At 69.5% G+C, this 57,671-nt stretch carries 40 protein-coding genes and 1 riboswitch (1 of these 41 running past the window's edge); of the genes, 20 read left to right on the top strand and 20 right to left on the bottom strand.

The window, feature by feature from the left end:
* Positions 1 to 776 carry the 5' portion of a diacylglycerol kinase family protein gene (locus ACFVXE_RS20100; protein WP_389672706.1) on the bottom strand. Its footprint begins 1,003 nt before the window's first position, so the window shows 776 of its 1,779 coding nt (coding positions 1-776); the start codon lies at positions 774 to 776; the stop codon falls past the left edge of the window.
* A gap of 440 nt (positions 777 to 1,216) precedes the next feature.
* Positions 1,217 to 2,395 carry a hypothetical protein gene (locus tag ACFVXE_RS20095; protein ID WP_389672704.1) on the bottom strand — a complete coding sequence of 393 codons (1,179 nt, stop codon included), beginning with the start codon at positions 2,393 to 2,395 and terminating at the stop codon, positions 1,217 to 1,219.
* A gap of 260 nt (positions 2,396 to 2,655) precedes the next feature.
* On the opposite strand from ACFVXE_RS20095, the gene ACFVXE_RS20090 reads away from it, so the two are divergent.
* On the top strand, positions 2,656 to 2,871 hold the full coding sequence (locus ACFVXE_RS20090; RefSeq protein WP_389672740.1) for a hypothetical protein: 216 nt from the start codon (positions 2,656 to 2,658) through the stop codon (positions 2,869 to 2,871).
* 768 nt (positions 2,872 to 3,639) lie between these two features.
* Here the strand turns inward: ACFVXE_RS20090 and ACFVXE_RS20085 are convergent.
* Positions 3,640 to 4,278: a nucleotidyltransferase domain-containing protein gene (locus tag ACFVXE_RS20085; protein ID WP_389672702.1), complete on the bottom strand. Its 639-nt coding sequence runs from the start codon at positions 4,276 to 4,278 to the stop codon at positions 3,640 to 3,642.
* A 1,146-nt stretch (positions 4,279 to 5,424) separates the two neighbouring features.
* Between ACFVXE_RS20085 and ACFVXE_RS20080 the strand changes: the two genes are divergently transcribed.
* Entirely contained in the window at positions 5,425 to 6,855 is a 1,431-nt protein-coding gene (locus ACFVXE_RS20080) for a glycosyltransferase (RefSeq protein ID WP_389672701.1), read from the top strand.
* A gap of 289 nt (positions 6,856 to 7,144) precedes the next feature.
* The gene (locus ACFVXE_RS20075; RefSeq protein WP_389672699.1) at positions 7,145 to 8,587 is read left to right on the top strand and encodes a cellulose binding domain-containing protein; all 1,443 of its coding nucleotides are present in this window, start codon (positions 7,145 to 7,147) and stop codon (positions 8,585 to 8,587) included.
* A 94-nt stretch (positions 8,588 to 8,681) separates the two neighbouring features.
* On the opposite strand, the gene ACFVXE_RS20070 is transcribed toward ACFVXE_RS20075, so the two are convergent.
* The 7 genes from ACFVXE_RS20070 to ACFVXE_RS20040 all read right to left on the bottom strand — a co-directional run bounded on the left by ACFVXE_RS20070 (position 8,682) and on the right by ACFVXE_RS20040 (position 19,339).
* Positions 8,682 to 10,328 (bottom strand): glycoside hydrolase family 28 protein, encoded by a 1,647-nt coding sequence (locus ACFVXE_RS20070; protein WP_389672697.1) that lies wholly within the window; start codon positions 10,326 to 10,328, stop codon positions 8,682 to 8,684.
* Positions 10,325 to 12,295: a beta-mannosidase gene (locus ACFVXE_RS20065; RefSeq protein WP_389672695.1), complete on the bottom strand. Its 1,971-nt coding sequence runs from the start codon at positions 12,293 to 12,295 to the stop codon at positions 10,325 to 10,327. Before ACFVXE_RS20065 ends, ACFVXE_RS20070 begins: the two co-directional genes overlap by 4 nt.
* An 89-nt stretch (positions 12,296 to 12,384) precedes the next feature.
* Entirely contained in the window at positions 12,385 to 13,941 is a 1,557-nt protein-coding gene (locus ACFVXE_RS20060) for a hypothetical protein (RefSeq protein ID WP_389672693.1), read from the bottom strand.
* 17 nt (positions 13,942 to 13,958) lie between these two features.
* Complete coding sequence (locus ACFVXE_RS20055) at positions 13,959 to 16,100, bottom strand: hypothetical protein (RefSeq protein ID WP_389672692.1); 2,142 nt, start codon at positions 16,098 to 16,100, stop codon at positions 13,959 to 13,961.
* 4 nt (positions 16,101 to 16,104) lie between these two features.
* Positions 16,105 to 16,992: a carbohydrate ABC transporter permease gene (locus tag ACFVXE_RS20050; RefSeq protein WP_389672690.1), complete on the bottom strand. Its 888-nt coding sequence runs from the start codon at positions 16,990 to 16,992 to the stop codon at positions 16,105 to 16,107.
* Positions 16,989 to 17,966 (bottom strand): carbohydrate ABC transporter permease, encoded by a 978-nt coding sequence (locus ACFVXE_RS20045; protein ID WP_389672688.1) that lies wholly within the window; start codon positions 17,964 to 17,966, stop codon positions 16,989 to 16,991. Before ACFVXE_RS20045 ends, ACFVXE_RS20050 begins: the two co-directional genes overlap by 4 nt.
* Complete coding sequence (locus ACFVXE_RS20040; RefSeq protein WP_389672686.1) at positions 17,963 to 19,339, bottom strand: ABC transporter substrate-binding protein; 1,377 nt, start codon at positions 19,337 to 19,339, stop codon at positions 17,963 to 17,965. The genes ACFVXE_RS20045 and ACFVXE_RS20040 overlap by 4 nt, the downstream gene beginning before the upstream one ends.
* A gap of 407 nt (positions 19,340 to 19,746) precedes the next feature.
* On the opposite strand from ACFVXE_RS20040, the gene ACFVXE_RS20035 reads away from it, so the two are divergent.
* Positions 19,747 to 20,778 (top strand): LacI family DNA-binding transcriptional regulator, encoded by a 1,032-nt coding sequence (locus ACFVXE_RS20035; protein ID WP_389672684.1) that lies wholly within the window; start codon positions 19,747 to 19,749, stop codon positions 20,776 to 20,778.
* 112 nt (positions 20,779 to 20,890) lie between these two features.
* Positions 20,891 to 23,455, top strand: coding sequence for a glycoside hydrolase family 2 protein (locus ACFVXE_RS20030; protein WP_389672683.1), 2,565 nt, complete (start codon positions 20,891 to 20,893; stop codon positions 23,453 to 23,455).
* A 74-nt stretch (positions 23,456 to 23,529) separates the two neighbouring features.
* Here ACFVXE_RS20030 and ACFVXE_RS20025 read toward each other — a convergent pair whose 3' ends face one another.
* The gene (locus tag ACFVXE_RS20025; protein ID WP_389672681.1) at positions 23,530 to 25,773 is read right to left on the bottom strand and encodes an FAD-dependent oxidoreductase; all 2,244 of its coding nucleotides are present in this window, start codon (positions 25,771 to 25,773) and stop codon (positions 23,530 to 23,532) included.
* A 292-nt stretch (positions 25,774 to 26,065) separates the two neighbouring features.
* Here ACFVXE_RS20025 and ACFVXE_RS20020 point away from each other — a divergent pair, with 292 nt between their 5' ends.
* Positions 26,066 to 26,467, top strand: coding sequence for a hypothetical protein (locus tag ACFVXE_RS20020; RefSeq protein ID WP_389672735.1), 402 nt, complete (start codon positions 26,066 to 26,068; stop codon positions 26,465 to 26,467).
* Between the two features lie 292 nt (positions 26,468 to 26,759).
* Here ACFVXE_RS20020 and ACFVXE_RS20015 read toward each other — a convergent pair whose 3' ends face one another.
* A complete protein-coding gene (locus ACFVXE_RS20015) occupies positions 26,760 to 27,980 on the bottom strand; it encodes a phosphoribosylaminoimidazolecarboxamide formyltransferase (protein ID WP_389672680.1) in 1,221 nt (406 codons plus the stop codon).
* Positions 27,953 to 28,037, bottom strand: a riboswitch (ZMP/ZTP riboswitch). Its footprint overlaps the gene before it by 28 nt.
* A gap of 251 nt (positions 28,038 to 28,288) precedes the next feature.
* Between ACFVXE_RS20015 and ACFVXE_RS20010 the strand changes: the two genes are divergently transcribed.
* The 7 genes from ACFVXE_RS20010 (at position 28,289) to ACFVXE_RS19980 (ending at position 41,590) form a co-directional block, all read left to right on the top strand.
* Entirely contained in the window at positions 28,289 to 31,858 is a 3,570-nt protein-coding gene (locus ACFVXE_RS20010) for an ATP-binding protein (protein WP_389672678.1), read from the top strand.
* A gap of 98 nt (positions 31,859 to 31,956) precedes the next feature.
* Positions 31,957 to 32,223 (top strand): sulfurtransferase TusA family protein, encoded by a 267-nt coding sequence (locus ACFVXE_RS20005; RefSeq protein ID WP_389672677.1) that lies wholly within the window; start codon positions 31,957 to 31,959, stop codon positions 32,221 to 32,223.
* Positions 32,220 to 35,666, top strand: a complete 3,447-nt coding sequence (locus tag ACFVXE_RS20000) for a S8 family serine peptidase (RefSeq protein WP_389672675.1) — start codon at positions 32,220 to 32,222, stop codon at positions 35,664 to 35,666. Before ACFVXE_RS20005 ends, ACFVXE_RS20000 begins: the two co-directional genes overlap by 4 nt.
* 443 nt (positions 35,667 to 36,109) lie before the next feature.
* The gene (locus ACFVXE_RS19995; protein WP_389672674.1) at positions 36,110 to 37,039 is read left to right on the top strand and encodes a 5-dehydro-4-deoxyglucarate dehydratase; all 930 of its coding nucleotides are present in this window, start codon (positions 36,110 to 36,112) and stop codon (positions 37,037 to 37,039) included.
* Positions 37,036 to 38,301: a glucarate dehydratase family protein gene (locus ACFVXE_RS19990; protein ID WP_389672672.1), complete on the top strand. Its 1,266-nt coding sequence runs from the start codon at positions 37,036 to 37,038 to the stop codon at positions 38,299 to 38,301. Before ACFVXE_RS19995 ends, ACFVXE_RS19990 begins: the two co-directional genes overlap by 4 nt.
* 97 nt (positions 38,302 to 38,398) lie before the next feature.
* A complete protein-coding gene (locus ACFVXE_RS19985; RefSeq protein ID WP_389672670.1) occupies positions 38,399 to 39,856 on the top strand; it encodes a GDSL-type esterase/lipase family protein in 1,458 nt (485 codons plus the stop codon).
* A gap of 75 nt (positions 39,857 to 39,931) precedes the next feature.
* A complete protein-coding gene (locus ACFVXE_RS19980) occupies positions 39,932 to 41,590 on the top strand; it encodes a glycosyl hydrolase family 79 C-terminal domain-containing protein (protein WP_389672668.1) in 1,659 nt (552 codons plus the stop codon).
* Positions 41,591 to 41,657: 67 nt separating this feature from the next.
* On the opposite strand, the gene ACFVXE_RS19975 is transcribed toward ACFVXE_RS19980, so the two are convergent.
* A complete protein-coding gene (locus ACFVXE_RS19975; protein WP_389672666.1) occupies positions 41,658 to 42,443 on the bottom strand; it encodes an IclR family transcriptional regulator in 786 nt (261 codons plus the stop codon).
* A 216-nt stretch (positions 42,444 to 42,659) separates the two neighbouring features.
* Here ACFVXE_RS19975 and ACFVXE_RS19970 point away from each other — a divergent pair, with 216 nt between their 5' ends.
* The 3 genes from ACFVXE_RS19970 (at position 42,660) to ACFVXE_RS19960 (ending at position 46,762) form a co-directional block, all read left to right on the top strand.
* Positions 42,660 to 44,216, top strand: a complete 1,557-nt coding sequence (locus tag ACFVXE_RS19970; RefSeq protein ID WP_389672664.1) for a sodium:solute symporter family protein — start codon at positions 42,660 to 42,662, stop codon at positions 44,214 to 44,216.
* Positions 44,217 to 44,351: 135 nt separating this feature from the next.
* Positions 44,352 to 46,058 carry a hypothetical protein gene (locus ACFVXE_RS19965; RefSeq protein ID WP_389672662.1) on the top strand — a complete coding sequence of 569 codons (1,707 nt, stop codon included), beginning with the start codon at positions 44,352 to 44,354 and terminating at the stop codon, positions 46,056 to 46,058.
* A gap of 50 nt (positions 46,059 to 46,108) precedes the next feature.
* Positions 46,109 to 46,762, top strand: a complete 654-nt coding sequence (locus ACFVXE_RS19960; protein ID WP_389672660.1) for a hypothetical protein — start codon at positions 46,109 to 46,111, stop codon at positions 46,760 to 46,762.
* 98 nt (positions 46,763 to 46,860) lie between these two features.
* Here ACFVXE_RS19960 and ACFVXE_RS19955 read toward each other — a convergent pair whose 3' ends face one another.
* From ACFVXE_RS19955 to ACFVXE_RS19945, 3 genes are all read right to left on the bottom strand, one after another.
* Positions 46,861 to 48,432, bottom strand: a complete 1,572-nt coding sequence (locus tag ACFVXE_RS19955; protein ID WP_389672658.1) for an FAD-dependent monooxygenase — start codon at positions 48,430 to 48,432, stop codon at positions 46,861 to 46,863.
* Between the two features lie 87 nt (positions 48,433 to 48,519).
* A complete protein-coding gene (locus ACFVXE_RS19950; RefSeq protein ID WP_389672656.1) occupies positions 48,520 to 49,149 on the bottom strand; it encodes a TetR family transcriptional regulator in 630 nt (209 codons plus the stop codon).
* 343 nt (positions 49,150 to 49,492) lie between these two features.
* Positions 49,493 to 49,765, bottom strand: a complete 273-nt coding sequence (locus ACFVXE_RS19945) for a DUF6225 family protein (protein ID WP_389672654.1) — start codon at positions 49,763 to 49,765, stop codon at positions 49,493 to 49,495.
* Between the two features lie 368 nt (positions 49,766 to 50,133).
* Here ACFVXE_RS19945 and ACFVXE_RS19940 point away from each other — a divergent pair, with 368 nt between their 5' ends.
* Positions 50,134 to 51,222, top strand: a complete 1,089-nt coding sequence (locus ACFVXE_RS19940; RefSeq protein WP_389672652.1) for a glutamate--cysteine ligase — start codon at positions 50,134 to 50,136, stop codon at positions 51,220 to 51,222.
* A gap of 137 nt (positions 51,223 to 51,359) precedes the next feature.
* Here ACFVXE_RS19940 and ACFVXE_RS19935 read toward each other — a convergent pair whose 3' ends face one another.
* Positions 51,360 to 51,827, bottom strand: a complete 468-nt coding sequence (locus ACFVXE_RS19935; RefSeq protein ID WP_389672650.1) for an SRPBCC family protein — start codon at positions 51,825 to 51,827, stop codon at positions 51,360 to 51,362.
* 308 nt (positions 51,828 to 52,135) lie between these two features.
* Here ACFVXE_RS19935 and ACFVXE_RS19930 point away from each other — a divergent pair, with 308 nt between their 5' ends.
* Positions 52,136 to 52,975: a class II glutamine amidotransferase gene (locus ACFVXE_RS19930; protein ID WP_389672648.1), complete on the top strand. Its 840-nt coding sequence runs from the start codon at positions 52,136 to 52,138 to the stop codon at positions 52,973 to 52,975.
* Positions 52,976 to 53,191: 216 nt separating this feature from the next.
* Here ACFVXE_RS19930 and ACFVXE_RS19925 read toward each other — a convergent pair whose 3' ends face one another.
* Together ACFVXE_RS19925 and ACFVXE_RS19920 are read right to left on the bottom strand one after the other, a co-directional pair.
* The gene (locus tag ACFVXE_RS19925) at positions 53,192 to 53,647 is read right to left on the bottom strand and encodes a hypothetical protein (protein ID WP_389672646.1); all 456 of its coding nucleotides are present in this window, start codon (positions 53,645 to 53,647) and stop codon (positions 53,192 to 53,194) included.
* Between the two features lie 866 nt (positions 53,648 to 54,513).
* Positions 54,514 to 54,714, bottom strand: coding sequence for a CsbD family protein (locus tag ACFVXE_RS19920; protein WP_389672644.1), 201 nt, complete (start codon positions 54,712 to 54,714; stop codon positions 54,514 to 54,516).
* A 385-nt stretch (positions 54,715 to 55,099) separates the two neighbouring features.
* Between ACFVXE_RS19920 and ACFVXE_RS19915 the strand changes: the two genes are divergently transcribed.
* Positions 55,100 to 55,324, top strand: coding sequence for a DUF6381 family protein (locus ACFVXE_RS19915; protein ID WP_389672642.1), 225 nt, complete (start codon positions 55,100 to 55,102; stop codon positions 55,322 to 55,324).
* 442 nt (positions 55,325 to 55,766) lie between these two features.
* Here ACFVXE_RS19915 and ACFVXE_RS19910 read toward each other — a convergent pair whose 3' ends face one another.
* On the bottom strand, positions 55,767 to 56,351 hold the full coding sequence (locus ACFVXE_RS19910) for a YbhB/YbcL family Raf kinase inhibitor-like protein (protein WP_389672640.1): 585 nt from the start codon (positions 56,349 to 56,351) through the stop codon (positions 55,767 to 55,769).
* A 465-nt stretch (positions 56,352 to 56,816) separates the two neighbouring features.
* Between ACFVXE_RS19910 and ACFVXE_RS19905 the strand changes: the two genes are divergently transcribed.
* A complete protein-coding gene (locus tag ACFVXE_RS19905; RefSeq protein ID WP_389672638.1) occupies positions 56,817 to 57,503 on the top strand; it encodes an alpha/beta hydrolase in 687 nt (228 codons plus the stop codon).
* Positions 57,504 to 57,671: the final 168 nt, after the last annotated feature.

Here is a 57,671-nt window from a genome sequence, read left to right as displayed (position 1 = left end):
GTGCCGTCGCCCGTGCCGCCCTGCCCGGTGGGCGGAGCGGTCTCGGAGGCGCGGGCGAACAGGCTCCGCCCCACGATCAGCAGGGACAGACTGCCGTTGACGAGACCGCCGACGACGTCCGTGGGGTGGTGCATGCCCCGGTACAGGCGGGCGGTGGCGACCAACAGCGGCAGGAGCAGCAGCAGAACACCCACGACCCTGCGCCACGGGCCGCGCATCCGGGACAGGGCGAGGACGGCCAGTCCCGCGTAGAGCGCGGTGGCGGCGCCACTGTGGCCGGAGGTGTAGCTGGACGTCGGCGGAGAGGCGTCGAGCCGGTGTACGTCGGGACGCTGACGGTCCACCGACAGAGTGATGATCAGGAAGACGAGCGCCTGGAGCGAGACGGAGACGGCGAGGAACGCCGCCTGGCGCCACAGCGGTAGCCGGGGTATCAACACCAGACCCAGGCAGGCCAGAAGAGTGATGGCGATCACCGTCAGGGTGTCGCCGGCCTCGGAAGCGAAGAACGACAGGGCGGTGAGGCCGCCTGTCCGGACGCCTTCGAAGCCCTTGTCCACACGGTCTTCCACGGTCATCGGCCACATGCGGGCGGCGGGACCGGTGATCAGCAATCCGGCCCCCACCATCAACGCCGCCTGGCAGACGGTGAGGGCGGCGATGCGGCCGGTCGTGCGTCCGAGGCCGCCGGGCAGGGCGAAGTTCCGGCTCCCACGCCGTGTCCCGGTGCTGGAACCGGGCAGTTCGGCGGGTCTTTCCGGCACGGCGATCGGCATGGGGTGCTCCTCTGCGTGTGCGCCTGGCGGCGTCTGACGGCCGGTACGGCTTCTCTCCGTCCGACCCCGTGTGCCCCGGAACTCGCTCGGCAGACCCGCGAAGCACGGTGCGGCAGGAGGGCGCGCGGCGCCGCCTCAAGGTGCAGGACTCACTGCCGAGCAGGTGACGGGCGTCGGCGACGCGCCGGCGATGTTCCTGACCCGAGCTGCGCAGGGGACTTCGGCGAGGGCGGCGTGGATCTCTTCCGGCTCGGGCGGAGGCGGTACTCAAGAGCTCATCGTCAGCGGTCTGTCGATTGGCAGCGACCACCGGAAATTCCCCCGGACGACCAGTTGCGGATATTGCTGAGGGTGACCGCTCTCGGCTCGACCGGGCCCAGCTCTCCGTGTCTCCGTCCCCTTCACGACGATGCGGGGCCGCTCGCTCCCTCCGGGTGCGGTCAGGCTCGGTGCGCGGTCACCGTCAGCCGGCTGGTGGCGGTGAGCAGGTCGTCCAGCTGGAGTGAGTCGGCGGTCACGAGTCCCGTCGACACCCGCCGCTGCGGAAAACGGGAGTGCAGCCAGCGTCCGAGCCCGGATGCGTCCAGCGACCCTGGGGGCGCCTCGTCGCCCTTTCCGCCGCCCGATACACGCCACCGGGCCGGCCCGCCGAACACGGCCCGTTCCTGCCTCTCCAGCCACTTGACGAGAGCCCGCAGTCGACCCGCGTACGCGGTGGAGTGCACGGCGGGATCCAACAACGGCCGTGCCCAGCAGGAGAGTTCACTCGCCATGCCCTCGGCTTGGAGCGTGGGCGCGCGCGTGCGCCCGATACTCAGCCGTACGCTGCCGTGCTCTATCCGCACCACCCGCACCCGGCTGCCCGAGCCCACCACTCCGGACCCGGCCCACATCCCGAGACCGGCGAACGCTGACCTTTCCGGAACTCCTCCCGGACTCCAGACCCGCTCCAAGGCGGCGAGGGTCTCGGCGACGTCGTGCATGTTGCGGACGGCTATCTCCTCCACGACCCGCGGATCGCGGAGCAGCGCGGTGTCGGTCGCGAGCCGCTCGGCGGTCGAGACCAGCGAGACCACTGAGGTGGGGTTCCCGTTCGGGCGCAGCCGCGACTCCAGGGTGTCCAGACACACCCAGATGCCGTCGGGCCGGGTCAGCAGCCCGCCGGCGAGCGGCTGCGCGAAGGGCGTGTCCGACCCGCCGCGCGCGGGGATCGGATGAGGCAAGAGCGGCGACAACTGAGTGAGCCAGGAATCGAGTTCGGCGACGTCTCGTACGGGCGCCCCCAGCCGGACGCTGCCTCCCGGCTCGGCCTGCGCCCGCAGCAGCGGCGGGCCCGGCGGGCCCACGGGCACGGGCATGATCTCCACCGTCGGTGACGACAACTCGAGGCCGCGCGTTGTGGAGACGTACAGTGCTGCAACCCCGGCACCGCGGAACACATCCGCGAGCCCGGCGGCATCGAGCCCGGAGTGCAACTGTCTGCCGTACGGCTCGTCGGGCCACCGCACATCCCCGATGACCCGGAATCCGCCGTCGCCGACGAGACACCTGCACACCCACTCGATCCAGCCGCTGAGCGACCGCTCGCCGTCCCGCCAGACCAGCCCTCCGCCGCCCATGACTGCCCCCTGTATCGGATCCCGGCCACTCGCCGATGGCAGTGAACAGGGTGACCGCGAGCCGGTGGGTGGCGCAAGCGGCCAAGCCGCCCTTTCAACGCTGCTCCGGGGCCGGGGGACTGGGTGCAGATCTGCCGGCTGCTCTCCAGGAACAGGGGGCGAGAATTCGCCTATCCGCTATAGGAGGCGCCTGAACAGGGGCCATCGTCGGGATGCCCCGGCCCAACAGCGGGTGGGCCTGGATCCATATGAACCAACGCGTGCCTGATCTCCTGCGGGAGCTCATCGAGAACACCACGACGGGCACGCGAGCCGAGCGCCACGCTCAAAGGCTGTTCGAGGCCGTGCAGGCCCTGATCCGCACCGGCCGGAGCCACAGCTCCGTGGCCCGGGAGCTCCGCCTGAACCGCCGGACCGTCGGCAAGTACGCCCGTGCCCACACCTGGCAGGAGTTGGTGCGTCGCCCGCCCCGCTAGCCCTCCAGCCTGGATCCCTACCTCGACTACCTGCAACAACGCTGGGACGAGGGGCAACACAGCGCGAAGATCCTGCATGAGGAACTGCAATCCAAGGGCTATCTCGGCCACTACCAGCGGGTGAAAATGGCCGTCGCACCTCTGCGGCGCGGCCTGCCCCTGGACGAGCCACGCGAGCGACCGCCCTCCCCACGTGAAGCTCGCGCCGTCGCCGACCGCGAGCATCGGGTCGCGCATACCGCGCCGACGGCAGTCCCGCAGCAGTTCCGCCCAGGACTCCGTCGATTCGCGCAGGGGCGGTTCGGATTCGGCCCCGGTCGGTGCGAGTTCCGCGATGACCTTCCGAGTCGTGGCGAGTTCCGCTAGGTGCGCCCCGGCCTCGACCAGGGCGGCGGTCAAGTGCTCGATCTGGTCGCGCAGTTCACCGGCCCGAGTGGTGGCCTTGTTCTGCCGGGCCTGGAGGTCCACCAGGAATTGCTGCGGCGCCCTCCGCGGCTGGACACTACTGGCCTCCGGTGCCCGCTGACCGCCACTTCGCGCACCTGGGGAAGCGGCGGGCGGTCCGCCGGCCGCCGGACGGCCCGGCGGCCATACGCGGCGAGGTGCTGTGTGCCACTGAGCGCCGAGTCCACGAACCCTGAAGTCCGAGTCAGAGAGACCGGCGGGACAGGGAGCCGATACGCCCCAGGAGATCACGCAAGGTCACCAACAGGCTGGCTTCCTCGGGGAGCCAGCGACAGTTGAACACACGAGCTCACCAGGGGCCGGCTACAGATCCGCAATCCAGGGATGCCCCGGGTGTACGCGGTCGAGTAGCTCGGTCAGGGTCTCGCGCTGAGCCGGGGTCATGTGCGGGACGGTCGCGTCGAAGTCTGGATCCTTTCGACGGGCGTGCTTGGCCTTGAACAGCAGGACCAGTTCGGGTGCCAGGTACGGGATGCCGTCTCGGGTGTGGTTGATGATGTCGCTGTAGGGAAGCCGGATCCTCTCATCGCGTCGGCAGATCCAGATGTCGCCGTCGTGCGGTTCGCGGAACACGTCGAGCAGGTAGTTTCCGGTGACCGGATCGCGGAGCCATGTCTGATGTACGGCGGCCAGCACCTCCGGTGTGGCGTCCTCCCAGATCCGGCCGCTGCCTGCCGCGTCGAAGACGTATCCGGGGAAGCGGTAGCGGACCTCGGGAAAGCTCGCGGCCGGAATCGCGATCTCGATGTCTCCATGAGCGCGCGTCTGCCTGCCGCGGAACAGGTCCAGCGCCCAGCCCGCGGCCACGTACCACGGCGTGCCGATCCCGGCCAACTGCTGCGCGACCTCACTGGGGGTCCAGCTGGATGACCACCTGGCGTGGAGGGCTTCGATCTCGTCGGGTGACAGCTCAGTGCCGCCGCTGGGCAGTTGCTCGCTCACCGCAGGAATCTATCAGGGGACTCGAAGGCCGCTGGCCGTGGTCGATGAGGCGACCAGCGAGACCTGGAGCGGTACGCCGCTGGCGATCACACAAGGTCACCAGCCGGGTGGACTGCACGGCGAACTGGCGACAGTTGAATACGCGAGCCCACCAGTATCAACCCCCGAACACGACACGGTCACCAGTCGCATCGGTCACTGTGATCGACGTACCGGAGTCGAGCGGTTCAGCCTGGACGAGCGGGCGTTCGGGACCGAGAGATCAACTGATCGATTCAGCACGAGATTGGTCTGGTGGCTTGGAAGTTGAGTGTTGGGTCGGCAGGATTTTGCCGGGTGCCTTCTGATCTTGTGCCTGCTCCCTGGAAGCCGAAATCTGTGCATGGGTCAAAGAGTGGAACGAAAACCCAACACCGTCCATCTGGACCGAGAGGCAGAGGAATCCTCTACTCCCTCGCCCGCTTCTGCCAACGAATCTCCGGCGCAGGACAGTAGCTTTGATTCGTCTTCGGGGATTACCCATTCCACACTGAGGTTCGGGCGCCCTTCCGGGTTCTCCGCAGTGCGGGCAACCGTTAGATGGCGTGAAGTGTCGGCGTGGGATGTCTCCCCCCAAGGAGGGTCGATAGCGTCAGAAAGATGAAGCCCCGCCAGTTTCGTCCCAGCAGGGCTTCTGGTCGGCCACCGAAGTCACCGACCCCACCACGAAGATCACCGGGACCACCTACGACAGCCTCGGGCGTGGCACCCAGGTCTGGCTGCCCCACCGGCTGCGTATTCTCGGCGCCACACCGAACCACACCTACGACTACCACCCGCTCAAGGGCACCGCGCCCTGGCCTCCACCAGCAACCTCGGACCGACAGCCTCAGGCTTGCACCACCAGCCACACCATCTAGATACCGGGACGTAAGCTCGCCGAGCTCAAAGGCGACAGGCCTTATTTATTCACAACGAAATTCTGCTCCCAGGGCTTGAATAACCGCCCCGAGCCCCGGACCGCGGTGTACCCAAGCCTGCTCGCGAGAGCCGTGGAGGCATCGTGTGTCGCATGTCTCAGGCGAAATATCTTCATTTGTCGCACATAAATTTCAATACTTATCCGGGTACGAGCAAATCGGCGAAGTCAGGGAGTCCTCACTCGTCATGCATACCCTCATACACGCATGGGACGCGATCTACTCGTCCTGGCGCCAATTGCACTGGTACGGGGTGGCCGTCGGCTCTCTCCTCGGTATCAAGCTGCTCCTGTCCATCCGCCGGCGCCGCAGTCCCGGGCTCACGTTCAGGAAAACGACCCACCAGCTTGACATTCACGGGGTCGTCACGGTGTACAACGAATCCCCGGCAATGCTGAGGCGCTGTCTGGAATCGATCCTCGCGCAGACCCTGCCGCCTCAGTCCTTGACGGTGATCGACGACTGCTCCGCCGACCAGTCCGCCGCTGCCCTCATCGGGGAGATGCGCCCGGAGTTCGACCGGGCCGGAATCCGTCTCGGCTTCATCCGGTTCCCCGACAACCGCGGCAAGCGCCACGGACTCGCCGCAGGCTTCCGGCAGGGTCCGCTCGCGGACGCGTATCTGTGCATCGACTCCGACACGGTGCTCGACAAGCACGCCGTCGCCGAACTCGCCGAACCCTTCGGGGAGCGCCGTGTCCACTGCGTCACCGGGTTGGTCCTCGCCCACAACCGCGACACCAACCTCCTCACGCGCCTTATCGACATGCGGTACGTCAACGCTTTCCTCGGCGAACGGGTCGCCTACTCCCGTCTCGGTTCCGTCCTGTGCGCCTGTGGCTCCCTCGCGATGTACCGGGGATGGGTCATCCGCAAGAATCTCGACGACTTCCTCGACCAGCGCTTCCTCGGGCGCCCCGCGACCTTCGGCGACGACCGGCGCCTCACGTACTACTGCCTCACCGAGGGCAAGTCCCTCATCCAGCCGTGCGCTGTCGGCTACACCGACGTCCCGGAACGTCTTGGGCACTACATCCGCCAGCAGGTCCGCTGGGGCAAGTCCTTCATCCGCGAAGGGTTCCTGCTCTTTGCCAAGTTCCGGCTGGGCCGTACGTACTGGTGGCTCAATCTGATCGAGCTCGTCACCTGGGTTGCCTTCACCGCGGCCATGATCACCGCTCTCGTGGCCATCGCGCTGCATCCGACCGGTTGGGCCCTGCTCGCCAGCTACGTCGGCTACATGTGTGTCATGTCGTGGGTGCGCTCCATCCACTACCTGCGCGGCGCCGCCATGGTCGGGCTCGTCGACCGCGTGCTGACCTTCCTCGCGGCTCCGCTCTACGCGCTGCTCAACATCGGGCTGCTGCTGCCGCTGCGCCTGTGGTCCCTGGCGACCCTGCGCCGCACCAAATGGGGCACCCGCAGCAAGATCGAGGTCGGCGTGGACATCGAAGCCCCCGAGGGCCGCGGCGGCGCTCCGGCCGCGTCCCCCGCGATCCCCCACCAGGCTTGGGACGGTGCCGCGAACTCACGGAGCGGGCCCGCGTACAGCCTGGACGACGGGGTCGCACGGCCGGCCTTCGACTTTCCCGGCTCCCAGGCGCAGGTGGTCCAGTAGGCGCCGCTCGACTCGGCGCCGGGGCCGTCCGAAGGCCGCCACATGCGGGATTCCGCACACGCCGGGCGACCCGCTGCGACGGCGGTGCGACGGAGAGTGCCGCCGTTTCCCTTCCTGAGCGTTCAGGCGGGCGCACTCACGGAGGACGGCGCCGGCCTCCGCCACCGTCACCCGCACCGGTCCCGGTACCGCCCCTCCACCTGCCCTGGGAGCCTTTGTGGGCACTGCCCGCCCTACTGTCCGCCCTGCCCGTCCCGATGACCGCAGGCCCCGGCGTCGTGCGTGGACCGTGTTCAAGACGCTGCTCCTGGTGATCGCCGTGGCCACCAGTGGCCTCGCGTTCTATCCCCGGTGGCGTGCCACGCATCAAGCGCCCCCGCAGCTCACCGTCCGGTACAAGGCCGGGAGCCCTGCCACGACCGTGGTGGCCCAGCCATGGCTGGAGGTCGTCAACACCTCGGGAAAGAGGGTGCTCCTGTCCGACGTGACGATTCGCTACTACTTCACCGGAGACGGGGCCTCCTCGTACGCGTTCAACTGCGTCCAGGCCGCTGTCGGCTGCTCGAACATCGCCGGGGAGACCGTCGCGTCGGCCGATCCCACCACCACCGCCGACCGCTACCTCCAGATCGGCTTCACGACGGGCGCCGGCAGCCTGGCCCCCGGCGCCAAGAGCGGAGCCATCGGACTGCAGCTGTACCGCCCCGACGGCAGGAGACCGGACCAGCTGGACGACCGTTCGTTCAATGCCGCTGACACCACCTTTCAGGCGTCGAGGACGGTGACCGCATACCTGCGCGGTGCGCATGTCTGGGGGGACGAGCCCACCGGCCCTGCCGGCTCCACCGGCCGCGCCGCTGCGTCCGCACAGGACTCGTCCGTCCCCCGCCCGAGGCCTGCCCACCCGCGCGGGATCGTGTTCGACGACTTCCACTACAGCGGCCCCGACGATCCCGCGCTCCACGCGCACGGCTGGCTGGTCCGCACCAGCCCGGGCGGTCCAGGGATCCACGACACATGGTCGGCCGCAGGCGTCAGTTTCCCGGCCGAGAAAGCCGCTGTGGGCGGCCAGGTCCTGCAACTGCGGGCCAGCACCGACGGGACAAAGGCGAGCACCAAGCAGGCCGAGGTCCAGAGCAGCGGCACCAACTTCCTCACGGGGACCTACGCCGCCCGGATCTACTTCAACGACAGGCCCACGAGCGGTCGCAACGGCGACCACGTCAACGAGTCCTTCTACACGATCTCGCCCAACAACTCTCGCTACAGCGAACTCGACAACGAGTACATGCCGAACGGAGGCTGGGGTGCGCCGGGCCCCAGACTCGACACCACGAGCTGGTACAGCGCCGACGCCGGGGACCGGGTCACACACAAACTGGTCTCCAGCCTTCAGGGCTGGCACACCGTGGTGATCACGGCCGTGCACGGCGCGGCCACCTACTCGGTGGACGGCCACAAGCTGTTCAGCAGCGGCGGCAAATACTTCCCACACCAGAACATGTCCATCAACTTCAACACCTGGTTCGTGGACCTCCCCTTCACGGGTCCGCGCGCCTGGGACATGCGGGTCAACTGGTTCTACTACAAAGCCGACAAGGCCCAGTCCCTGGCAGATGTGCAGAAGGCTGTGAACGACGTCCACGACAGCGGCACCCATTACGTGAACACCGTCCCCGGGCACTGCCCCTGTTTTCCGGACCGCCCTGATCAGCGAAGCGACCGGCCGTGACTCGGGTACCTGCCAACCGTGCTCGACGACCACCCGGTGCCAGGCCGGGAGACCAGGACCGTCGCCGGCCGGGCACCGGTCGCCGGGCCGGAGGTCACTTCCGGGTGCCGTCTCCGGTCACGCTGTCCGTGGCCGCCCCGCCGGTGGTCTCGACCGGGGTCAAGGCCCTGGACAGTTCGTTACCGGCCAGGGCGATGTCCGTGGAGCGGGCCCCACTGACCTTGAGGTACACGTCGGTGCCCCGTGGGGCGCGGGAACCGCTGAAGAAGGCGTCCCGGGTGTCCCTCAGGTCCAGCAGGGCGGTGCCCGGCCCGGGGCCCGTTCCGTCCAGTGTGTCCACCGAGAGGTCGATGACGTCGTCCGCGACCAGCAGCGGGCGGGGATCGGGCACGGTGGTACGGATCTCGGTGCCGGAGATCCGTACCCCGCGGGCATGGCGGACGTAGAGGCCGTAGGCGGGCAGACGGCCGAACATCCTGGCTTCCGGGTACTCGGCCACCTCCTCGGGGATGTCCCGCTCGACCCACTCGCGGCGGCCGCCCTCGTCCGTGTCGATGCGGATCCGGGAGAGGACGACGTCCTCGACGGGCTGCTCGGCGAGCCCGGTGATCGATGAGGTGAGGATCGTTCCGGTGGCATCGATGCCGGAGATGCGGACCCGGCGCAGACGGCCGGGTACCGGGTCGGGCTGCCCCCATCCGCGATTGCCGAGCCGGATGAAGAAGGGGGTACGGGTGTTGCGCATCCGGATGTCCGAGACGGTGACACCGTCGACCCAGCCACCGTCGACCATCTCGATGGCGATGCCGGAGATGACACGCTCGTTGAGCGGCACATCGCCGTTGTGGATGACCGAGTTGGTGAACGTGATGTCCTCGAAGCCGCCCCGGGTGGCGGTGCCCAGCTTGAACGCGTTGCAGCAGCAGGACAGGACGCAGTTGGTGATGACGACGTTCCGGGTGACCCTGAGGTCACCGTAGGGGTTCTCGCTCTTCAGGCAGATCGCGTCGTCGCCGGTCTCGATGTCGCAGTCGGCGATGAACACGTTCTGGCAGGCGGTCGGGTCGATGCCGTCGGTATTGATGCCGTCGATCGGGTTGCGGATGACGACGGAGCGGATCATCACGGTGTCGCAGGCGATGGGGCGCAGCGTCCAGCCCGGCGAGTTGCGCAGGGTCACGCCCTCGATGCGTACGTTCCGGCACTCGGCGATCTCGACCATGGGTGAGGGGCGGTCGTTGTTGCCGACCGGCTTCCAGTTGTGGGTGACGACGTCGGCCCAGAACCGGTCCGGAGGGGTGGCCGGCCGGCCGGACGGTTCCCAGAATGCCGGGCCCTGACCGTCGATGGTGCCTGCACCGGTGATGGCGATGTCGGTGGCGCCGCGGGCGAACACCAGATGCCGCTGGCCCGCGTCGCAGTCCGCGGGCGGTCCCTCGTGCGGCGGGTAGTCCGCGAGGTCCGTGCTGCCGAGGAGGATCGAGCCGGCCTCCAGATGCAGGGTGACCCGGCTCCTGAGCTCGATGCCGCCGGACAGATAGGTACCGGGTGGGAGGAGGGCGACGCCACCGCCCGCGGCGTGCGCCGCGTCGATTGCCGCCTGGATCGCCACGGTGTCCTTCGTACGGCCGTCGGCCACAGCCCCGAAGCTGTCCACGGAGAACACCGGCGGTCTCCCCGCCTGCCGGTGGTCCCGGCCCGGCGAATGCGCCATGGCGGCTCCCCGCTGGGACACGGTCATGCTGCCACCACCTTTGCGACCACGGCCCCGAACGGTTCCAGCACGATCTGCTCCGTGAGATCCCGCCCGTCCAGTACGTCCTCCAGGCGGCAGCCGGCCCCGTCCGGATCCGGGTGCGCGACGACCGTGTCGCCGGAGACGTTGACCAGCCATGCGTACCGCTGTCCCGAGGAGTGCACCAGGCCGTCGACATGCACCCGGGGATCGTCCACGGTGAGGAAGGGGCGCACGCCCGCCTGCGCCGCCAGGGCGCGGTAGAGGCGGTGTACGTCGTCGTCGCGGTGCGCGTCCGGTGTCGCGGAGCCGAAGAACTCCACGGGGTACGTGGCCAGATACACCGCGCCCCTGCCGTGGTCGCGCCGTACCAACGCCGGGCGGCCCCGCCCGTCCCGGGCGACCACGACGCACTCTGCGGTCTCCTCGTCCAGCGGCAGCATGGCCCGGGCGTCGGCCGGTCCGGAGACCGGGAAGCGCAGTGTGTCCCCCGCCTTGAGGTCGCCCAGTGGCTCGGTGAACTCCCAGGTGACGACCGGATCGACTGCCTCGTTCAAGCCGTATCGGAGTGTGTGTGAAGCGCCGATCAGCCGCTCGACGGGAGGCCACCAGGCGCCGCGGTGGGAACCGCCCGCGCCGGCGAACCAGGACAGGTAGACGTGGCTGCCCTCGCGGGCCCAGTCCGTCAGCAGCTCGAAGGTCGGTGCGGTCAGCAGCTTGTTGGACGGGACGAGCACCAGCCCGGTGCGACGCGGCGCGTCCAGCTCACGGCTCAGGGCCGGGGCGAGGTCGGCGGCCTTCGCCGAGAGGTACGCGTGGTGGCTCACCGTCGCGATCGCGGTCCGTTCCGCGACCGACACCCGGGGATGCTCCTCCAGGTGGGACGGGATCAGGATCGAGGTCTCGGTGTCCGGGCGGACGCAGTTGTCGAAGTCGACCGCGTCGAGGAGGCGCCGGAACGTGCTGATCTCGGCCAGGGCGGGCTTCGGCGTGCCGTCGGAGCGGGTGATGCCGAAGCCCAGCTCGAAGGGGCGGTGTCGGTAGGGGTCGACGGACTCCAGGGAGAAGTCGGTGTTGTTCCAGGCGAGCCAGCCGGTGGCTCCGGCGAGCAGCGTGTGGTGCAGCACCTGACGGTAGTAGTGGGCGGCGTTGCGCTCCGAGGAGAGCGCCGCGGAGACGCCGAACTCCTCCATCACCACCGGCTTGCCGAAGTGACTCATCTCGCAGGCCCATGCCGCCGCGGTGTGCACCCGTACCTGGTCGTCGCCCATCGGGTAGGTGTGCGGGCCGACGAAGTCGACCAGGTCGTCCTGGCGCCGGATCCGGAAGCCGTTGTCCTTGCCGGTGGTCTCCATCGTCCAGGCGCCGTCGCCCAGCGACACCGGCAGCCGGGAGCCGCCGGCCCGTACGGCCTGGGTGCAGATCAGGCCCCAGGCCCGGACCTCGTCGGGAGTGGCCGGTCCCGCGAAGATCGGGAACTCGTTGCTGATCAGCCAGCCGGCGACCGCGGGGTCCGCGCCGATCCGCCGGACGATCTCCCGGATGAAGAACGCCTGCTGGCCCAGCATGAAACCGTTGGTGTAGAGGTTGCGGCCCTCCCGCCACGGCACGTCCCAGTCCTCGCCGGACATGTGTCCGACCAGGAAGGTGGGAATGGTGGGCATCCCCATCTCCGCGCTGGTCCGCAGGAATTGCCGGTACCGCTCGACGAAGTCCTCGTCGATCCGGTCGGGTTCAGGGTGGAAGTCCGGCCAGAACAGGAACGACCGGGTCACGTTGGTTCCGTGCTCGCGCAGGGTGCGCAGTTCCTCGCGGACGACCTCGTCGTCGTAGTCCCGCCACATGAAGAGGCTGCCGTGCCGTGACCAGTAGTTCGCTCCGAGCCAGAGGCCGGCATCGAGCCTGGGAGCCGGCCGTGGCACAGCGGTGCTGCTGCCGGCCTGGGGGGTGGGGCGGGAACTGGAGTCGGTCATCTGCTCTCCGTTTCGTCAACTGGGTGCCCGACCCGGGGTCGTGGCGGAGGCGGCCGCCACGGCCCCGGGTCGGGTGATCGGGGTCGGGATCAGGCGGGCGGCGCCTGGAGGTGGACCGCCTCGATGCCGCGGTTCACCTCCCGCATGATGTCGGTCATGTCGTAGTAGGGCTGGTCCTGCTGGTTGGTCAGACCGACGTTGAACGCTTCGGTGGCGCCCGGCTTGTGGGTCACCGCCTGGTCGTAGGCGGAGAACCAGGCGAAGCCGACGAAGGCCCGGCTCCCGGCCTGTGCCTCGACGAATGCCCGGTACTTCTCCCCGCGGTCCCGCTGGCTGGTCGCCGTGGTTGCCGCGTTGGCCGCGGTCATTCCCCTCTCGGGGAACATGAAGGAGAACTCCAGGGTCAGGATCGGCTTGCCGTAACTCTCGTACTGCCGCAGATAGTCGACGCTGGTCGAGTACCAGTCGAAGGAGATGGCGTCGAGGTACTCGCGCCCGCCGACGTTCCACTCCGGACTGGTGCGCCAGGTGGGTACCAGGGAGCCGCCGAGGAAAAGATGGTGCGGGTCCTGCCTGTGGATCGCGTGGCGCACCTTCCTGAAGTACGTCTTCGAGGCCAGCGTGATGAACGCCGTGACGTCCGCCGCGGGCACCCGGGCGATGCTGATCGGGACGTCCCCCAGGGAGTGGAAGGAATCCGCGTCGGTGCCGAGAATGACGTTGACCCGGTCGATGTCGTCGCCGTAGGTGTCGGCCAGGTACCGGACGAAGGCGGTCTTCGCCGCGAGAGTGGAGTCGCGCTTGACCACCTCGGCGACGACGTCACGGCTCCAGCCGCGCTCGTTCTCGAAGAAATACCCGATGAGCCACGGGTTTTTGCGGTTCCCGTGCAGATCGAAGGTGCGGTCCAGCTTGGCCGAGAAGTCGGGGTCGAACGGGTCGATTCCCCACAGCACCCGGATCACGTCGGGAGGTGTCGGCGCCTGAGCGAGGTACGGCATGACGACTTCGGTGTCGAGCGTCCACTTTCCCTGGGCGTTGAACCCCCAGTCGATCATGCGTTTGGCGACCGTCCTGCGCCACTTGGGCCGGTAGTCGTCCCCGTACTTCCGCGCGAGGTTGGCTCTGAGGAAGCTCACGACGTGTCCCTTGTCGTCCTCGGTGTAGCAGGACGCGAACTGCACGGGGTCCGGCAGTTCCTCGAAGAGGTCGACGAGTGTGCCGTCCGGGTTCTTCCACCAGGTGCCGTACCCCCACTCCTCGGGGGAGAAGGCGTCCACGGCCTTGAGGATGAACAGATGGCCGTCCGGGGTGACGAACCACCACCGGCCGTCGATCTGCTCCAGCCGGAAGTAACCGGTGGCTCTGTGTCGTCCGAGCTCCTTCAGGCCGCCGTACCGGTCGTACCGGCCCCGGTCCGGAGCGACGTGGGCCAGCCTGGCAGCCTCCTGCGCGTACTCACTGCGCAGTTGCTCGTCCGAAACGACCTTTCCGGGCCAGTCCTGGTGGAGGTACTGCCCGTAGCGGTCGACCAGCCAGGTGGCGCCTGCGAGTTGAGCCGGCGCGTCCGCGTGAGCGGGCGAGGCGAACTGGGACAGTGCGAGCGCGGCGGGAACGCCGCGTATCAGGGTGCGTCGCGAGATCATGGATTGAACTCCTTTGCTCAGTCCGGGCACACGGACTGGGTACCGGCGATGGGGAGGGGCGCATCCTGGTGTCGCTGTTCCAACTCCTGGTGGGTCTGCGTCATGACGTTGGTCATGGCGGTGTAGGGCTGGTCCTGCTGGTTGACCAGGCCGAAGTTGAAGTTCTCACCGTCGGACGCGCGACCGGTGATGGCCTGGTCGTAGTAGCTGAACCAGCCGGACCCGACGAAGACCGGGCTCTCGGCCTCTCCCCAGCTGAACTGCTGGTGCATGGTGCCGCGGTCGGCGATGTCGTCGGCGCTGACGGAGCCGTTGATGCTGCGAAGGCCCCGGTCGTGGACGTTGAACGAGTGCTCCAGGTTGAGTACGGGCTTGTCGTACGGCTCGTACTTGTCCAGGTAGGTCGCGCTGTTGCTGTAGACGTCGACGGAGATGGCGTCCACGAACTCGCGCCCGCATACCTCCCACGCCAGGGTGGAACGCCAGCCCGGCACCAGGGCGGAGCCGAGGAACAGGTGATTTCCGTCGTACTTGCTGAGCGCCGTCCGGACGGTCGAGTAGTAGGTCTTGGACGCCTCGCCGATGAATTCGGTGCGCAGGGTGCTGCCAGTGGGCACCTTCGCGGAGAGGTCCGTGATCTCCAGGGTCTCCTGTGTGGTGCCCGGAGTCATCCCCAGCTTGTTGTCGGTCTCCGTCAGGCCGTAGGTGTTGATCATGTAGGCGACGAAAGCTGCCTTGGCCGGAGACTGGCCGCCGGCGTCCGCCAGCACCTTGGTCATCACGTCGTCGTCCCAGCCCCGTTCGTTGTCGAAGAAGTAGCCGATCAGCCAAGGACTGTTGACGTTTGTCCGGACGATTCCGGTTGGGGAACCGAGCTGCTTGTCGAGCGCCGTGGCGAATGCCGGGTCGAACGGGTCTATGGCGTATGTGGTGATGTATTTCACCGTCTTCGAGTCCGGTGCCGTGATTTGGCCTATCCAGGGCATCTGGAGGCCCCCGTCGCGGGACCACTTGGACTGCGCGTTGAAGCCCCACTTGGTCAGGCGCTTCTTGGTGATGTCGCGCCACGGCGTCTCCCAGTCCGTGACCGGGTACTTGCGCATCAGGTTCGCCTTGACGAAGCTCATCTCCTTGCGGTCACTGCTGTAAGCAGCGGCGTAGGTTGCCTCGTCGGGCAGGGCCGAGAATTTCCCGAGCTGCAGGCCACCGGAGTCCTTCACGACCGTGGCGTAGCCCCAGTCGGTGGCAGAGGTGGCGTCGATTCCCTTGAGAATGAACTTGTTGCCGTCGGGGGTGATGAACCACCACTTGCCCGTTTCGGCATCTTTCTTCAGGCTGAAGTAGCTGGGGTGGTCTTCGGTAGTGCCGAGCGCCTTGACGCCTCCGTACTGGTCGTACTTGGCCGGGTCCAGCGTGACGCCGGCCAGCGCCGCGGTTTCGTCCGTGGCGTCCTGCTGCAGTTGCTGGTCGGAGGTCAGCTTTCCGGGCCAGGTCCCGTACAGGTACTGGCCGTAGATGTCTGCCAGCCGGGTGGGGACGGACACCTCCGCAGCCAGCTGTGACTGGTCGTACGGGGCAGGAGTCGGGTCGACGGTGCCGCTGCCGGCCGTGAAGGTGACTTCGGAGAGCGGGAGGTGCAGGAACTGGTTGACGCGCGTCAACTTGATGCGTACGAACCGGGCCTGCGTGTTGTTCATCGCGACGGTGCGCTGGTAGTCCAGCTGGCTGCGGTCCCAGGCTTCGCTGTGCGCGACGCGGTAGGCGGTGCCCGCTTCGGTCCGGTAGGTGACCTCGATCTCGTCGAAGCCCCAGAATGCGTTGTCCGCCGTACTCGTGATCGAGATGCTGCTGAGCGGGCGGTCGTACAGCAGGTCGAAGACGAGGGTCACGCTCTTGGGTGCGCCCGAGGCACCCTCCCATCCGACGCAGTCGGTGGTGCTGCCGTTGAAGAGCTTGCTGTCCTGGAACGCCACCACACGATCGCTGCCCGCTTCCGGGTGCATCGACGTGGATGGGCTGCTGGCGTAGTAGTTCCCGTCGGTGACCGTTTCGGCCCGGGCGCGCTGAGCGCCGAGCAGCTGTACGGAGAGGAGCGTCAGCAGCAGCGCCAGCACCATGCGCAGCAGCCGGTGCCGCCGCAGGGCCATGCGTACGGTCATGGGGTCATCCCTTCAGACCGGTGAAATTGATTCCGCGGACGATGTGGCGCTGGAACACCAGGTAGAGCAGCAGCGGAGGGATGATCGTGATGAGCATCCCGGCGATGACCTGGTTCTGTTGCGTCGTCTCGGCGAGCCGTGGCAGCGCGACCGACAGTGGTTGCGCGTCGGGGTCGGAGATGACGATCATGGGCCAGAGGAATTCCTTCCATGCGCTCATGACCGCCAGCAGGGACACCACGGCGACGATCGGGCCGGACATCGGCATGATGATCTGCCAGAACAGCCGCCAGGGTCCGGCTCCGTCGACCTGGGCCGCCTCGTGGAGTTCGCGGGGCAGGCTGTCGAAGAACTGCTTCATGATCAGCACGTTGAAGGCGTGTGCCCCGGCCGGCAGCCACACCGCCCAGGGCGTGTTGGCGATCGACACGCCGGTGAAGGGCATGTGGAGCACCACCAGGTAGAGCGCGACCAGCGAGGTGGTGCCGGGTATGAAGAGGGTGGCGAGCACGGCGTAGTAGACGACGCGGCCGTACCGGGGGCGCAGTACCGACAGGGCATACGCGCCACAGGTCGCCACCAGCAGCTGGAAGAACCAGGACCCGCCCACCAGGACCGCTGTGTTGAGCAGGTACCGGCCGAGCCTCAGCCTCTCCCAGGCGCTGGCGAGATTGCCCCACTGGAAGACGGAGGGCCACAGCCGCAGTGGATCCCTGAGGATCTCCTGGGTGGGGGACAGGGCCCCCTTGACCGTCCACAGGATCGGTCCGAGGCCGGCGATCGCGACCACGGCCAGGATGACGGGCTGCGAGATCCTCAGGGTCCAGCGTACGGAGGGGCGGCGCCGGTCGGCCGGTGAGATCACGCCGCGGAACTGGTCGTCGTCGCTCATGAGGTGCTCCACTTGCGGGTCAGGCGCAGATAGACGGCAGACAGCAGGGCCAGTGCCAGGGCAAGCAGCACGCTGAGTGCGGCGGCGGTGCCGTAGTCGCCGTTGAGGAACGCGTACCGGTAGATCAGCAGCAGGATGCTCACGGTCGAGTCCTCCGGTCCGCCGTCGGTGAGGATGAAGGGCTCGGTGAAGACCTGGAAGGTGCCGATGATCTGGAGCAGCAGCATGATCAGGATGACGCCGCGCAGCTGTGGCAGCGTCACATGCCAGATGCGCCGCCTGATCGATGCACCGTCCAGCTCGGCGGCCTCGTACAGGTCGGCCGGCACGCTGGACAGCGCCGCCATGTAGATCAGTGTGGTGCTGCCGGCGTTCGCCCAGGTGGCCGCCAGCACCAGGCTCGGCATCGCGGAGGCCGCCGACTGCAGCCAGGGGTACGGGCCGAGGCCGATGTAGCCGAGGACCTGATTGAAGAGCCCGAAGTCCGGGTCGTAGAACCAGCGCCAGAGCATCAGTGCGACCACCGGCGGGACCACCACGGGGAGGTAGATCAGCACCCGGAAGACCCCGCCCAGTCGTCTGAGCTCGGTGACCAGCATCGCCAGCATGATGGGGACCGGAAACCCGATCACCAGGGCCAGGGCGACGAACCAGGCGGTGTTCCGCAGCGTGGTCCACAGGAGGGGGTCGGTGAACAGGAATTGGAAGTTGTCCAGCCCGACCCAGGTGGGTGGGTTGACCAGGTCGGTCTCCTGGAAGCCGAGGATGACACTCCGGCCGATCGGCCACCAGGCGAAGCAGCCGAAGAGCAGCAGCAGCGGCAGCAGGAAGAGCAGCGAGGCGAGCCCGAAGCCGCGACGACCCGGCGGGCGGAGCAGGGCGAGACGCGAACCGAGGCCGCTCGGCCGGGTGGTGTCCGGCTGCTCCTTCCGCGGTGGCGCGGTGGTACCACCGGCGGGCTGGACGATGGTCATCGCTGGGCCCGCTCCAGTGCGGGGACGGCCTTCTTCTCCGCTTTGTCCAGCTCGGACCCGGGGTCGGCGCTCTTACGGGTGAGCACGGCCGTCACGGCGCTGTCCAGGGCGGCGTACACGTCCTGGGCGGCCACCGACGGCTCGACGACGAACTCCTGCTGCTTCACACCGCTGTTGAAGGGCGCGAAGTTCTCGAGCGGGACGGTGGCGTGCTCGTTCCGGGCCTTGTCGACGGGGCCGCTCACGGTGGGCTGGTAGAGGGGAACGGTCGGCGTGCCCACCGGGATGCCGTCGGCGGCCTCCGCCTTCGCCCGCGTGCCGGCCTCCGCCGGGTCGTGCTTAGCCCTGAGGTAGTAGTAGTCGATCCACTTCACCGCGGCTTCGCGCTGGGCTGCGTCGGCCTTCGGATTGATCACGGCCATCTTGCCGCCGAGCATGGTGGCCGACCGGCTCGCCGAGGGCAGTGCGGCGACACCGTAGATCTTGGGGTCGCCGTTGTACTTGGTGATGTGGTCGACGTAGGTGCTGGGCGTCGCCATCATCATGCCGATACGGCCGGCCGAGAACGACTTCTGGATCTCGCCCGCGTCCCGCAGCTGCTGGGTGCCCATGGAATTGTCCTGCCAGCGCAGCTCCTTGAGCCATTCCAGGGCCTGCTGCACCGGTGTGTCGTTGAAGGCCGCGACCTGCTTGCCGCCCTCTTCCTTCTCGATCCGGCCGCCGTACGTGTACGTCATGGCGGTCAGCGTCCAGCCGCCCGTGTTGTTCGTCGTCGGCTGCGCGTAGCCCGGCAGGCCGGTCTTCTCCGAGATCGCCTTCGCAGCCTGCCGGACCTCGTCCCAGGTCTTCGGCGGGTTGTCCGGATCGAGCCCGGCCTTCTTGAACAGTTCCCGGTTGTAGACCAGGGAGAGGGCGAACTCACTGGTGGGCAGGCCGTAGTTGTGCCCCTTGGCATCCGTGCCCGGCGCCAGCGCGCGCTTGTCGAACTGGTCGGCGTCCGGCAGAGCCTTCACCTGGTCGGTGATGTCCGCGATCTGGTGACGGCTGATGAGCCCCTGGGGTTCGGTGAGCGGGACGATGAACGCCGTTTCGAGCTGGCCACCGGCCAGCCGGGCGGCGAAGGTCTTCGCGTCCCACACCGCCTCACTCGGCTTGACAACGATGTCCGGATTCGCCTTCTCGAAGGCGGCCACCTGGTCGGTGAACTGCTTGCGCAAGGTCATCTGGGTGGTCGGGGGCATGTCCGTCACCGTGATGGTCACTTTGCCGTCGGCGGCATCGCTGCTGGAGTCCGAGGACGAGCAGGCCGCCGCGGTGAGTGTGAGCAGCCCCGCGGTACAGCAGGCGGCAAGTCTGGACCATGGTGTTCGCATCTTGTGGACTCCTTGTCCTCGGCGCGCGTCATTTCGGCAAAGGGATGCCCGCGGCGCGGATGCGCAGCGGGTGTGGTGAAGGAGTGACGGGGCGGTCGCGGCCGCGAGCACGTCGGACACGAATCCTCGCCCGTCTGCCTGGCGGCCGAGCGGGCGTTATCGGTAGTGCGGCTCCAACTCACCCTCGAAGTAAATCGGTTGAGCTGGGACAGTAGTAAGCGTCTCGGTGAGGGTCAAGACTTCCATCACCACCAATCCACAGGGGATCTGATGGGGTGTTATCTCCCTGTCTGTCATTGTTCAGGATGGTGTGCAAGGCATGTGACGGGCCGTGGGTTCACGTCAAGTTCGGAAACCGGTATACCTGCTGGGGTCGTATGCGTTCGGGGGGCGTTAGCCTGAGAGACGTGACCGAAGAACAACAGACCCCGCGCCGACGGCCGACGATCTCCGACGTCGCCACCCGCGCAGGAGTGTCCAAGGGCGCCGTGTCCCGGACTTTCAACGGGGGCAAGGGCATCAGCGTCGGCACGATGGCGAGGATCAGGGCAGCTGCCGCCGAGCTCAACTGGACGCCGAACACCGCGGCCCGCGCCGTCGGCGGCGGTCCCGCGCACGCCGTGGGGATGGTGCTGCGCCGGCCCGCGGAACTCCTCGAACTCGACCCGTTCTTCCCCGCGTTCCTGGCAGGAGCGGAGAGCGCGCTCACCACGGTGGGGTACGCGGCAGTGCTGAGGTTCGTCGACGACGCCCACACCGAGCGCGAGTGCTACGAGCAGATGGCCGGGGAGCGACGGGTCGACGGGTTCCTGCTGACCGACCTGCGCCACCGCGACCCGCGCTTCGAGTGGCTCACCCGGCTGGGCACCCGGGCCGTGGTCGCCGGATCGCCGGGCCGCACCTGCCCGTTCCCCTGGGTCAGCACCGGCGGCGCGGAGCAGGTCCGCGAGCTGACTCGGCACCTCGTAGCCCAGGGACACCGCAACATCGCCCATGTCTCGGGGCCTCCGAGTCTGCGCCATGCCCGGAGCCGCCGTCAGCTGTGGGAGGACACCCTGGCCGAAGCGGGGCTCGAACCGGGCCCCGTGGTGGCGGCCGACTTCACCACCGAGGGCGGCGCGCAGGCCACCCGCGCACTGCTGGAGCTGTCACCACGTCCCACGGCGATCTTCTACGCCAACGACCTCATGGCGATCGCAGGGCTGTCCGTGCTGGCCGAGTACGGCGTGAAGGTCCCCGAGGAGATGGCCGTGGCCGGGTTCGACGACATCAGCCTCGCCAGCTACGTCACCCCGGCCCTGACCACGGTCCGCTGCGACTATCGCCGGATGGGACAGATCGCCGCCCACACGCTGCTGGCGCAGTTGCGCAACGAGGACGTGGCTCCCCAGATCACCATCGGCGGCGAGCTCCGGCTGCGGCGATCCACCGGCGCGTGACCGCACCTGCCCGGGGCCCGTCCCGGCCCACCCCCTCCGGCTCGGCAGAGGAGCACTGCCTCATGCGATCAAGGACCACGGACCCGGCCCGCACCGTCCGGAGGGGGGCCCGATGAGCGCCGCCGGGCCCGCCCACTCGTACGTGCCCGCCTCCGATCCCGGCGGTCCCGGCCACCAGACCCCGGCCGGACGGCACACCACCGATCTCGGTGGCATCTGGGAATTCACGACCGACCCCGAGGCGGCCGTGTGGGACCGGCTACCCGTACCGGGCAGTTGGGACGTGCACGACAGATACGCCTGCCACCAGGGCGACGGCTGGTACCGGCGGACCTTCGACACGCCCCGCCTCGGCGACGAGGCGGTGGCCCGGCTCCACTTCGAGGCCGTCTGTTACAACGCGACCGTCTGGCTGGGCACCACCCTGCTCGGCACCCATACCGGCGGATACACGCCCTTCGAATACGACGTCACCGAGCTGCTGACGACCGACGGCAGCCCCAACACCCTTACCGTCCGGGCCAACAACGACGAGGTCATCGGTGCCACCTGGCTCTGGGGAGGTATCTCCCGCCCGGTCTCCCTCGTCGTCGATCCGGCCGTACGCGTCGAGAGGCAGCGGGTCACCGCCCACCCCGCGGCGGAGGAGGGCACCGCCGATGTGGTCACGGAGGTCACCGTGTCCAACGCCCTCGACGACGACCGAACCGTACGTCTCGGCGGCATGCTCACGGGCACATCGGGCCGCGTCCTGCGCTGCGGCACACTGCGCCCCGAGTCGGACGCCGGTCAGGACGTGACCGTGCCGGCCCGTTCGGTCACGACCGTCCGGCTGACGACCGTCCTGCCCTCGGGCTCGTACGAACTGTGGTCCCCCGACCGTCCGGCGCTCTACCGGTCCACCGTCACTCTCAGCGAGGGCGGCCGGCTTTCGTATGCCGTCTCCGACCGGTTCGGCATCCGCAGGATCGAGATAGTCCCGGACGGGCTGCTGCTCAACGGCGAACGACTGCGCACCGTGGGCTTCAACCGCGTCCCCGGAGACCGGGTGCACGGCGCCACCGAGCCACCGTCCGTCATCCGCGCCGAGATCGACCACATGAAGCGGGCCGGGGCGGACATGACCCGTATCCACCACGTACCGCAGTCGCCCGACCTCCTCGACCACCTGGACGAGGTCGGGATGCTCAACATCGCCGAGATCTCGGTCTGGGGACAGGAGGCATGTCTCGACCCGGAGCGCTGGATGCCCGAGCTGCGTGAGATGGTGCACCGGGACGCCAACCACCCCTCGATCTTCGCGTGGTCCGTGGCGAACGAGATCAGGGGGACCGAGGAGACCGGCCGGAACTTCGTCCGTGCGCTGATCGACCGGACCCGCGCCGAACTCGACGACTCGCGCCCCCTGACGTACGCCAGCAACACCTTCGACGACATCACGGGCCCGCAGGACGAGGCGCTTCAGTACACCGACTTCATCGCGGTCAACATGTACCGGGACTACACCGAACGGTTGCGGAAGCTGCGCGCGCACTACCCGGACAAGCCGGTCTTCGTCAGCGAATTCAGCAGCGACGGCTACACCTTCACCCCCGAGCGCGAGAGTGTCGAATACGCCTCGCGGTACGACGACGGTGTCCCGGCGGAGCTGTCCCGCCTGCCGTGGGTGATCGGTGCCTCCCGGTGGACCTTCGACGACTACCGCAGCCGCTTCCGGGGTACTTCCGTCAACCAGTTGCGCGGGTGGGGCGTCCAGACCGAGTGGGGTGGCCTGAAACGCAGTTACGACCGGATGCGCGCCGCGTTCGCCCCGGTCCGGGGGCTGCTGCCGACGCCGGTGGACGGCGGCACCCGGATCACGGTCGTCCCGCGCGGAGCGGGCGAACTGCCCGGCCGGATACTGCGCGGTCACCGCTTGCACTGGCGGGCGGTGGACGCCGCGGGCGGCGCCGTGGCCGAGCGGTACGTCCCACTCCCGGACATCACGCCGGGCGGGGCGCCCTTCAGCCGCGACGTCGGATGGCGGACGGACGGGTGGCCGGGCAAGGAGGCCGTCACCGAGTACGTGGGGCTGGTCGATCCACAGGGATACGAAGTAGCCGTCGCCGCCCGGGCCCTGGCCGCACCCGCCGCCCCCCAGGTCGCCCAGACCGTGGTGGCCGACGGCGCTCTGCGGGTGGTCTTCGGCCATGTGCCGGGAGCCGACTCGTACCGTGTCGAAGCGGCTCAGGACGACACGGGCACGGGCACGGCGGCCCTTTCCCGCACCGTCCACAAGGACGGCCACGCGGACATCGCGGGACTGCTGAACGGAACCCCGCACCGGGTGCGCGTCGTCGCCGTGTGCGCGGCGGGAGAGACCGCTTCCGGGTGGCGGACCGGGCTCGTCCCACGTGCGGACGCCGGACCGCTGCCGCCGGACGTACAGGCGCTGAAGCCCGTCCCGTCCGGCATCGTGCTCCACTGGCGCGGCGGGGGAGCGGACCTGGCCTGCGCCATCGAGGTCGCCGACGCCCGCAGCGGCGAGGTGATCCGCTCCTGGACCACCACCGTCCGCGGCTTCAGCCGCATCGAGGATCTGGGCACCGACCGCCGGGTGCGGGCCCGTGTCCGGGCCCTGCGTGCCGACGGTGAGGCCACTGCCTGGTCGCAGTGGCTGGAGACAAGGACCGCCTAGGCAGGTTCGCCCCGCACCGGGCCGCGGCCTCGCCCCGACCGTGCTCCGGGTGTGGCCACGGCCGGCCGGAGCCGTCAGGCATACGCGCGCAGCGCCACGATGCGTGCTTCCGGCGCGCCGTTCGTCGCCTCCGCCACCACGCGCAGCGCGGTGGTCCGGAACGGGGCGAAGCGGTGCGTCCGGTGGCGGCGGCGGTTTCCGGTCTCCCGGGCGACCCGAGTCCAGCCGCCGCCGTCCGCGAGTACCTCGATGCGGTAGTCGCGGACCAGCTCCGGCATGATCTCGAACTCCGTGCGGTGCCGGTGCAGGTTGTTCAGGTACTCGTCCACGTCGTCGTCGAGTACGAGATGCACCGTGCCGATCTCCACCGGGGCGTCCCAGTCGAGCCGCAACCACGCCTCACCGGGCTCGCCGGCGTGCCACATCTGAGGGCCGCCGAAGGGCCGCTGGTAACCGCCGACGGTCTTGTCGGGGGCGTACGCCCGGGTCGGACCGGCGCGGAAGCAGAAGCTGCGTCGACGCAGGCCGCGGGCGACCCATTCGGCCACCGGCTGGCCGTGCTCCTCCGGGATGTCGTGGTCGACTCCCGGCTCGCCCGCGCGCTTGCGGGCCAGACTGAGCACACCGGTGCGCCGCTGGTCGGCCAGGTGCACGGACGCGTACGGATCGGCCCGTACGATCACGACGGCGTTGGCCGGCTCGTCCGGCCGCCAGGGCAGATGGGCGGACACCCACTGCTCCTTGCCTTCCTGGACCGGGACCGTACGGGAGACCAGCCGGCGGGCGGGTACGGCGTTCTCGCCGCGCAGGGTGTCCCAGAGCTCGATGGTCAGTTCGGTGCCGGCTCGCGCGTCCACCAGGAGTTCCACGTCGTCCAGTCGCGGATCCACCGGCAGCACGAGCGCGAGGTCGCGGTCGAGCGGCAGCGGTGTGGAGGATGTGGTGGGCCCCGGCTCGACGGCGAGCCGGGTGAGGGTGCTGGAGGCGGAGACGCGTGCCGCGCGGGCCAGATCGTCCGGGTCGGTGTTCCGCACGCCCATCAGCGAGGCGTCCTGCCGGAGCAGGGTCTGCTGCAGGAGTGCCGGTCGCGCGTCGTTCAGCGTGCGCGGTGTCAGGCCGAGTGCGGCGCACAGGGCGGCGCCGGTGCCCGCGGCCTCGCCGAGGGTGGCGCAGGTGGCCATGACACGGGTGGAGCCGAACGCGATGTGGGTGGCGGAAATGTTGCGCCCGGCGAAGAGGAGGTTGCCGACGTTCCGTGAGTAGATGCTGCGGAAGGGGATGTGGTAGACGCCGTCGGAGTAGCGTTGCCGGGCGCCCGGTTCCTCGGCGTACATGCCCTCGACCGGATGCAGGTCCACCGACCACCCGCCGAACGCGATCCGGTCGGCGAAGGGTTCCTGGGCCATCACCTCGGTCTGGTTCAGGACGTGGTCGCCGATGAAGCGACGGTACTCACGCTTGCCGGGGATGGATCCGACCCATTCCAGTGTGAGGTTGGCGGCGTCGAATCCGCCGCTGTTCTTGATGTGGTCCCAGATGCCGTGGATGACGGACCACAGCTCGTCGCGGATGCGCTCGTTGTCGTCCACCGTGTCCAGCGAGCCGCCCCACTCCACCCACCAGTAGTCGCATCCGTTGTCTCCGGTACGGATCAGCCGGTGCTCGGGGATGGGCGTGTCCAGTATGTTCCTGGCGAAGGACGGGGGCACGTACTTCACCGGATGGCCGGCGTCCTTGGTGTAGAACAGGATGGTGCTGCCGAGCAGTTGCCGGTCGGGCTCGGGCGGCGCCCACTCCTCGCCGTACTCGTCGCGGGATTCGCGGCCGATGCGGTGGTCGGCTCCCGCGAGATGACCGATCAGCCCGTCGCCGGTGCAGTCGACGAAGACCGGCGAGAAGAAGGTGGTGAGTCGCTCGGAGCCCATGGTCCAGCCGGTGACCGACTCGATCCGCTTCCCGTGCTCCGCGGTGATGTCACGGACATCCGTGTTGAGGTGGAGCCGGAGATTCGGTTCGGCGAGCACCGCGTCGAGCACGACCTGATCCCAGTAATAGGGATTGCCGTCCGGGTTCCGGTACTGGTTCTCCAGGTACAGCTCGCCCATGATGCCGGTCTCGCGGGCCCACCGGTGCACCCCGTGGGCGGTGGCCCCGCACACCCACACCCGCACCTCGCTGCTCGAATTGCCGCCCAGCACGGGGCGGTTGTGCACCAGCGCGACGGTACGGCCCAGCCGCGCAGCGGCGATCGCGGCACACACCCCGGCCAGGCCGCCGCCGACGACGGTGACATCGCTGTGGACGCTCTCCTCACGCATGAGGCACTACCGAGGCCAGGGCCCCACGGGAGGCGCGAATGAGGACGAGTCCGCGTGGAGGGGGGAGCGGACGGAGAAGTGGTTCACATCCATGAATGAGAAACACACTTGAGGACATGTCAAGAATGTAGAGGGCGCGTGGAGTTGAGGTCAAGGAGGCGGACGGGCGGGGCTGGAGCGGTGCCTTCGCGGCGGGCGGCCCCGGCCTCGGGACCGGTGAGCCCGCATGTCGAGGTGTCGCGTACTCGCCATGGCGCCGGTCGATCGTCACCCTGTGTCGGTGCGCTGCGGCATGATGACCGCCGTGGACACGGAGACACTGATAGACGTCTGGCAGCGGCTGCTCGCCGACCCTCGCAAGTCGTGGGTGCTGTTCGAGCACGGCACTTGTGTCGTGCTGACCGCTCCGGGGGGAGAGCCGGCTGAACAGGCCGTCGAGCTCCTGAAGAAGTTCGGCCCGGCGCATGCCGGGTCTTCAGCAGGAGACTTCGGAGTGATCGACCTCAAGGATGCCGAGGGATGGGTCGTCACCGGGCACCACAACGACGTCCTTACCTATGTCGGCCCTGACGAGACTCAGGATCAGTCGGAGATTGCTGTCGGGCTGCTCGGACGTTCCAAGCGCCACCGGGACGGCACTGAACTGCACGTCGTACACGTTGAGGACAAGCGAGGCTCAGCGGACCCGGCGTGAGTACCCGCGATTCACCGCTGGTGATCGCCGGGGGCGTATCGGCTCCAGGTTCCGCCTGCTTCGGTGACCAGTTGTGCGGCTCTCCTGTCGTGGTACCCGAGCGCCTTCGCGATGACGGGGGCCGGGGCGGGATGGCGGCCGGGCCGCGGAGGAGGCGGACGCGCGGCGGGCCGGGAGGTTCTGGGCCGATGTGGCGATCAGGTCGGCCGGATCGCGGTCGAGGATGTCGCAGAGCGTGGCCGGCACCGGCACTTCGAGGTCCCCGCCTGCCGGTACGGGGACCTCGGTGGCCTCAGTGGTGGAAGAGCCGGAGCCCGGTCCGCGCGAGGGCGATCTGATGCTCGCGGCAGGCGTCCTCGACCTCGGCGGACCGGATCGACCCACCGGGCTCGGCGATGTAGCCGACGCCGTGCCGGTGGGCATGGTCGACGTTGTCGCGGAAGGGCAAGGCGCCGTCCGAGACGAACGCGACCTCTCTCAAGCCGGTCAGCCACTGCCTGCGCTGGTCGTCTGTCAGCTCGGGTGCGGGCATGGAGAGCGCGTTCGCCAGCCGCACGTTCTCGTCCGGGGTGAGGTCGCCCTCGATGAAGCGGATCTGCCAATTGATCCTGTCCTGACGCCGGATTGCCGGCCGGAAGGCGAGTGCGCGGACCGCCGGGTGGCGTCGCAGCCACCAGGTGTCGGCTTTCGCACCGGCCAGCCGGGTGCAGTCGACTCGGGACTGCTGGCCTGCGCCGATCCCCAGTGTTGTCCCTCCGAGCAGGTAGCACACGGAGTTGGACTGGGTGTGGCGCAGGACGGCGAGACCCAGCAGGAGATCCTCCGCGGCCGTCGCAGGCAGTGCACCGCACACGACGTCGTCCAGCAGCGTGGTGATCAGAGCCACTTCGTCACGCTGTTGGGTGAGCCGCAGGCCGAACACATCCCGTCGCTCGTGCTGCGGGGGGACGAAGGCCTCGTCTGCTTCCATGACCAGGAAGCGGCCGTTCTTCTTCTTGCTGAGCGTCGCGACGGTGCCGGGTGCGTAGCCGGGGGCGATGATGCCGTCGCAGACCACGCCGGTCAGGAGTTCGGCGAGCTCCGTGTCGACCGGGTGTGAGACGGCGGCGAAGTCGCCGTAGGAGGATTTCGGATCGGCATCGCGGGCTCGCAGGTAGGCGCTGGTGAGCGCACCGACGCCGGCGCGGTCGATGCCGTAGAGCTCAGCCGTGACGTCATCGACGGGCCCGGTCACGGCCGCGCCGGCCGGTGAGACGTGCTTGAAGGACGTAGCGGCCGGCCGGTTCAGGGCCCGACTGGCCTCCAGGACCAGTTGCCAGCTGTTCAGCGCGTCCAGCATGTTGATGTAGGACGGGCTTCCTTGCAGTACCCGGACCGGCAGCCGGCCGGGGCGCACCGGTGCGGCATGGGCCGCCTGCTGCTGCGGGTTGATTCCGTAACGCAGATCCACGTCGGGAGCCTCCTGTGTCAGCCGAACGTCACTGACGCAGGCGCCCAGGCGGTCGACGCTCACGCGGGAAAACGGCCGCTCCCCGGTGGTTCTCCACCTTCGCCAGTTGCGGCCCGGCCAGATCTTACCCGCGGAGGCGCTCGGAAGGATCGCGGTGATGCCGTTGTGTCAGCGGGCATCCGGAACCGGGTCAGCGCCCTCACCCCGACCGAACCATGATCGTTCTCACAGACGACCGCTGTACCGGTGTTCCCCGAGGCCAGGCCACCTGGGAATGGCCGCGGCGCGGTCTCCGACCGCGGTCGGGAGCTGCCGGTCCGTCCCCGGCAGCTTGCCGTTCTACGGCGGAAGCCCAGTACAGTGCCGTGACCATGGCACAGGATTCCCAGGGGCGGAGCGGACGCCCGGCGCCCCGCGGCGCCGGGGTCCCGTTGCTGACTCTGCATCTGCTCGGCGGTTTCCGCGCCGTGCGGGGTGAAGCCGAACCGGTCGTGGAACGGTGGCGGCGTCTCAGCGCCCGCACCGTCGTCAAGATGCTGGCCCTCGCCCCCGGTCACCGGCTGCACCGGGACCAGGTCATCGAGGTGTGCTGGCCGGAAGTCGACCCGGACACCGCGCGCCGCAGCCTCAGAGTGAGTCTGCACACAGCCCGTCACATCCTGGAACCCGAACTCGCGCCGCGCGCCTCCTCCTCCTACCTCACCACCGACGGCGACCTCCTCAGCCTGGTGCCCGGAGCGGTCGAAGTGGACGTGGTGGCCGCCGAACGTGCCGCGGTCGCGGCGCTCGACTCCGGCAGCCAGGACGCCCTCGCCGCCGCGTGGGCCACGCTCAGCCAGGAACTGCTTCCCGAGGACCGGTACGCGGCCTGGGCGGACACCCGGCGGCGTGAGCTCTCCTCACTCCGCCGCCGCCTCGCCCTCTCGCTCGCCGACCTTCCGGGCGCCGCGAACCACGCGCAGCAAGTGGTCTGGATCCTGGAGCGCGAGGTGGCCGCCGACGAGCTCGACGAATCTCTCCACCGGCGCCTGATGGACGCCCATGTGGCAACCGGTGACCACAGCAGGGCGGTCGAGCACTACGGGCGGCTGCGGGAATTGCTGCAGCAGCAACTGGGCACGGACCCGGAACCGCAGACCCAGGAGTTGTACCGCAGGACCGTGCACCACGTCGCGTCGCAGGGCCGGTCCCTCACCCGGCCCGGACCGCCGGCACCTCCCGCCCTTCCGGCCCCGCCGGCGGCGCTGCGCCGGGCCGAAACCATCCCGCTGCGCGGGCGCGACAGCACGCTTGCCGCCGTACTCGCCGGGCTGCCCGCCCGGAACGGACACCCGGACTCCGCCGGTGTACGGGGAACCCCGCTCACCGTGGTGAGCGGCGAGAGCGGAGTAGGCAAGACCCGGCTCGCCGCCGAGGCCGCGAGGGTCGGCGCGGCCGACGGCATCGCCGTGCTGTGGGGTGCCGCCCACGAGGCCGAGGGCCCCCTGCCGTACGGGGCGATGGCCGACGCCCTGTCCGGCTGGTTCGCCGACCGGCCGCCCGCCGAACAGGCAGCAGCTGCCACCGCTCACCCGGAACTCGGCGCCCTGCTGCCCGCGTTCGACACCGAACCCCTGCCGGGCCGCACCGCCGAGGAAGAACGCGCACGCATCTATCGCGCGGTGGGCGCGCTCCTCGCCTCCCTGGCCGAGCACCACCCGGTGCTCGTGGTGCTGGACGATCTGCACGCCGCCGACTTGGGCACGCTCAGGCTCCTGCACCACCTCGTACGCACGGTCGGCGAGCGACCCATCCGCTTCCTGGCCACCCTGCGCGAGGAGGACCTGGACGAGGGCGACGAGCGCCGGACCGTGCTCGCCGCGGCGACCCGCCAGGGGCTGGTCCACCGCGTCGAGCTCATGCGGCTGGCCCGCGCCGACTGCGACCTGCTCGCCGCCGACGTCGCACGCACAGCTCCTGCCGGACCACCATCGCCGCAGGACGGCTCCGACAGCGGGACGACGCCGTCGCCCCTGATGCTGGAGACCGTCTACCGGCTCTCACGCGGCAACCCGCTGTTCGCCGCCGAACTGGTCCGGGTGGCACGCGAGAGCGCGGACAGCGGTACGTACGGACACCCCCACCACCACGACCGGGTGCCCGAGTCGGTCCGCGAAGTGGTGGCCCTGCGCATCGCCCGCTTCGCGCCACATGTCCGCAGGACGCTGGAGGTGCTGGCCGCGGCCGGTGGAGAAGCCGCGCTCGACGAAGCCGCAGAAGTGGCGCTGTCCGGGGTGCACCCGCCGATCGACGGCCCTGTCTTCTCCGCGGCACTGGACGCACTGGTGGCCGCCGGAGTGATCGACGAATGCCGGATCGTGCATCTGGGCCGGAGAGTCGAAGGACTGACCTTCCGCCATCCGGTGGTGGGACTCGCCGTCTACGAACGACTCACTTCCGCAGTCCGCCGACAGCTCCACCTCGCCCACGCACAGGCGGTGCGCCGCCATCGCCCCGAGGCCGTCGAAGCACTCGCCCACCACCTGGACCGGGCCGACGCACCCGAAGCCGCCGTCTGGCTGCGCCGCGCCGCCGAACGGGCCGCACACCTCTACGCCGACGACAGCGCCGCCCGCTACTACGCGGACCTCGTCGCCCGATTGGACACCGCCCCCGACGACGGTGCCGACGCCGCCCGTACCCGGCTCGAGTGGGCCGGCGTACTGATCCGCCAGGCCCGCCACGCACAAGCCGAACAGGTACTGCGCACCGCGCTGGCGACCGTACGCCGACTCGGTGACCAGGACACCGCCGTACGCGCCGCCGCACTCCTCGCCGAGACCCTGGGCAGGGCGGGGCGGCCGCATGAGGGCATCGAGCTCCTGGACGGCCCGGCCGCACCGCCGGTCGCCGGTAGCGGCCCCGACGCCGTCGCCGCGTACCACCTTTCGCTCGCCCAGCTCTGGTTCCTCGTCGGACGGTACGACGACGCCCTGACCAACGCCGCACGGGCGGTCTCCGCTGCCCGCTCGGCAGCCGCGGGCCGGACAGCGGGTCTGCTCGGCCGGGCGCTGCACGTCCGCTCCGCCTGCCTGTTGCTGATCGGCCGCCAGAGCGAGGCACGGGCCGCCGCGGAAGAGGCACTGCCCATCGCGGAACAGGCGCTCGGCGACCTCTCCCTGCAGGCGCTGCTGCTGTCCACGCTGCGCGAACTGGCCGAGCAGAGCGGCCGGTTCGATCAGGCCGAGGAGTACGCCCAGAAGGGCCTCGCCCTTGCCGTACGCACCGGCGACCCCGCCGCGGTCGCCTTCTCACGGGCCAGCCTTGCCCGGGTGTACCTCTGGCTGGGCCGGTTCGGCGAGGCACGCGAGGAGGCCCGCACCGCCGTTGCCGAGGCACGGCCGTACGGCTCCAGCTGGTGCCTGGCGTACTGCCTGATCAGCCGGGGCGAGGTGGAACTGCGTACGGGCGAACTGGACCGGGCGAGCCGTTGGCTGAACGAAGGGGCGGCCGAGGCGCGGCAGCTGGGCGACCACCAGGCGGAGCATGCAGCCCGTGTACTCCTGGCTCAACTCGACCTTGCCGAGGGGGAGCCGCAGCGCGCGCTCACCAGGCTTCGCGAGGCCGGGGAGGACACCGGTACGGGCACACCCGTTCCCGGACCCCAGGGCACGACGGCCGTGGGGAGCGGCGCCCTCACCCTTGAGGCGGAGGCCCTGCTCGCATCCGGCAGTCCGGCCGAAGCCGCCGAGCTCGCCCGCCGGGCACTGGTGCGGACACGGGCAGGCCGGGACCGGCCGGCCCAGGTGGAGGCACGCCGGGTCCTGGCCCTCGCCCTTCACCACTGCGGTGAACCGCACGAGGCGCGACGGCAGCTGCGCGGAGCCCTGCGCCTGGCCCGCGCGATGGGCCACCGTACGGCGGAGGAACGGCTGCTGCGCGCGGCGGCATCCACCGCGTAGGAGCGCTGTCACCAGGGAATTCGCGTGTGAACTTTTCGGTAACGCGCGGCCTCTACTGTCCTCGACGGAAGCAGGCGAACACCGGCGAGGAGCCCCTCATGTCAGCACGACACCCCGCGGCGGCCGTAGTGGTCGAGGCGGGTGGGGAGCCCTGGTTCCGGGTCGAGCCGCTGCTGGACCGCCGTACCCGGGAGATGGCCGATCACGGCGCACTCGAAGTCGTGACCGCGAATCCGGGTGTTCGCAGCGCGGTACCCGCCTGGTGCATGCGCAGGGGAGTTGTTCTTGAGGCCACCGCCGACAGGAACGGCTCGACCAGCTTCCGCATACGCATTGGAAGTCCGTCGCTCCCGGAGGTTCTGTGAGACCCCTCGTCCGTACCGCGCTGTCCGCTGCCACGGCGGCCGTGCTCGTCTGCTCAGCCGGGCTGGCCGGAGGAACCGCGACAGCGGCCCCCGGCACACCGGCCCCCACGGCAGACGGCGCCACGAAGACATCCACCGTCACACTGATCACCGGTGACCGGGTCACCATCACGACCGGCGCCGACGGCAAGCCTTCGTACTCCGTCGCGCCCGTCCCCGGCGTCGACCGCACCGGCGTCACCTTCTCGGTGAACACAGTCGGCCCCGACACCTATCTGATCCCCTCCGACGTCGCGGAACTCGCCGGTGCCTCAGGGGTGCTCGACCGCAACCTCTTCAACATCACCCGCCTGGTCAAGGAAGGGCTCGACGACGCGCACACCACGAGCGTGCCCCTGATCGTGCAGCGCGCCGACGGCGAAACCGTCTCCGGCGTCAGCGGCCTGACCGAGGGACACTCCGTCGACGTGCTCGGCGCGTACGCGGCGAAGCTGAAGAAGTCCGCCACCGGAGACTTCGGCAAGCAGCTCACCGACGCAGCGACGACCGCCGTCCCGAAGGCCGACGTGAAGGCCGCCAAGGACCGCAGATCCGTCGTCCCCAAGACGCAGCTGGCCGGCAAGGCCGGCCGCCTTGGCGGCATCAGCCACATCTGGCTCAACGGCAAGGTGAAGGCCGCCGACTGGGACGTCAACCTCACCCAGGTCGGTGCGCCGACCGCGTGGAACGCCGGTGTCACCGGGCAGGGCGTGAAGGTCGCGGTCCTGGACACCGGCATCGACGCCGACCACCCCGACCTGGCCGGAAAGGTCGACGCCGAGGCGAACTTCACCCCGGCGCCGTCCATGATGGACATCGTCGGCCACGGCACCCACGTGGCGGGCACCATCGCCGGCACCGGCGCCGCAGCCCCCGGCGTGCGCCAGGGCGTCGCCCCGGGTGCCCGCCTCATGATCGGCAAGGTCCTCGACGACACCGGCCAGGGCGACCTGTCCTGGGCCGTCCAGGGCATGCAGTGGGCCGCCCAGAACGGCGCCGACATCGTCAGCATGTCGCTCGGCTCCGGTCCCACCGACGGCACCGACCCGGTCAGCGCCGCGTTGAACCAGCTCAGCGAGGAGTACGGCTCCCTCTTCGTCGTCGCGGCCGGCAACACCGGCCCCGCTGCGAGCAGCGTCTCCTCGCCGGCCAGTGCCGACGACGCGCTCGCCGTCGCCGCGGTCGACTCGACGAGCACCGTCGCCTCCTTCTCCAGCCGCGGCCCGCGCACCGGCGACAACGCCATGAAGCCGGAGATCTCCGCGCCCGGCGTGGCGATCACGGCACCCAAGTCCTCGGGCATGAAGGCGACCACCCCCGACCCCAAGTACGTCACCATGAGCGGCACTTCCATGGCGACACCGCACGTCAGTGGCGTAGCCGCACTGCTCAAGCAGGAGCACCCGGACTGGTCCTGGAAGCGGCTCAAGGCCGTCCTCATGGGCACCGCGACGGCAGCCTCCGGCGGTATGTACGCAGTCGGCGCGGGTGAGGCGAACGCCCCGGCCGCCCTCGCGGCCAAGGTGGTCACCGACACCGGCAAGTTCGACTTCCCGCTCGGAGAGTCCACCGACCCGGTCTCCAAGACCGTCACCCTGACCAACACCGGGGACTCCCCGACCACGGTCAAGCTCGGTTCCACGATCGACGGTTCCGAGATCCCGGCCGCGGCGCTGAGCGTCACCCCGGCCGAGGCGACCATCCCGGCGGGTGGTTCTGTCGACGCCACCGTCACCGTGGACGGCAGCAAGGTCCCGGTCGTCGGTACGACGGCGACGAGCCTCACCGGCGCGCTGACCGTCACTCCCGACAGCGGCACCGCGCTGCGCCTTCCCGTGGCCGCCTCCCGCACCCGCTGGCTGACCATCACTGCCCACACCACCACGGGCGCACCCGCCGCAGGTGCCTTCACCGCCGTCCTCAACCTGGACAACGGCACCTACACTTCCGGTCAGCTCGGCGCCTCGGGCACCGTCCGCGTCCCCGTGCTCCCCGGCCGCCTCGCGGTCACCAGCACCATTCAGGAGCGCGACGCCGCCGGCAAGCCGATCAACAGCATCGTCACCGTTGATGTCCCGGCGGAGGTCACCAGCATCGCCCTTGAGGCGAAGTCGGCCGTCCCGATCTACGCCGACCTGCAGCAGGGCGGCACCCGCGAGGAGATGGGCCTCTACCAGCTCAGCCGGGTCAACGAGACCACGCATACGCTGATCTCCAACGCCTTGATCGGCGGCGGCGCCTACGGTCCTCTCGAGCGTGGCGCGATGCGCATCAGCCCCACGAAGGGCAAGGTCGAGGACGGCACCGTCTGGTTGGACGAGCACTGGACGCTCGCCAACAAGGACAGCAGCAACACCACCGGCGACGCCACCCGCCTCTACGACCTGGTCTGGCACCGCAGCAGCGTGCCGGCCAACCCGGTGCACACCCTCGGCAAGGACGACATCAAGCGCCTGGCCAAGGTCGACACCGACATCTACGGCATGAACGAGGACGCTCACCGCAGCCAGATCGGCATCACGGCGATCGGTGAGGAGATAGTCGGCCTCAACGTCACCACCCCCTCCTACGTCCAGGCACCCGTCCACCAGACCCGGTACTACACCGCCAACGGCGTCTACTGGGCCAAGCTCGGCTTCCACTCGGACACGGTGAAGAGCGGCACGCTCTCCACCAACCTCTCCAAGCTCGGCATCACGTACAAGAACGGTCAGCACACCTCGGAGCGTTGGTGGGGCGGCCCGCTGGGCGCCACCGGCCAGGCGGCGCTGATCGGCGACAACCTCAGGACGAACATGCAGGACCTGACCGACTCCGACGGTCACCTCGGCACCTACGGCGAGTTCACCTCCCCGCAGGTCGGCACGGGCGGCATGCGCATCTACCGCGACGGTGTCGCGCTCACCTCGGCCGGAGGCAACACCGCGGTCGACGGCTCGACCGCAGCCTCGTACCGCATCGAGCGCGACTACGACGCGCAGGACGTCTTCCCGAGCGGTGGACGCATCTCGTCCGTCTGGGAGACCGAACCGGTGAAGGCCGACGCAGACGGCTCCCCGGCCCTCCTGCCGCTGGCCAACCTGGTCTGGAGCGCCCGCAGCCTGGACCTGTCCGGTCGACTGACCGCCGGCCGCAGCACCGTCCTGGACGTGCAGGCCACCAGCACCGCCCTGGACCCGGCGGACCGGCGCTTCGCCGGGGCGCTGGCCGCCTACACCCTCGACGGCGGCAAGACCTGGAGGTCGGTCAAGGCCCACGCGGTCGACACCCGGGGCCAGTACCGATTCACCGTGCCCGGCTCCGGCCTGAAGACCGGAACCTGGCTCGGCGTACGGTTCACGACCCAGGACCGTGCCGGGAACTCCGTGTCCCAGACGCTGCTGCGAGCCGCCCTGGCACGCTGACGCACGGATGATCTGCAAGGGGGCCGGCTGCCGGGAATTCCTGGCAGCCGGCCCCTCCTGTCATGAACCGGGGCGGTGGCCAAGGACGACACGCCGGATCCTCGCGGGTACGGGCGCCGCCCGCAGCGGGCCCACCGCCGGCCGGCCGGTCGATGAGCGGGCGCTCCTCACCCAACTCAGGTGTGAGTTCGCCTACGTGATTTTTGCTCAGCCACGGGTGCTCCCGCCGGGCCTTTCGAGCGGGCACCGTGCCGGCCTTGCTCCCGCCGCTCACGGCGTCAGTAGGCGGTCATCGGCCCGCACGTTCGAGGAACTGGACGGCTCTTCTTCCGCCGGAGGGTTGACCGGTCTGCGGCGCGAGTTTACAGTCCTGCAATGTGTTCGCGGCTGTGTATGTCATCTACATATGTGGACGGCCGCGTGATTGACTCGAAGGAGCGAAGTTGTCGGCGTTCGAAGGTGTTCTGTTCTTTCCGGTGACACCGTTCACCGCGTCGGGCTCGGTCGATCTGGACGTGTTCGCCGAGCACGTGCGCACCGGGCTCGCGTCGGGACCGGGTGGTGTCTTCGTGGCCTGCGGCACCGGTGAGTTCCACGCTCTCGAACCCGGCGAGTACGCGGACCTGGTGCGTACCGCTGTGGAGACCGTCGACGGGAGGGTGCCCGTCTATGCCGGAACCGGCGGTGCCCTGCCGCTCGCGCGGCAGTTCGCGCGGGCCGCGAGCGACGCCCGCGCCGACGGACTGCTCCTGCTGCCGCCGTACCTGGTGACCGCGCCGCCCGCCGGGCTGGTCGCCTACACCAAGGCCGTCGCGGAGGCGAGCGACCTGCCGCTGATCGTCTACAACCGGGGCACGGCCCGATTCGACCCGGCCTCTGCCGTCGAGGTGGCGCTGCTGCCCCAGGTGGTCGGCTTCAAGGACGGCCGCGGCGACCTCGAAGAGCTGTCCCGCACCGTGACCGGGATCAAGGCCGCGCTGCGCGACGGCGGCAAGCCGTTCCAGTTCTTCAACGGGATGCCCACCGCGGAGGCGACGGTGCCCGCCTACCGGGGCATCGGCGTCGATCTGTACTCCTCGGCGGTGTTCTGCTTCGCCCCGGAGATCTCCAACGCCTACTACCAGGCGGTCGCCAAGGGGGACAACCTGCTGGTCGAGCGCTTCCTCACGGAGTTCTTCCACCCGCTGATCGCGCTGCGCGACCTGGTTCCCGGCTACGCCGTCTCCCTGGTCAAGGCCGCAGTCCGGCAGCGCGGTCTCGATGTCGGCGGGGTCCGGCCGCCACTGGTCGAGCCCGTTCCCGAACACCTGGACGAGTTGCGGCGGATCACAGCGGCCGGCCTCGCGATCTGCGCGGAGGTGGCGGCCCGATGAGCGGCATCCGGATCACCGGGGTGACGATCACCCCCGTCGCCTTCCACGACCAGGCCCTCCTCAACGCGGTGGGAGTGCACGAGCCGTTCGCGTTGCGCGCCATCATCGAGGTGACCACCGACCAGGGGCTCACCGGTCTCGGTGAGACGTACGCGGACGAAGGCCATCTGCGCCGGCTGGCCGCCGCAGGCGACGTGCTCGTGGGGATGGACGTCCATGCCCTCAACGCGATGCACCGCCGTGTCGGCCAGGTGCTCGCCGGTGACGCGGGGTCCGACGGCCACGGTCTCACCGGCATGATCACCTCCAGCAGCACCGTCGACCGGGTGTTCTCTCCCTTCGAGGTCGCCTGTCTGGACATCCAGGGCAAGGCGGCCGGGGTGCCCGTCAGCGACCTGCTCGGCGGCGCGGTCCGGGACGAGGTCCCGTTCAGTGCCTATCTCTTCTACAAATGGGCCGGTCACCCCGGCGCCGACCCCGATCCGTACCCCGAAGCACTGGACCCGGAGGGCATCGTCGCCCAGGCCAGGCGCATGATCGACGAGTACGGTTTCTCGGCCATCAAGCTCAAGGGCGGTGTCTTCCCGCCCGAGGAGGAGATCGAGGCGGTCCGCGCGTTGCGCGAGGCGTTCCCCGGCATTCCGCTGCGACTCGACCCCAATGCCGCGTGGACGGTGGAGACCTCTCTCAAGGTGGCACGCGAACTCGACGGTGTCCTGGAGTACTTGGAGGATCCGACCCCCGGCCTCGACGGGATGGCACGGGTCGCCAGGGAGGCGGGCATGCCGTTGGCGACGAACATGTGCGTCGTCGCCTTCGACCAGCTCGCCCCGTCCGTCGCTCAGGGATCGGTTCAGGTGGTGCTCTCCGACCACCACTACTGGGGCGGACTGCACCGCTCGAAGCTGCTCTCCGGTATCTGCGAGAACTTCGGCCTCGGCCTGTCCATGCACTCCAACTCCCACTTGGGCGTCAGCCTCGCCGCCATGACCCACCTGGCCGCCGCCACCGCGAATCTCACCTACGCCTGCGACACGCACTGGCCGTGGAAGACCGAGGAGGTCATCGAGCCCGGACCGCTCACGTTCGAGAACGGTGCGGTGAAGGTGCCGCGCGGCCCCGGGCTCGGCGTCGAACTCGACCGCGACGCGCTGGCCCGGCTGCACGAGCAGTACCTCACGTGCGGCCTGCGCGACCGGGACGACACCGGCTACATGCGCAGCATCGACCCGACGTACGAGAAGAAGACGCCCCGCTGGTGACCGCCGCGCCTGCGCGCGGCACTCCACCGACCGCACGAACATCGAGGCCCGCAGGACAACCGCTCTTCAGCAAAGGTGCGTTGAGAGGAAATCCGTCATGCCGTTCCACAGATCCGTGCGCGTACGCGCCCTGCTCGCCGGGGCTGCCACCGCGGGCGCCCTGACAGCCGTCGGGGCGCCCGGGGCGACTGCCGTCCAGGTGCCGGTGAACGCACGCCCGCACGGCGACATCGTCGCGACCGACCCGGGGCTGCGCTTCACCGGCCGCTGGGACCGGCACCACGGAGCCGGCGGCGACGAGGCCGCCACCGTGAACTCCGGCTCGGCGGTGTCGCTGCGTTTCACCGGCGACGACCTCACCGCACTCCTCGACGTCTCGACCGTCACCGTCGCCCCGCAGATCTGGGTGACCGTGGACAACGGGCCGCGCGGTCTCGTCACGGCGGACCGCGCGGAGATCGACCTGACACCGCAGCGTCTGCGGCCCGGGGCGCACACCGTCCGTATCGACGTCAAGGACACCGACCAGGTCACCAACCGATGGGTGCCGCCGCTGCAGTCGGCGGTCGTCCTGCGGGGATTCCGGCTCGCCGACGGAGCCCGGCTGCTGCCGCCGCCCCGGCCCGAGCCGCTGAGCATGGCCTTCTACGGCGACTCGATCACCGAGGGCATCCGCGCGCTCGGGATGCCTCTCACCCCGGACGGCGCCGACGGAACCCGCACCTATGCGGCCCTGACCGCGCGGGCCTTCGGCGCGGGGTTGACCCAGGTCGGCTTCGGCAAGCAGGGCGTGATGCGCCCGGGCGTCGGCAACGTGCCCTCCGCACCCGAGTCGTTCGGCTACGACTTCCAGGGCGTGCCCGCGCAGGGCGGCCCGCAGCCGGACGTCGTCGTGCTGCTTCAGGGGTCCAACGACAGCCAGGTCACCGACGAGGAGTTCGCCCCGGCGTACCTGGCGTATCTGCGGCAGGTACGTGCGTCCGCGCCGCACGCCTGGATCCTGGCCATGGAGCCGCTCATCGGCCGGCACGCCCTGCCGATCCATGACGACGTGACCGCGCTGGGCGACCCGCGGATCGCCTACGTGTCCACCGACGGCTGGCTCGACCGCACCAGCACCGCGGACTACACCGACACCGTCCACCCCACGGTGGCCGGGCACCTGACCGTGGCCGAGCACCTCGTGCCGATCGTGCGTGACATCACCGGACTGACCGTACGGAGCGCGCCGGTACAGGTCACCGCACCGCCCGTGACGGCAGCCGCCGGACACCCGGTCACCGTCCCGGTGGCCGTCCACATCAACCGGCTGTGGGCGGCACGGCGGCCCGCCCGCGGAAGGGTCGTCGTGACACCCCCGGCCGGATTCACCACACCGCGCACCTCGATGCCGTTCACCGCCGGCCCCGACGGCCGCACGGACGTGACGGTGCTGCTGCGCGGCACGCTGACGGACGGTGCCACCGGTGCCGGCGGCGAGGTCCGGATCCTCGTCGACGGTCAGACCGAGACCCTGCCCGTTCCCTTGACGGTGGTCGCGGACAGCCGCTCCTGAACACAGCCCGCGACCAGCCGCAACTCCAGAGCCGCGATCCAAGAGTTCCGCCAGTCCCCTGAGGAGAGTCACCACATGAACGAGCGACACGCGCCGGTACGCACGCCGTCCGCCAAGGGCCGCTGGACCAGATCCCTGCTGGCCGTCGCCCTCGCCGCGGGCGCTGTCGTCCCCGCAGGCAACGCCGTCGCGCAGGGCGTCGACGACCCGGCCGCGACCACGAAGCCGATCGCCCTGAGAGTCCCCTCCCACGGCGACGGCGCCACGCTCACCGACGGTCACCAGGGCTTCTCGGTCGAGTCGGCCGACTTCGCCCACGGCTTCCTGACCGAGGACCTGATGGCGCAGCGTATGAAGACCCTCGGCCACAACGGGGTTCTGCGCCTGGGCGGTTACTCGATGGACCTGGTGTGGCCGGCCTTCGGCGCATACGCGGGCTCCCCGGCCCCCGCGGAGGCGATCGGTGGCACGGTCGATCAGTCCGACCTCGACGCGCTCAAGGCACTGCTGCGAGCCACCGGCTGGAAGGCCACGCTCGGTGTCCCGCTGAAGGCCGTGATCGACCCGGCGAAGCTCAAGGACCCGACGAAGGACCCCGCGCCGGCGGTGACGATGGATCAGGTCATCGCCGAGGTGAAGGCCGCCCACGCCACGTTGGGCGACGACCTGCTCTCGGTCGAGGTCGGCAACGAGTTCGACAACGTCACCACGCTGACCGGCGCGGAGATGTGGAACACGATGAAGTCCTACCAGGCGGCCATCCGCGCCGCCGTTCCTCACGCGAAGATCAGGGTGGCGGGCCCCTCGGCGAACACCGCCGCCACCAACACCAAGCTTCAGGATGTCAGTTCGGCCGCACTCGCGGACTCCTCCGTCAAGCCGCAGAGCATACTTTCGGAGCTGTCCTCGCACCTGTACCCGGGGAGCCACTGCGGTACCTCCACGATGACGATCCCGCAGCTGATGTCGGCGGACACCTACACCAGGACCCGGACCAAGCTGGACGGCATCAGGGCGATCGGCGAACAGTTCGGCGGCCGGATCCCCATGACCATCAATGAGTCCAACAGCGCCTCGTGCAGCGGCCAGCCGGGCGTCAGCGACTCCTATGCCACATCGCTGTGGTCGCTCGACTACCTGCTGCAGACCGCGCAGAGCGGCATCGACCGGGTGGAGTTCCACACGAACACCGCCGCCGTCTGCGGAGACTTCAAGCCCCGCACCTCGGCCGACTACCCGATCTCGTACCGCTATTACGGCGCCTTCTGCGCCTCCGACCAGACGGCACTCGCGGCCGGCCGGCTCGCCGCCGCACCCCTCTACTACGGACTGTGGGCGTTCCACCAGGTGCCGCAGGGCAAGTTCGTGGATCTGGCGCCGGCCGATTCGGACCTGGCCACGGTCCGGGCCTACGGGGTCGAGGGACGGGACGGTTCGCTGACCGTCGTGCTGATCAACGTACAGGACCCGGCCACGGCAGGCAGCAGCGACGACTCGGTGACGCTCGCCCTGCCGAAGGGCTACCGCAAGGGGCGTGCGGTCACGTTGCGCAGCTCCGCCCCGGAGGGCCTGGCTTCGCTGGACGCCGGCCGGATCACTCTGGGCGGCGCCTCCGTGACACCGACGGGGGCGCCCTCGGGTAAGCCCGCGGCCGTCCCCGTGCCGGTCGGGCACGGCTCCACCACCGTCGATGTCGCCGCGGGCACCGCGCAGATCATCACCTTCACCCGCTGACCGGTCGGTGGTCCGTGCCGGGCGAACCGAGTGCACAGGCATGCGCAGTTCGCCCGGTACGGGGCGGCTACCTGATTCCCTCCCGGCGCAAGTTCCTGGCCAGTTCGGCGGCGTGCCGCAGGACGGCCTCCCCGACCAGTTCCAGTTCCTCGTCGGTCACGTGCGCGATCGGAATGGAGACGCTGATGGCATCCGTCGCCGGGATCCGGTACGTGACCGGGGCCGCCACGCAGCACAGCCCCGGAGTGTTCTGCTCGCGCTCCAGCGCCCACCCTCGCCTGCGGGTCTCGTCGAGTTCGGCGTGCAGCTCGTCGCGCCGGGTGATGGTGCTGTCGGTCAACTGCGGCTGCTCGCCGTCGCCCAGCAGGCGGTCCACCTCCCGGGGTGTCAACTCGGCCAGCAGCGCACGGCCCAGGGCCGTGGCGTGAGCGGGAAGCTGACGGCCCACCCGCGACGTGAGCCGCCGCGAGTCGGTCGCCTCGCGGCTCGCCAGATAGATCACGTTGGGCGGGTCGAGCCGTGCGTAGTGCGTCGTGTAGCCGACGTCGGTGCGCAGCCGCTCGACCTGGCGGATCGCCAGGGGGAGCGCCGGGTCCCGGTCCAGGTAGGAAGTGCCGCACAGCAGCGCACGGGGCCCGATGCCGAAGACCAGTTCACCGTCGGGGTTCTCGACCCATTTCAGGGCACTCAAGGTGCGCAGCAGGGCGTAGAGGCTGGAGCGGGGGTACCCGGTGATCTCCTGCAACTGCCCCAGGGAGAGCGTCTCGTGCGAGCCGGCGAGTGCTTCGAGGATCAGTACGGCGCGCTCGGCGGACTTGACGAGCCCCCGTCCAGGCTCTTCCGCGTCCGGCACGGCTGGGGATGGTCCATGTTCAACCAATGAAATCCTCCCGAAACATTGACCCGCATCATACGGGGGACTAGCCTCCCGTCTGGCTTCAGTCCATGGATGGAACTTCAGTCTACATATGTAGACAGTGTTGCTCCAGTGGGCCCGCGCCTCCACCGATCCTTCCCCCCTCTCATTCTCACGGCACTGCGCGAGCCGCATCCGTAACCAGGAGTTCCCATGGCTGTGTTGGACTGGGTCGCGCTCGGCGGCTATTTCGTCGTCATGCTGCTCATCGGGGTGTGGTCGCACAAGCGTGTCAACGGCGTGAGCGACTACTTCACCGGGGGCGGCAAGATGCCCTGGTGGCTCTCCGGCATCTCGCACCACATGTCGGGATACAGCGCCGCGGTCTTCGTGGCCTACGCGGCCGTCGCCTACAGCTACGGCATCACCGTCTACATCTGGGCCTTCATACCGCTGGCCATCGGCACCGGCCTCGGCGCGCTCGTATTCGCCCCGCGGTGGAACCGGCTGCGCCGCCGCTACGGAGTGGCCTCACCACTGGAATACCTGGCCACCCGCTACAACATCCCCACCCAACAGGCCCTGGCCTGGAGCGGAACCCTTCTGAAGGTCTTCGACGTCGCCGCCAAGTGGGCGTCCGTCGCCATCCTCCTGAACGTGTTCACCGGCATGTCGATGACCACCGGCATCCTCGTGACCGGCATCGTCACGATGCTCTACTGCACCGTCGGCGGCCTGTGGGCCGACGCGCTCACCGACTTCGGGCAGTTCATCATCCAGGGCATCGCCGCCGTCGCCATGGTCGTCGTGGTGCTCGGTGAGCTGGGCGGGGTATCCGGCCTGAGCACCCTGTGGCACAAGCTGCCCGCCCACCACACGGAGCCGCTGGTCGACCCGTACACAGCGACCTTCCTCACCGCGTACATCGTCATCAAGATCTTCGAGTACAACGGCGGCATGTGGAACCTGGCCCAGCGTTACATGGCCACCGACAGCCCCAGGTCCGCCCGCCGTTCAGCCGGACTGTCCGCGGTCCTGTATCTGATCTGGCCCGCCTTCCTGCTCTTCCCCTCCGTCGCCGCACCGGTGCTGCTGCCGCACGTCACCGACCCCCAGCAGGTCTACGCGCTGATGAGCGAGAAGTACCTGCCCGCCGGGCTCGTGGGGCTCACGCTCGCCGGCATGTTCTCCCACACCATGGCGATGGCCTCATCCGACGCCAACGCGATCTCCTCCGTGATCGTCCGCGACATGATGCCGGTGCTGTCCCGCAAGGCACGTGTCATGAGCGAACGGGCCGGGCTGCTCTCTGCCCGGATCTGCACGGTCGTCTTCATCACGCTCAGCATGCTGGTCGCCATCGAGGCAGACCACTTCGGAGGGGTCCTCGGCATCATCGTCGCCCTCGTCGCAGCCGTCATGGGACCGATCTCGATCCCGCTCCTGCTGGGCATGCTTCCCCCCTTCCGCAAGTGCGGACCGCGAGCGGCGCTGATCTCCTGGGCGGCCGGCCTGGCCGGCTACTGGGTCGTCAAGTACGGCATGGACGGCTCCTCGACGACCACGGTCGTCGTCACGCCCCTGGTCATCTCGCTGGCGCTGTACATCCTCCTCGGCCTGATCCTGCCCGAACCGAGTGCGGAGGCGGACGCCATCGTGGCGGCGGTCGGACCCGACACGGACGACGATGATTCCCAGGGTGCCGAGGGCCGCGTTCCGGTTCCTGCCCGTAACCAGGAGGACCAGCTCGCCGAGAGGGCCGACGGCTGAACCGGCGGTCGCCGCTCGCGGCGACACGGTGGCCGCAGCACGGACTCGCTGCGGCCACCGCCCTCTCCACAGCCCATGTCCCCCGCAGCAGACAGACCACGACGAAGGCAGACCGCAGAGAGAGGCGGGGCAACGATGCCCGACAGGCCGGCTCGATCCATCGCGTTCCGTTCCACGACCGGCCGGCCGGCATCAGCCCGGCGCCGTGGCCGGCTCACGGCCTGCGCCGTCGCGCTGGCGGCGGTCGCCCTGGCCGCCGTACCGCAAGCCGCTGCCGCCCCCGTCGGCACGCCGCCGCCGGTCCGGGACACGGTACGGGCGCACAGCCGTGACATACCGTCGAACTTCGTCGGCCTGAGCATCGAATGGTCGCTCATCGAGCGGTACATGAGCCCGACGGCCCGCCCCGCCTTCGTCCGGCTGCTGCGCAATCTCGGCACCGGTGTGCTGCGTATCGGCGGCTCCTCGCAGGACGTCACACCATTCGATGCCACCGCGCCCAACACCGACGAGGTGATCACTCCCCAGGACCTGACGTGGATCCGCGAGACGCTCGACGCCGCCAACGCGGGCACACCCAGGAGCGCCGTACCGGCCTGGGGTGTCGTACTCGGCACAGCCATGTCGCCACCGACCGCCACCCGGCCGTTCGTCAGCCCCGAGTACGTCAAGAACTTCCTCGGCCAAGGCGTCGCCCGCGCCTTCACCGGTGACTCCGCCCGCTATGTGGCGGGCATCGAACTCGGCAACGAACCCGACCTGTCCTACGGTTCGAACCTGGACCGCTACCTCGCCGACCTGACCACCTACACCGACCCCGCCGTCGTGGGCCGTTTCCCGATCATCGCACCGAGCACCAGCGAGGACATCCTCCCCTGGCAGAGCATCGCCGGGAAAACGGTCCCCACCAGATATTTCTGGAACTGGCAGCAGATCCTCGACACCGCGGCCGCGCGCGTCAAGGACAACGCAGGAGCCTTCGGCCCGTATGCGAGCGACCACTTCTACCCACTCGCCCGCACCTGCACCGGCAAGCCCTACCGCTGCGCGAGCACCGGGGCGCTGCTCTCCGACGAACACATGGCGAGCCTCGACTACCAGGTCTGGACCCACGCCACCGAGGCCGCGGCCCACGGCCTGGGATACCGGCTGGAGGAGACCAGTACGGCCGCGAACCGCGGCGCGGACGGCGTCAGCAACGTCGCTGCCAGTGCCACCTACGCACTGGACCTGATGTTCCACACCGCCTGCCCGCAGCCCCCCGACCAGCCGTCCGCCAACGCCGGCTGCGGCACCGGCGCGACCGGTGTGAACTTCCACAACGCCGAGGTCCGGGCCTTCTATGCACCCGAGGAGGGCAACGCCTACTACAACGCGGTCGACTACGACCCGACCCCGGCGCTCGGAGCGCCGACCGCCGCCCCGTTGTACTACGCCATCCTGCTCTTCGGACACTTCGCACAGGGCTCGCAGGACCTGCGGCCCGTCACGGTGCCCGCCGACTCGGCCGGACCGGCCGGCGCGCAGCTCAAGGCGTGGCAGGTCGGCTCCGCGCACGGCCGGCGGAAGCTGTTCCTGATCAACAAGAGCGACCGGACCACCACCGTGAGTCTCCCGGTTCCCGCCGGCAGCGCCCGGGTGGACCGGATGGCCCCTTACGACCCGGACGGCACAGGCCGGACCCTCGACGCACCGCAGGTCCGCGTCGACGGCCGCACCGTGGCAGCCGACGGACACTGGCCCGGCTTCCGCCCCACGGTGGAACGGACCCGCGACCACCGGCTGACGACCACCGTCGGCGCCGGCGAGGCCGTGGTGCTGACCTTCGCCCCGGGGCACTGAGCAACAGCGCGTCCAAGGTTCGAACGATCTCTCGGAACGAGGAGAACCCAGTGTTGCGACGACCCAAGGCAGCGATACTCGCTCTGGTCTCGGCGGGCGCGGTCACCGCCGTCCTGGCCACGGGCATGGCCCCCACCGCGGACGCGGCGGTCCGCAAGCACGTCACCACCGACTACACCCTGCTGCGCCGCGGGCCGCACTCCTATGTCATCGGTACCGCCTACCGCGACTGGACCGCCGACGTCCACGGCGACCAGTCCGGCGGCTACCGCTGGGCCCGGGTCTTCGGTGACATCAACACCTGCCTGTGGATCTACGGCGGCGCCGTCGAGGGCGACGCGGCGGCCGATGTGAGCTGCGGCGCCGCGACCACCATGAGCACCGACACGTTCACCAACGGCCAGATCGGCGGCTCCGCGGACGACGGCGCATCCGTGGCCACCGTGGCGGGCGCGGGCTGCGCGACCTACGACGGCACGCACATCACCGGATACGGCAACGTCCGCCCGTGGCAGGTGCCGGCCACCGCCACGGCCCCGGTGAACGGCCAGGTCGCCATCGGACAGACCGTGCTGTGGCGGTACGTCTCCCGGGACGGCAAGTGGGTCATGGTCCGCGACCCGCGCGCCGGTTCCACCGACGGCAGCGGCCAGCAGGGCTGGTACTTCGTCCCCAGGAACTGCCTTCCGGTCACCCTGCCCTGACGCAGGGTCTGCCCGGAGCGGCCGACGCGGTGGGGACTGCACGCCATGCCGTCCCCACCGGTCGTCGGCTCGACGAGGTCGGTGCCGTTCCGGCCCACTCACCCGCTGCGGGCCGGTTCCGCCGGCCGGAACCACTTCTGCACGGCTGTCCGGAGTCCGTCCAGGTCCGCCGGGTCCGGGCGGGGCGAGGCCGATGCCCAGGCCACATAGCAGTCAGGGCGGACCAGCAGGGCGGTCGCTGCGGGCGAGGCCGGACCGGACCGCGCGGTGACGATGTCCACCCGGTCGCATCCCTCGGCCGCAGGCACGCCGGCCACCGATGCGTCCTCGGTCAGGTCGAGCAGCAGCGGCCGTGCGGTTCTGGCCAGTTCCGCCAGCCGGACCGTGCCGCCCGGGGTGCGCAGTTCCATCTCCGGTACGAAGCGGCCGACCAAGGGGTGCGCGTCGGGGCAGCCCATGTCGTAACGGATGTCGCTGCCGGCAGTGAGGTCGGCGAGATGCTGGACGGTGTCCCGGTGGCCGAGCAGTTCGTCGAACAGCTCGCGCAGCGCGGTGACATCACTGCCCGGTGCGGTCAGAGCGGCCTGCGCCTGGGAGTACATGACCATCCGGAGGGCGGCCTGACGGCGTTCGGTCTCGTAGCTGTCGAGCAGCCCGGGCGGGGCGCTGCCGTGGATCGCCGCGGCGAGCTTCCAGCCGAGGTTGATCGCGTCCTGCAGGCCGAGGTTGAGCCCGGGCCCGCCCCCTGCCGTGTACACATGGGCGGCGTCGCCGACCAGGAACACCCGCCGGTCCCGGAACCGTTCGGCCACGCGCGTGTTCCCGCCCTTCAGCCGCCGCAGCACGTGTGGGCCCTCGCCGCCGGGCGGCCCGAGCGGCAGGTCGGCGCCGAGCACCCGGCGGACACTGGCCCGCATTTCGTCGAGGCTCGGTGGGGCGTCGGTCCCCGGCTGGTCCCACTCCGTGGTGCTGACCAGAGGCGGGTGGCCGGGGAACGGCGCGTACGCGAACCCGCCGTGCTCGGTGCGCAGAGGCAGGAACGGCAGCACCGTTCCGTGGCCGGGAACCTTCAGCGCACCGGTACCGGGATCCACCCACTCCACGGGCACCGTTGCGTGTGCCGTCCGAGTGGTCCTCCGGTCGTAGGTGATGCCGGGAAACCCGATGCCGGACAGCTTGCGGGTGACGCTGTGCGCACCGTCCGCGCCGACGACATGGCGGGCTCGCAACCGGTAGGCCCGGTCGGCGGCCGCGACGTCCACGACGACCTCGTCGTCCCCCTGCGACAGGCCGAGGAGTTCGTGTCCCCGCCGGATCTCGACGCCCAGCTCCGTGGCACGCTCCTCCAGGACCTGCACGATGCGGTGCTGCGGCGCCGGCAGACCGTAGACCGGACTCTCCTCCAGCAGGCTCAGGTCCAGACCCATCGCCGCGAACATGAAATACGTGGAGTTCGGCTGCGGCGGTCCCGGGTTGCCGCTCAGTCGCTCGTACAGGCCCCGGTGGTCGACCATTCTCACCACCTGGCCGAGCAGCCCGTTTGCCTTCGGTTCCGCGCTCGGCGCGGGCAGACTCTCCAGAACGACCGGCCGAGCCCCGGCCAGGGCCAGTTCACAGGCGAGCATCAGCCCGTTCGGGCCGCCTCCGACGATGACTGCATCCGTGATCACGAACGTTTCCCCCTATGGACGGACGGAGAAGTGCAGGGCGGATCGGCCCACCGGCGGCGGGGCGGGGCCGGCTGCGCGGGACGGATCTCAGGGAATGGGAAGACCTGCGGCGATCCGGTCGAAGATCTCGCGCAACACCGGAACGAGCGGGGCGGCCGGCTCCGTACGCAGGGAGTGCTCCACGGCCACGGCACTGCCCGCGCCGACCACCGCGGCGACCAGCTTCGGATACACGTCCCGGGTCACGTCGGTACCGGTGCGCTCGGCGATCGCCTTGGCCAGCTCCTTCTCCGCGGCCGCGTTCGCCTTGACGACTTCCCCCTGCAGCGCCGGTTCGGCCAGCATGAGGCGGAGACCTTCCCGCCACCGTTGGTCGTGCGACGGCCTCGCCCCCGATGCGTCACCGGGCGCGAACTGGGCCTGCACGACATGGAGGACCGAATCCCACAGTGGCTCGGCGGCCGGCCGAGCGCGCAGTGCGTCGGCGATCCGCAGCATGCGCTCCAGATGGCTGGCGGCGATGGCTTCGGCCTTGCTGGAGAAGTAGTTGCGGAAGGTGCGCACGGACACGTTCGCCGCGGCGGCGATGTCCTCGACGGCCACGTCGTCCCACCCGCGCTCCACGCAGAGGCGGATCGTGGCCTGGCTGAGCGCGACGCGGGTCTCCCGCTTCTTGCGCTCCCGCAGTCCCATGGGGGCGTGGTCTTCCGGTGGCATGCCCGCCACCGTAGCAAGCCTTACCGAGATGGCAAGATTTCCCACACGGCAAAAATATTCACCGAGTGGTCCGATGCCCCGCGAGGGCGTGCGAGAGCCCTCCTGGAGCGGCTCCATGGCCCGCGGGAGCCGCCCCGGAACTCGTGCACGGAGACTTGCGGTGCCGTCGGTGCCGTACGGGGTGCGGCACGAGGCACCGCCCAGGGGCCGGTGGCCGAGGGACGGGCATACGTCCGCGGCCACACGGGCGACGGTCGTGGCTCCGCTCCGGATCCGCGGGGCTCGACCCCCGGGGAGGGCCCGTCCAGCGAGGCCCGGAGCGGCAACTGACACTCCGGCCGGTTCAGTCGAGACGGTCGTACTGATCCGGCTCCCAGTCGGCGAACAGCGTCAACGCCTTCTCCGTCTCGCTGCGTTCCGGCGTGGTGGAGGTCGCCGGCCACCAGTTCTCCACCTGATGGGCGTCCACGAGTACGAAGCCGCGGTACCCGTCGAAGTCGCCGGGATCGCTGGCCACACCGATATGGATGGGCGCGTCGTCGGGAAGATCGTTGAGGGCGTCACGCAGCTGTGCGGCGTTCCAGATCTGAGGGGTGTGCTCGAAGGTGTCGGTCATGGGCACAGGTTGCCGGAGCATCCTGCCCTGTCGGCGGAGACACGGCTGCGTCCCGGCCTAAAGCGCTGATCCGGTGCAAGGAGTGGAGTAGAACAGGCCACTCGCTCCCTGGCATCTCGCGGGGCGAGCAAGGGCACGGCGGACGCGGCTGTGGGTGGCCGGGCGGGTTCCTGGCGACAGGACGACATGCGACTGCTCGGTGCGACACCGGCCGCAGCGGCACCGATACGCTGCCCGGCGACGGGCGCGGCCGAAGCCTCGACGAGCGAATGCGCAGGCCGGACGGGATGCGGATCCCGTGGCGGGCGGGCCCGGAGACGACGTCGATTGAGGCATCGGCCCTCCGGCCGATCAGGGAGGACGCGGCTGTGCGGAGCGTGGGTGTGGAGGAGGAACTGCTTCTGGTCGATGCGGAGAGCGGGGAACCACGGGCACTGTCCACGGCCGTTCTGGCCATGGCGGAGCGGCATGGTGAGGGAGATTCCGCCTTCGAGTCGGAGCTCCATCGCCAACAGCTCGAATTCGCCACCCGGCCACAGACCGATATGGACGAACTGGCGGAGGAGATTCTCCGGCTGCGGGCGGAGGCTGCCGGTCACGCGGCGGATCTGGGGGCCGCCGTGGTCGCGCTGGCCACGTCTCCGCTCCCGGTCGACCCGAGTATCGGAACCGGGGAGCGCTACCAATGGCTGGAGCGGCAGTTCGGACTGACCGCGCAGGAGCAGCTGACATGCGGGTGCCATGTGCATGTATCGGTCGACTCGGACGAGGAGGGCGTCGCCGTGCTGGACCGCGTGCGCCCCTGGTTGTCGGTGCTGCTCGCCCTGAGCGCGAACTCGCCGTTCTGGCAGGGCCAGGACAGCACGTACAGCAGCTACCGGAGCAGGGTCTGGGGACGCTGGCCGTCAGCGGGTCCGGTCGACGTCTTCGGTACGGCGGGTCACTATCACGAGCAGGTCCAGGCGCTGCTCGACACCGGAGTGCTGCGCGACGAGGGAATGATCTACTTCGATGCGCGGCTCTCACACCGTTACCCCACCGTCGAGATCAGAGTGGCTGACGTGTGTCTCGATGCGTCGGTCACCGTGCTGCTGGCCACCCTGGTCCGCGGCCTGGTCGAGACAGCGGCGCGCGAGTGGCGCACCGGCAGGCCGCCCGCAGGGTTCGGGACGGCCCTTCTGCGCATGGCTGCCTGGCAGGCAAGCCGATCGGGGCTGGAGGATCGCTTGCTCCACCCGCTCACCATGCGTCCCGAACCCGCCGGAGCCGTGGCACGTGCGCTGCTGGCCCATGTGCGCGAGGCCCTGGAGGAGAGCGGCGATCTGCGTGCGGCCGAGAACGCCGTGACGTCGCTGCTGACGGGAGGAAACGGCGCGCGTGCGCAGCGGGACCTGATGCGCCGGACCGGCAGTCTCCGTGCCACCGTTGCCGAGTGCGTACGTCGGACGCGCGGATGACACGGCGCGGTTCCTGCCTTGCCGCAGCGCGTACACGCGGCCGGTCATCGGACACGGCGTCCTGTGACCCGTCCCGCCGGGCCGCGTTGTCCATGGCCCGGCGCACCCGCCGACGCGGATCCGCGTCGGCGGGTGCCTCACCCGGAGGCTTCTCGGGCTCCGACGCTGCCGTCCGCGGTCGCCTCGACGACCCCCGCCAGTCGCTTCAGCATCGTGCGGTGACGCATCTGCAGCAGAGCGTCCACGGCCGCGTTGTGAAGCCGGCCTCCCACCCCTCGCAGCGGGTGTTCGTCCACCACGACAAGTGTTTCGTCGCCCCACGGGCGGATGTCGAATGCGATCCGGGCGGTTCCGAGCGGCCCGCTGTCCGCTTCGAGTTCCAGTGCCCGCGGCGGATCGAGAAGCCGCACCACGGTATGCCCGCGGAACTCCTTCGGCCCCAGACGCAACGTGTACCGGATCGACGATCCGACCTCCGGCCAACACCCTTCCGCGGGGCGGGAAGAGCTGGTGCCGACGACCCAGTCGCCATAGCGTGAACCGTCCCGCAACACTGCCCAGAGCTGATCGGGCGAGCTGTGGATGAGCTGATGACGAATCGCCATGAGGCAACCTCCCGCGCGGCTCGTATCCAGGCTTCCGCCCCACCACTCCGACGGGACCGATGGATCGGTCCCTGCTCGGTGCCGTGGACGGCTCGCCCGCCCCGGGACCGGACCCAGCTCCCTCTCCACCCTATGCCGCCTCCGTCCGCTCCTCATCTGGATCACTCTTGCGCGGTGCACGCTGTGACGCCGGGCGGACGTCCTCGTTTGCCGCCTGGTCCCGGGGCTGGTTCGCTGGAAGGCGAGGCGCAACGCACCGTGTCACGGGAGAACGCCCTTGCCGCGGGCGCGAGAGAGGGGCGGCCGTCATGTGCCGATGGCTCGCGTACGCCGGTTCGCCGGTTCTGCTGGACGACATCGTGTACAAGCCGACGCACTCCGTCATCGACCAGAGCCTCCACTCGAAGCTGGGTGTCGAGACGACGAACGGCGACGGCTTCGGAATCGGCTGGTACGAGCCCGATTCGGGCGACGTAGGGCCGGCGGTGGTCCGCGACATCGGACCCGCGTGGAACAACCAGAACCTCCGTGAGATCGCCAGACACGTAACCTCGCCGATGTTCTTCGCGCATGTACGGGCATCGACGGGGACAGCCATACAGCAGTCCAACTGCCATCCCTTCCGCCGCGGACGGTGGATGTGGATGCACAACGGCTCGGTCACGGACTTCCATCGGCTACGACGGGAAATGTGCCTGGCGGTCGACCCGGCGCTCTTCTCGTCCATCGAGGGTTCGACCGACTCCGAGGTCCTGTTCTATCTGGCCGTGACGTTCGGCCTCGACCAGGACGTGCCGGGAGCGGTGGCACGGATGGCCGGCTTCGTGGAACGGCTGGGCGAGGAGCACGGCGTCGAGCACCCTCTCCAGATGACGGTGGCGGTGTCCGACGGCCTGTGCCTGTGGGCCTTCAGGTACTCCAGCGAGGGAAAATCACGATCGCTCTTCTACAGCAGCCGGGCGGAGACGGTACGGAAGCTGCACCCGGACCGCGCGTTCCTGCGTGACCTCTCCGACGACACCCGGCTGGTCGTCTCCGAGCCCCTGGGTGATCTGCCCGGCGTATGGAACGAGCTGCCCGAAAGCACCTACACCGTCGCCCCGCCCCAGGCCGAGGACTACATGCCCTTCCACCCGGCCTCGACCTGAGGCGTACTCGTCGACATCGCTGAACGAGTGGCTGTCCGCGGAGACGATCAGGACGGACCGGTGCGCGACCCCGAAGTGCGTGACGGACAGCCCGTGGGCCGGCCTGCACACGCTCTGCTCGACCTGTTCCGGGACACCTGTGTCGAAGAAGAGGGGCAGTGAGGACACGGCAGTTGGAACGGGTCGACTGCGGCCGAACGGCCCGGCACCGGCGGTTCAGTGGTAGATGTCGATGACCATGCGGTTCGGGGCGGTCAGGTGGGAGATCTTGTACTGGGAGTAGTCGCCGAGGGAGAGGCCGAACTCGGCGTGACCCTCGTACCAGCCCTGGAGCAGTTGGACGCCCTTGAGCGAGGGGAGCGCGACGTTGAGCGTGCTGGGACTGGTGTAGGTCGTGGCATCGGCCCCGCCCATGTCCAGCAGCAGGTATGAATTGCCGGGGATCGTCATGTACTTGGTGTCGCCGCTGGGCATGACGTACAGACCGTCGGGGGACACCGTGGCTGTCACCTGGGGATATCCCGTCTCGGTCAGGTCGAGGACGAGGCGGTCGTAGTCCGGGTGGGCGCCGGTGCGGGCGTCGAGGAAACACACCGAGGCGCAGGCCGGAGCCACGGCTGCGGTGTCGGCGGCCTGGGCCGGCACGACTCCGGCCAGGGTGAGGCCGGCCAACGCCGACGCGACAGCAGCAATCCGACGAGTTAATCCAGCAGTACGCATGAAAATCCCTCTGCGATGGGGAATTCATCTGCGGACGGCAGATGAAAGTACGAAAACTCTATCAAGGAGCCCTGTTTCAGGGCGGCTTGATGGACGGTCCGAGAAGGGAAGTATTGTCATCGGAGAGGCTTTTGCATGAGAAAGTGACCGGTCGGGCGCAGCGACTTCACGGCGCCGAATCGGTGCGCCCGATGGATTTGCCGTAGCCAGAACTGTGTACTCACCACGGATAATGGGGCAAAAGCTTCCCGACATGTGCCGCGGCGCGCGCGACCCGGGCGCCCCGACTTTGAGACAGAATTCGTTCCCCGCGGCCCTGTCCACCGCCGGCCCGTCAAACCCTTTCGGGTTCATCCGGACTCCGGGTCCGGACTCCGCGGGCAGAGCTCGCCACGCACGGGAATCCGGTGGGCGGCTCCGCGCTTTCGGTATCCTGGCGGGAGCCGACGAAGTACTCGCAGGAGCGGTCGACTTGCGGTTGGCGGGAGAGGGCCTGACTCCTGGTCAGGTCAGTATCGCGTACGGCCTCCATCCCTACTGGAGGGGTGTGGCCTGGCAACCCGGGCGGTTCTCCTGTCTCCAGGTACGCGGCGGGCGAGGGCGGGGAAACGGCGGTGATCCAGGTGGAGCCGGACAACGTCGCATCAGCCGCGGTCGCGCAGCGAGCCGGTTCACTTACGGCCGGCGGACGCACGACGAGGGCGTCACACGGTTCGACCGGTACGTCCGGGACCTACGCGTCGCCGCCGAGTGAGGAGTCGTGGAGCGGCTGCCCACGACCGGGCCCCCGCCGCGCGGCGGGGGCCCGCTGTGCAAGGTCATTCGTCGTCGGTGATCAGTGGATCCTGCGGGCCCGACCTCCCGGGTATGTTCTTCCGGGTGTCGTCCAGTGCCTCCTTGGCACGGCCCTTGGCCTGGTCTGCCTTTCCTTCGGCTATCTTGCCCTGGTCGCCGGTCATCTTGCCGATGGCTTCCTTGGCCTTGCCCTTGAGCTTGTCCTTGCCACTTCCTTGAGTCACTGCGTACTCCTTGCATGGACGCGTCCTTGCCCTTTCAAGCTAGGGCACGGCCGAACGAGGCGCAGGACGGTAAGGGAGCGGCGTCCGCGGTTACGTCGGTTTCGTGTCGCAGGACTCCCGCTGCACGGCGACGGCCCTGACGCTTTCGGTGCTGCGTCAGGGCCGTCACTCGGGTCCGGCGTGGGGCGCCGGAATACTGCACGTGTCTACCACATCGCCACATACGGAACTTGGTGGACACGCTTATCGGTGTGATGTGACCTCGTCAGGATTCTTTCCTTGACCACCTGCGGTGATTGCGCGCGGTGACCCTCCCGGATGCGTGAGCGAGAGGCGGCTGGTTGGCTGCGATGTGTCCCCACCCCACCCCATCCCAGGAGTGATGATGAGCGTTGCAGGCCAGTCCCCGAGTCGTGCGCAGCAGATGCAGGACAAGGTGCGCGAGCTGAACGAGCGAGCGGAGCGCACGGGCGACCCGAAGGAGCGCCGCAGGCTGCACGACGAGGCCCGGCGCATGCAGGAGCAGTCCATCCAGGAGGGTGGGCGTGCGACCGAGGGCGGCCCCGGCCGCCGTGCCGGCGGCGAGAAGGACGAGTACTCGTCTCGGTGACGCGTCTCCGACGTCCGGCTGAAGGATGGCCCCCGCCCCGAGGCGGGGGCCATCCCCGCTTCACCGCTGCGCAGTTGTCCCTCGGTGTCAGGCCACAACTTCGTGGTGGAGTGGCGGGACCATGAGAAGTCCCGTGCACGTCTGGGCCATGCGGAGACCGCTCGCCAACTGGAGACTCGCCTGACGCGCTGCCACCCCACGAACCGCCTTGCTGGCGGCGCAGATCTGGTTGCGGCGCGCGGAGGCGGCGGAACCACGGTCTTCGACTGGCTGGTCGAGATCTTCGGCGAACGAGCCCCAGGTGTCCTGCGGCTACGGTGAGCGCCTGCCCCGGATCGGAGCGTCTGCAAGGGACTTCTTGCCCTGGCACCCGCGCCGCCTCGTCGCCGGGGCGTGCGACGCACCCTCGGTGAAGTCCCTGCCGGTGTGACCGTCGGCCACGTCAGCGTTCGAAGGTACCGGTGAGACGGCCTCTGGCGACGACCGGGACGGCCAGTGAGGCGAGGAATGCGCGAGGTCTCGCCCGGTCGACTTCGGTCATGTCGGAGGTGCTGTCCACAGCATCGGCGAGGGCGAAGAGCTGAAAGGTGTAACGGTGCGGCCCATGGCCCTTGATCGGTCCGGGGCCCCGGTATCCCCTGCCGACGCCGGAGCGCAGCACCCGTACCCCGGCAGCCGGTTCGCGGGCGGACAGGGCACCTCCGGGCAGATGGCCTGGGGAGTCGAGGAGTGTGGGGTCGATCAGTGACACCCCGTGCACGAAGGGTCTCGTCATGGGGACGTCGATGTCCTCGATCACCAGCAGCAGCTGCGCGACGTCGCCGGACGGCTGATTCCAGGTCAGACAAGGGGAGAGATCCTTGCCGCCGACCCGCCGACCGGCGTGGTCCAGCGGGATCGGCGCCCCTTCGACGAAGTCCTGGCTCGTCAGCGTCAAGAGCTCGGGACCGCTCAGGTTGGGCCGGTTCCAGGCCAGTTGGGTCTCGCCCGCCCTGCGGTTCGTCATGATCTTGCCGAGTAGTGTCATCGCGCTGCCTTCACCTGGGGTGTGGAGTCCGCAGAACCGCCGTGCCGACGCGAGGGCGCGACCGGTTCGGGCGCCCGGCCGCGGAACTGCAGCAGTGAACAATTCCGCCGACAACGGCGCACCGGAGAAGACAGGTTACCGGCGGTCGGCGGGGCGCCGCACAGCCGGCCGGGGTCGGCGCCGCACTTCCTTCCGGTGCGAGGACGTGAACCGATCCGACGATCCGGCGGTACGGGACCGGGCCGACCGCTGTCGCCCGGCGACAATGCGGGGGGGAGGGCCCGGTTTTTGCGCCCGGTGTGGCGCGGCGCTGTGGCGGGGCCGACGACCTGGAATGCCACCGGTCCCGCCGGACCACCGCCGGGCGCTGGTGGACGGATCCGGTGCGGTGGCGGGTGTTTGTACCCCCGCTTAGCGTTGCGGGTGCAAGCAGTAACCCGCCCGAGAGGGAATGGTGCTCACGCCATGGCTGACAAACCCGCCATAGTCCTGGTCCACGGCTTCTGGGGAGGGGCCGCCCACTGGGGCAAGGTCATCACCGAGCTGCACCGGCGTGGCTTCGACTCCCTGCACGCCGTGGAGATCCCGCTGACCTCGCTGGCCGAGGACGCCGCCCGTACCCGAAAGATGGTCCAGCAGATCGACGGGCCTGTCCTGCTGGTCGGGCACTCCTACGGGGGCGCGGTCATCAGCGAGGCGGGGGACCAGCCGAACGTGACAGGTCTGGTCTTCGTCGCCGCGTTCGCCCCGGATGCCGGGGAGAGCGCCGGCGCGATCAGCCAGGAAATGCCTCCGGCCGCGTTCGAGAACCTTGCTCCGGACTCCGACGGCTACCTGTGGATCAAGCAGGACAAGTTCCACGAGAGCTTCGCCCAGGACCTGCCGGCCGACGAGGCCCTGGTCATGGCGGTCACGCAGAAGGCGCCGCTGGGGTCGACGTTCGGCGACAACGTCACCGCTCCGGCCTGGCGAGTGAAGCAGACCTGGTACCAGGTCTCCACCGCGGACCGCATGATCCATCCCGACAACGAACGACGGATGGCCCTGCGCATGAATCCGCGCAAGACCATTGAGCTGGACGCCGGCCACGCCTCGTTGGCCTCTCAGCCCGGCCCGGTCGCCGACTTCATCGCAGAGGCCGCCGGCGCCTGACCACGGATGATGGTCGAACGGTGGGGGGACGGGCAGCGCCCGTCCCCCCACCGTCGGCCGTCGCCCGGAACCGCGGGTCAGCCCTTGCGGGTCTTGACCTCGTCGGTGAGCTGGGGGACGACCTGGAAGAGGTCGCCGACGATGCCGTAGTCGACGAGGTCGAAGATC

Origin of the sequence: Streptomyces sp. NPDC058231 (genome assembly GCF_042882275.1) — a bacterium.
Taxonomy (GTDB): domain Bacteria; phylum Actinomycetota; class Actinomycetes; order Streptomycetales; family Streptomycetaceae; genus Streptomyces.
The sequence above is the reverse complement of the archived record's forward strand: the minus strand, read 5'-3'. Positions and strand labels throughout refer to the sequence as shown.

What these genes read in the sequence shown, in the direction of transcription:
- ACFVXE_RS20095 (WP_389672704.1), bottom strand. Translation starts at nt 2,395, where the DNA reads ATGGGCGGCGGAGGGCTGGTCTGGCGGGACGGCGAGCGGTCGCTCAGC.
- ACFVXE_RS20080 (WP_389672701.1), top strand. Translation starts at nt 5,425, where the DNA reads ATGCATACCCTCATACACGCATGGGACGCGATCTACTCGTCCTGGCGC.
- ACFVXE_RS20070 (WP_389672697.1), bottom strand. Translation starts at nt 10,328, where the DNA reads ATGACCGTGTCCCAGCGGGGAGCCGCCATGGCGCATTCGCCGGGCCGG.
- ACFVXE_RS20065 (WP_389672695.1), bottom strand. Translation starts at nt 12,295, where the DNA reads ATGACCGACTCCAGTTCCCGCCCCACCCCCCAGGCCGGCAGCAGCACC.
- ACFVXE_RS20060 (WP_389672693.1), bottom strand. Translation starts at nt 13,941, where the DNA reads ATGATCTCGCGACGCACCCTGATACGCGGCGTTCCCGCCGCGCTCGCA.
- ACFVXE_RS20055 (WP_389672692.1), bottom strand. Translation starts at nt 16,100, where the DNA reads ATGACCGTACGCATGGCCCTGCGGCGGCACCGGCTGCTGCGCATGGTG.
- ACFVXE_RS20050 (WP_389672690.1), bottom strand. Translation starts at nt 16,992, where the DNA reads ATGAGCGACGACGACCAGTTCCGCGGCGTGATCTCACCGGCCGACCGG.
- ACFVXE_RS20045 (WP_389672688.1), bottom strand. Translation starts at nt 17,966, where the DNA reads ATGACCATCGTCCAGCCCGCCGGTGGTACCACCGCGCCACCGCGGAAG.
- ACFVXE_RS20040 (WP_389672686.1), bottom strand. Translation starts at nt 19,339, where the DNA reads ATGCGAACACCATGGTCCAGACTTGCCGCCTGCTGTACCGCGGGGCTG.
- ACFVXE_RS20030 (WP_389672683.1), top strand. Translation starts at nt 20,891, where the DNA reads ATGAGCGCCGCCGGGCCCGCCCACTCGTACGTGCCCGCCTCCGATCCC.
- ACFVXE_RS20025 (WP_389672681.1), bottom strand. Translation starts at nt 25,773, where the DNA reads ATGCGTGAGGAGAGCGTCCACAGCGATGTCACCGTCGTCGGCGGCGGC.
- ACFVXE_RS20020 (WP_389672735.1), top strand. Translation starts at nt 26,066, where the DNA reads ATGATGACCGCCGTGGACACGGAGACACTGATAGACGTCTGGCAGCGG.
- ACFVXE_RS20010 (WP_389672678.1), top strand. Translation starts at nt 28,289, where the DNA reads ATGGCACAGGATTCCCAGGGGCGGAGCGGACGCCCGGCGCCCCGCGGC.
- ACFVXE_RS20005 (WP_389672677.1), top strand. Translation starts at nt 31,957, where the DNA reads ATGTCAGCACGACACCCCGCGGCGGCCGTAGTGGTCGAGGCGGGTGGG.
- ACFVXE_RS19990 (WP_389672672.1), top strand. Translation starts at nt 37,036, where the DNA reads ATGAGCGGCATCCGGATCACCGGGGTGACGATCACCCCCGTCGCCTTC.
- ACFVXE_RS19985 (WP_389672670.1), top strand. Translation starts at nt 38,399, where the DNA reads ATGCCGTTCCACAGATCCGTGCGCGTACGCGCCCTGCTCGCCGGGGCT.
- ACFVXE_RS19980 (WP_389672668.1), top strand. Translation starts at nt 39,932, where the DNA reads ATGAACGAGCGACACGCGCCGGTACGCACGCCGTCCGCCAAGGGCCGC.
- ACFVXE_RS19970 (WP_389672664.1), top strand. Translation starts at nt 42,660, where the DNA reads ATGGCTGTGTTGGACTGGGTCGCGCTCGGCGGCTATTTCGTCGTCATG.
- ACFVXE_RS19965 (WP_389672662.1), top strand. Translation starts at nt 44,352, where the DNA reads ATGCCCGACAGGCCGGCTCGATCCATCGCGTTCCGTTCCACGACCGGC.
- ACFVXE_RS19950 (WP_389672656.1), bottom strand. Translation starts at nt 49,149, where the DNA reads ATGCCACCGGAAGACCACGCCCCCATGGGACTGCGGGAGCGCAAGAAG.
- ACFVXE_RS19945 (WP_389672654.1), bottom strand. Translation starts at nt 49,765, where the DNA reads ATGACCGACACCTTCGAGCACACCCCTCAGATCTGGAACGCCGCACAG.
- ACFVXE_RS19935 (WP_389672650.1), bottom strand. Translation starts at nt 51,827, where the DNA reads ATGGCGATTCGTCATCAGCTCATCCACAGCTCGCCCGATCAGCTCTGG.
- ACFVXE_RS19930 (WP_389672648.1), top strand. Translation starts at nt 52,136, where the DNA reads ATGTGCCGATGGCTCGCGTACGCCGGTTCGCCGGTTCTGCTGGACGAC.
- ACFVXE_RS19915 (WP_389672642.1), top strand. Translation starts at nt 55,100, where the DNA reads ATGAGCGTTGCAGGCCAGTCCCCGAGTCGTGCGCAGCAGATGCAGGAC.
- ACFVXE_RS19910 (WP_389672640.1), bottom strand. Translation starts at nt 56,351, where the DNA reads ATGACACTACTCGGCAAGATCATGACGAACCGCAGGGCGGGCGAGACC.
- ACFVXE_RS19905 (WP_389672638.1), top strand. Translation starts at nt 56,817, where the DNA reads ATGGCTGACAAACCCGCCATAGTCCTGGTCCACGGCTTCTGGGGAGGG.